Raw genomic sequence first — 51,041 nt, forward strand, 5'->3', positions numbered from 1 at the left:
ATGGTGCCGGGGGAAAAGACCGCAGATGCTGTGGCCTCGATAGCTGGCGCGTAGCTGCTTCAACGTGTTCGTTCATGTGTCTGCCTTCAGGGGGCCAGTTCACTCGGAGACGGGCAGAGAGTGAGCGACGAGCTGGGCCAAGATCGCAAGACCGGACGAAGGCTGAAAACGTCAGTGTGCTTTAGTCCAGTTTGCTTCAATTGGGGGATCAGTCGGGCGAACGTACCCTGATGCTCGTTTCAAACTTTGATTTAGTTCTTCGCCTCGAGGGCCATGCCAACTGCATTCGCAGGCCCCGTCTATCGATGCGATAGACGGGGCCTGCGAATGCATAATTCCTCGAACCAAAATCGATTTTAGTGGTAAGATTGCGCGTTTAAAGAGCTGCAGCGTCCCGGCGCGCCGTATTGGACGCGGGGCGCTGTAGGGGAAAGGTGAGCCAATGAAAAGGTTAGCAATCATTGCCTTGTCGCTGGTGACGGCGCTGACGAGCGTCCCCCCGGTCATGGCGTTTCCCACCATGGCCGTGCGGAAGATCGAAGTCGCTGAGGCGCAGACGGTCCAGTACAGGCGTTACCGCGGCGGCTACAATCGTGGATACAGGGGCGACTATCGAGGCTACCACGGCTATCACCACAATGGTGACGACGATTGGGCTTGGGCACTCGGCGGGCTCGCGACTGGCGCGATCATCGGCGGTTTGCTGGCGCAGCCGAGATATTATGGCCCCAGCTACTACGATCAGGGCTACTACGGCCCAACCTATTACCGTCCGCGCTACTACGCTCCACGCTATTACCGGCAAGTCTATGGTGGCGGCAACGCCCATACGCGCTGGTGCTTTGCGCGCTATCGGTCCTACAGGGTTTACGACAACACGTTCCAGCCGTACTACGGTCCGCGACGGGCGTGCGTCTCACCCTACTACTGATTGCGGGCGTACTCGGCGATGTGCATTATTCAGGCAGAAGCAGAAGCCGCTGCCGAAAGCCGCTAAATTCAAAGTGGTCAGCGCCTAAAAACGCAAAACATAATCACACATCGGGAACGAATATCGTTTGCCTTCCTCCTAAAGCTGGACCCAACGATTTCATCATGCGCTGGGCAGTTGCGAATAGAAATGGCGGCCGCTCCACTCCCGTTTACCACAGGCTCCGGCCTTCTCTTCTGCGCAATGGGAAAGCGCGTTCAGGCCTCCGCATGCTTCGCTCCGCCAGAGGCGGAGTGGAAAACGGGAGTGGTGCGGAAGTTACTTTCAGTCGCCCCTTGGCGGGCGCCTCCGGAGTTGACCTGGTAGCGTTGGAACGCATGCAGATACGCAAGGACCTTGGGTGGAAGACGTCCGGCAAGTCCGGCCGGTGCTGTCACCGACCGGACTGATACTGGCGGAGGGTGTTACCACCACGATGTGTAGAAGACCGCCAGCTCGGCAGCGAGGGCCTCCCGCGCCTTGGCGACGAACTGCAGGTTGCCCTCGATCTCGGATCCGTCGCTGACGCCGAAGAAGAAGCCGTCGGTAGGGGGGAGCGAGATGGTCGATATCGTCGGACGTGAGTTGAAGATTCACGCAGTTGAAGCTTTCAGCGGCGCCGCCCTTATCGCGATAAAGGCGTTCCATCCAGCCATGGAGGTTCGGGTGCTTGCGCCAGTAGTGGAGTTCCGTCGCATCGCTAACGGTTGAAATCGACTGCCGAGTCCGGCTGGTGACGAAGCGTGCAGGCATACATATCGAGTCCCATTTTTCTTTCCTTTCGTCAGTGACTATCCCGAAGGACGCGGAACGAAAGGCCGGACGGCAAAGCTGCCGCGGTCATGGGCTAACACGGCCGCCTGCGGCGGGGTGGTGCGGGCAGCCCTTGACGGCAAAGCGCCGGACGGCAGGACCGCGAAAATCACTGAGGGATGGACGGCTGAAAGGAGGGGCCGGTCTGGTCCTGCCCGCCTACCAGCCGGTCGGCTTGGCGGACACGAAGAACGCTGCCACAAGGGTATCGAGCTGGCGTGCTGGACAAGACGGTGGTGGGGAGCGGCCATGCCCAAGGTCGATCGAAAAACGGAAGGAGATTACCAAACCCGGACACCTTGACTATCCTCAACATCAGAACATAATGAGAACAAACGCAGTGCTGCAGCCGCCCATCTGAATTCTGTTCCATATCGTCCGCTGGCCCATTGACCGTGCAGAGGAGAAGCTATTGCGTCCGCTCAAAGCAGCGCTACCCGATGAACCCGCGGAGGCGGAGTTCAACGACGTTCTCCGCTATCACGATGGCGACGCCGATGCGGCCGTGCGCACCCTGTTGGAGGATTGCCGGCATCTGCGCGAGCAACTGGCATTGGCGCAGATGGGAATGAGCATCGGCTTTACCCGCGGCTGGAAACCGAGCTTTGACCGGGACTGACTGTCATGCGCCACGACAGAAGCATAGAGCTGGCGCCGAGCGTCAAGCCACAATTCGACTACGAGACGCTGAGCGCCCTTCCGGAATGGTACGTCATTGTCGCCCGGTGTGGCGCATGTGGCCATGAGGACGAGCTGGACCGACGTGCAATCGGGCGTCGGTTCGGCAAGAACGTCAAACTGGTTTCGCTGCCGATGCGCCTTCGCTGCCGCCCCCCTTGCGGCAATCGCGTCGGCAACCGACTGTTTCTGAGGAAGCTGGGGCGATGAGGAAAGGTGCCCAGACCGGTCGAATGCATCCGAGCATTGCAAGGCATCTCCCCAGAATGTCGTCAGCGGTGGAGCTCGGTCAATTCATCAAGATCACCTGCCAGCACTGCAGAGTGACACATCGCTATGACCCTGGTGATTTGATCAAGGTTCTCGGAGACGTTCCCTTCCTGAATATTCAGGAGAATTTCCATTGCTCGAAATGCGGCAAGCGGGATTACCTGAGCGCCGGTCTCGAGACGCCTTGCGCGCGTGAACGTGTCGGCATGACGGTGCGCAGGCTGGTCGAGATCAGGACGGTGCAAAGGCCCGTCTGGAAAGACGTCACGCTGTAGGGAGCGCGGAATGTGTTGGTGTGGACGGCTCTGAGACCTCAGCGATCCATGGCATGCTGGCCAAGGAACTGAGCGAGAGGAGCGCACCATGAAGCCCGTTGTAAGGATTGGTATGGACACGTCGAAAAACGTATTTCAGTTACACGGTGTCGATGAAGCTGAAGAACCTGTTCTGCGACGCCAGCTTCGGCGAAGGGAGATGATCAAGTTCTTCGAGAATACACCGCCGACCTTGATTGCCATCGAGGCCTGCGGCAGCTCACATCATTGGGGGCGTCTACTTTCATCCTTCGGTCACAAGGTCCGTCTGATCCCGCCGCAATACGTCAAGCCGTATGTGAAACGAGGAAAGAACGACGCGGCGGATGCGGAAGCGCTTTGTGAAGCGGTTAGTCGGCCCTCAATGCGCTTCGTTCCGATAAAATCGCGTGAGCAGCAGGCCGCATGCATGTTGATGAGCGTTCGGGAAAGGCTGGTTGGCGTGAAGTCGCAACTCTCGAACGCGATCCGCAGTTATGCGGCTGAGTTCGGCATCATTGGTCCGCCTGGTCGCCAGAACGTCAACGCATTGATCAAACGAACCCTTGAAGACGATACACTTCCACAGCTAGCGAAAGAGCTGTTTAGCCTTCAGGCGAAGGAATACCAAGCCGTCGAATCACGGCTTGCAGAAATCGAAGCGAAACTTATGAAATGGCATCGAAACGATGATGTCAGCAGGCGGATTGCGACCATCCCAGGCATAGGGCCTATCGGGTCAACTATGTTGAGCGTCAAGGCACCACCGGCCGAAAACTTCACCTCTGGCCGCCATTTTGCTGCTTGGCTTGGTTTGACACCCAAGGACCACTCGACCGGTGGTCGGGTCAGATTGGGTGGCATCACAAAGGCAGGCGATCCATCGATCCGATCAACACTGATTGTCGGCGCGACTGCACTGCTTAGACATGTCAGGAAGGGGCGAACTAAACCCTCGCGTTGGCTGGCTGCAATGCTGGAGCGTAAACCGCCGAAATTGGTGGCTGTCGCACTGGCGAACAGGTTCGCCCGCATTGCTTGGCGGCTCATGATCTCCGGAGGAGTCTACGATAAACCGGGTGATCTTGAACCATCCGTGGCGGCATAGCCTAAATAATTCGGCCAGTTTGTCAGAGCGAACGGCCCAGTAACCGAACTTGCAGGAACGAGTAGATGGATTGACCGATTGGTCGATACCCGCGACAGTCCGTAGATTGCACTGGCACAAAAATCGTCGCGAATGTGTTTGGGGCGTGGGTAGCGAACACCATCTTGGCCAGCAGACTAAATCTGCATCAACAGGCCGGACATCTGATTGCAAGCAATCGCGTTGTCCGTATACTCAAATCCTGATGAGGGAGGAGCCGTCCACATCTGTAATCTTTATCGCATGGAAGACAGGGACTGGGTCGCGAAGTGGGCAAAGGACGCCGAAAGCCTGATCAACCTGATGCCGGCCTACCAGATGAACCCCGATCAGATGGGGCCGATCGTCCGCAACACCGCTGGCGGGAAGAAACAGCTGGTCCATGCGCGCTGGGGACTGCCCTCCCCGCGTTTCACGCTCGAGAAGGCCGCCAAAGCCAAGGCCGAGAAACTCGCGGCCAAAGGCAAGCCCTTCGATCTTGAGGAACTGATCCGGATGGAGGTTGACCGTGGCACGACCAATGTGCGCAAGCTCAGTTTTCCGCATTGGAAGCGATGGTTCGGCGTCGAAAACAGATGCCTCGTCCCGGTCACCAGTTTTGCCGAACCGGATCCGGCCAGCCAGCAGGAAGGCGGCAAGGTGCCCAATGCCTGGTTTGCACGCGACGAGGAGAAGTCGCTGATGTTCTTTGCCGGCATCCATGTACCGCAATGGCAGAGTGTCCGAAAGGTCAGGGACGGCCTGACCACCGACGACCTCTATGGGTTTTTGACCACGGATCCCAACGATCTCGTGAAGCCGGTCCACGAGAAGGCCATGCCTGTCCTGTTGCTGACGAAGGAAGAGACAGACACATGGCTGCGGGCGCCCTGGGATGAGGCGAAGGGTCTGGCCCACCCTCTACCGGATGGCGCGTTGATCATTTCGTCGCGCGAACCGTACGGATCCACGATCGTTTCGACATCCGGAGAGCCGGTTGGCAGTCTGCTTTAACGCCTGAACTCAGAGCTTGATTGTATCGGAGCCAAAGGAGCCGAGGAGGTTCTTCTCCCTAGCGGAGTCTTCGAGCATGCCAATGAGGTCAAGCGCACGTCTCGGATATTCGATTGCAAAAAATCAATCTGGCACTCCCATGCCGCCCCTCCCAACAAAAAAAGCGGCTTCAACACGGGAGCGATCAGGTTGGCGAGACCGATCGCTTCACTACCAATGTCCATCTCAGTATCCTCTGTAATAAACTGAAAAGCCTTGACGTTCAGTTTCTGTCAATTGGGTTCGGCACCTGACGTGCTGGCGAAGAGAGCAACGCCGGCGATGATGGCTGGCAGGCTAAAGGCGGCCGCAGGGATGAACATGTAGCCGGCCGCTCCGGCGCCACATCCGACGGCAAACGTCAGGACAGCGGTGGCCATCTTCTTCACCCGTACCTTTGCGACGGTGATTTCCTGGGCTTTCGAGTTGGCAAGGATGTCGGCAAGATCGAGCATGATCTGTGTCGTCGTACCCGTCATCAGGGTGGTCGGCGGCGCTTTCGACAGATGGGACCGGTGAAGACCGTTCTGTATGGCCATTGCCGACACCAGTGTCATCGCAACGGCAAACGTAACGCCATTCTCGTCGCCGTGGAATGGACCATAAATAATGGCAATGACCGCGACCGCGGCGAGCAGGATCAATTTTACGACCAGCATGGGCCGGACGGGGGAGCGATTTCGGTTTTGAAGTTTCAGGCAGACCAGCCGGGACGCGAAGACGACCAGGCAGAACATCGGAAGGACCAGCACCTTCGACAATGCTCCGCCAAGGCCATGCGCCATCGTTGCGCCCAAGGTCACGAAGTTGCCTGTGACATGCGCAGTAAAAAGCCCTGAAAGAGCCAGGAAGCCGAGCGTATCGACGTAGCCGCCATTGAAACTCAGAAGGGTAGGAAGGGAGGGAAGCTTCATTTCTTGACCTCTATTTCTGTTAGGCGCCGCGACGTTGCTCGCGACATGGCTCCAGGTTTGACACCAGATGCCGGCCTCACCAATTGCATCAATTGTTTCGAGTTCATTGCGCGTGGCGGCATAATAGGCTGGGCGGCCGAAGCCGCCGCCCTGCCCAAGTCTTCGTTATGCGGCACCAGGCCGATTGATCGTCAGGAAGTGACGGACAACAGGTTTCTCGGGACCGACATGGTGGGCCAGCACCTTGCCCTGCAGGTCGGCGTCGGCATTGGAGACCCGCTTGTGCTGGCGAAGATGTTCAGCCCAGGATTCCACCATGAACCATTCGACGATCTTCTCCGGGTCAGCCGAGTCCTCGGTGACACCCCAGCCATAGGCACCATCGCGGCGGCGTTCGTTGGAAAGATGATCGATGGCGTGAAGGAATGCGCTGCGGTGCTGCTTCTCGACCTTGTACTCGATCAGGATCAGAACCGGACCACGGTCATGGGCAACGGGTTCCGCAACAAGCGGCTCAGGCCAGTGATTGGACGGCACCATGTCGGCATCGCCTGCAGGAAGTTTCACGCGGTGCATGATGAACCCGGTCACAAGCAGCCCGGCGGCTCCGATGAGCAGGGTCATTTGGATGCCGACAGCCTCGCCGACCGCGCCCCAACCAAGGCTCCCGGCAGTCATCGCACCATTGAAGACGGTGAGGTAGACGGCGAGGCCGCGACCACGCACCCAGTTCGGAAGAACAGCCTGGGCCGCGACGTTGAGCGTTGTCAGTGCAGTGATCCATGCCACACCAAGGAACAGAAGAACGATGATGGCAACGATCTTCGGCGGGGCGAGTGACAGAACTCCCATGACGGCAGCGGTGATCAGCGCGGCACCGAGAAGCAGGCCGTCGGAACTCAGGCGTTCGCGCAGCTTCGGCATGAGCAAGGCGCCACCGATCGCGCCTGCACCAACTGCACCGAGCAGGATGCCGTAGAAGCTGGCATCACCACCCAGCAACTGCCGGGCGACGAGCGGGAGGAGCGCCCAGACGGCGCTGGCGAAGGCGAAGAAGATCGCGGCGCGCAGGAGGACGACGTGGAGCGGTGTGCTCGAGCGGGTGTAGCGAAGCCCGGCCCGGAAGGCACCGAAGAAGTTCTCCTGAAGCGCGTCGTTTGCATTCTTCGCCTGTGGCCACCAGACCAGAGCTGCGATCACCACGGCGTAGCTTGCGACATCCGCGCCGTAGGTGATCCCGGCTCCAAAGGCTGCGAGAAGCAGGCCGCCCGCGGCAGGCCCGATGGAGCGGGCAATGTTGATGCCGAGCGAGTTCAGCGCCACGGCGCTCTTGACATCCTCGCGTTTGACCAGTTCCGGAACGATCGCCTGCCAGGTCGGCCCCATCAACGCGGCGCCAATGCCGCCGAGGAAGGTCAGACCGATCAGCGCGCTGACCGATAGCATACCCGTCTGGGACAGGACCATAAGCGAGATGCTGACGGATGCCAGCAGGAGCTGGACGGCGATCAGGAACTTGCGGCGATCAAGGATGTCGGTGAGAACGCCCGCAGGAATGGCAAGCAGGAAGATCGGCAGGGTTCCGGCCGCCTGGACCATGGCGACCGCGGCCGGCGATGCCGAAAGATCCGTCATCAGCCAGGAGCTTGCGACGTCGCGCATGAAGCTTCCGGTATTGCCAAGGACGGTGGCGATCCAGAGAACCGCAAACACAGGCTGTGCGAGTGGCGCGAAGGTTCCGCCGGATGCTTTTGCAGCGCTCATTTGCCTGCTCCCTTGGTGAGGTCGAATGCGGCGACGAAGAGGAATGCGCCAGCGAGGCCAACATGTTCAAAGAAGGCGTTGGTCGCCATCATGCGGTTCATGCCGGGAGCCATCTCCCAGAAACGGAGGGCGATGAACGTTGCCATGAGCGTGAAGCCAGCGAGCGCCAGCGCTCCGATCCAGCGAAAAAAGCCCGATACCACCATGGCTGAAGCCGTCAGCTCGAACACGATGACGGCGACCGCAAAGAACGCGGTGGGATGAAGACCGAAATGATCCATTTCGGCCAGTGCGCCGTTGAAATCGAAGATCTTGGTAAGCGGGCCCTGGATGTAGGCGGCGCAGAGCGCAAGCAGCGACACGGTTCGCGTGACCGGAGAAGCGACGATGCGTGCCAGACTGCTCCGGACTGGATTCGACGTATGGGATTGGTGGGTCATATCTGCTCCTGCATGTGCGCCGCGAGCGGCTGCGTTTGATGGAGCGATATTGGCTGGTTACCGTCTTACCAACAATTGCAGCAATCGTTTCGATTTAATTGCAAAATGGGCAATTATGGAGTGATTGCTCGGGTGACTGGATGCCACCCGAGCTAAGGCTCGTCAGACGGCCCAGCAGGAGCAGCCGAGAGCGCCGAAGAATCCCTTGAGGTCGGCGATCGGAAGCTTGGATGTCCAAGCTCCGGCATGGTCGTGGCCATGCACGCCACAATCGCTGGCACATCCGCATGTGGAGATCGCCGTGCGGCGCAAGGATCGAGCGCCCGCGCCCTCCGGTTCGCCCCAGGCCGCGTAGCCGCCGAACTTGCGTACGGGAGACCAGTCGGGCATCGCGGGCGGGATGTCGTTCTCGTCGAGTGTCTTGAAGTCGCCTGCGCCATAGACGATCTTGCCACCGACCATGGTCAGTTCCGAGGTGAGGAACGAAATCTCGTCCTCGGCGCAGGAGAAGAAGTCCTTGTCCGGCACCACCAGATCGGCGAACTGGCCCTTCTCGATGCGGCCCTTCTTGCCTTCTTCATTGGAGAACCACGTGACCTTTTCGGTCCACATGCGCAGCGCGGTCTCCCGGTCGAGGCAGTTGGCTCGCGGATAGAGTTGCATTCCGCCGACAGTCTTGCCGGTGACCATCCACGACAGCGAAACCCACGGATTGTAGGAAGCAACGCGCGTCGCATCACTGCCTGCGGAGACATTCACACCCTTGTCGAGCATGCGGCGGATCGGCGGCGTAGCCTCGGCCACGCCGTGACCGTATCGCTCAACGAAGTATTCGCCCTGGTAGGCCATCCGGTGCTGCGTGGCGATGCCGCCACCGAGTGCGGCGATGCGGTCGATCGAGCGATCCGAGATGGTTTCGGCATGGTCGAAGAACCAGTTCAGTCCTTCGAGCGGAATGTCCTTGTTGACCTTCTCGAATACATCGAGGGCGCGGGAGATGGTCTCGTCATAAGTGGCATGCATGCGCCAGGGCCAGCGGTTCTCGGCGAGAACCCTGACGACCTCTTCCAGCTCGCCTTCCATTTCCGGGGCCATTTCCGGACGGGGCTGGCGGAAATCCTCGAAGTCGGCAGCCGAGAAGACGAGCATCTCACCGGCACCGTTGTGGCGGAAGTAGTCGTTGCCCTGCTTGTATTTGACCGACTGCGTCCAGTTCAGGAAGTCCTGTTTCTCTTCCTTGGGCTTCTGGGTGAAGAGGTTGTAGGCCAGACGCACCGTCATCTGATTGTTATCGGAGAGATTCTGGATGACCTCGTAGTCGTCTGGATAGTTCTGGAAGCCCCCGCCCGCATCGATCACGCCTGTCACGCCGAGGCGGTTCAGTTCGCGCATGAAGTGGCGGGTCGAGTTTACCTGATAGTCCAGAGGAAGCTTGGGCCCCTTGGCGAGCGTCGAATAGAGAATGCCTGCATTGGGCTTGGCGAGCAGCATGCCAGTCGGATTGCCATTGGCATCACGGGTGATTTCACCACTCGGCGGGTTCGGCGTATCGCGGGTGTAGCCGACGGCGCGCAGCGCCGCGCCATTCAGGAGTGCCCGATCGTAGAGATGCAACAGGAAGACCGGGGTATCGGGAGCGATCGCATTGATCTCCTCGATCGTCGGCAGGCGCTTTTCGGCGAACTGATGTTCAGTGAACCCCCCGACGACGCGCACCCATTGCGGCGCGGGCGTAATCGCCACCTGGCGCTTCAGCATGTCCATCGCATCGGCGAGCGACCGAACGCCGTCCCAGCGCAGTTCCATGTTGTAGTTCAGGCCGCCGCGCACGACGTGAGTGTGGTTGTCGATCAGACCCGGCAGGACGCGCTTGCCCCTGAGGTCGACGATCTTCGTGTTGGCACCAGCCAGAGCCATAATCTCGCTGTCGGATCCGACTTCGAGAAACAGGCCATCCTTGATGGCGATCGCCGTGGCGTTCGGATTGGTCCGGTCGAGGGTCGTCACGCGGCCGTTGTGGAGGATCAGGTCGGGATGCATGGTGTCTACTCCGGTCTGGTTGGGATCGTCGGCTTTCGCCGGGGAGAAGAGGTTCGAGAACGCCAGGCTCGACGCGCCCCCAAGAAAGGATCGACGAGTCGTCATCAACTCCGCTCCCCCGCTTTCGCCTCCGCCTGATGGGCGAGGTCGATAAGATCGCCGCCCTTAGGCAGGTGGCCGAACATGTGCGGCTTAATCTGATGAAGCCATGAAATGGCTGCTGGCTCCCTGCTCCACAAGGTCTTTGCGAAAGGGATGATCTGTTCACCGACGAGAATGCCGAGAAGGCCGACCAAGGCGATGACAGGCGGAGCCGGCGAGCGGACGTTCAGGAGGCTGTAGACGATGCCCACAAGCAGACCTGCACCGAGAGAAAGAAGATAGATTTTCACGGGATGCCCTCCACGGTTAGAGAAAGGCCGCTCCGACCGGGTTATCGGAGCGGCCTGATCAGGCCCTTACTTGGCGGGGTTCGGGCCGATGCGCTTGCCGTGCTTGACGCGTTCCTCTGCGCCGTGAACCATCGTATAGGCGTAGTCGACGCCCATGCCGTATGCGCCGGAATGCTCCTTCACGAGGGTGGTGACAGCATCGTAGGTTTCCCTGCGAGCCCAGTCGCGCTGCCACTCGAGCAGCACCTGCTGCCAGGTGACCGGGATCACGCCTGCCTGAACCATCCGGTCCATCGCGTATTTGTGTGCGTCGGAAGACGTGCCGCCGGAAGCATCCGCGACCATGTAGATCTCATAATCCGGAACATCATGCAGGGCCGAGAGTGCGAAGGTGGTGTTGCAGACCTCGGTCCAGAGACCGGAGACGACGATCTTCTTGCGGCCCTCGGCGGCGATCTTCGCCAGCGCGTCACGGACGTTCTGGTCGTCCCAGGAGTTCATCGAGCTGCGCTCGAGAATATCGTTCTCCGGGTAGACGGCAAGCAATTCCGGAAAGGTGTTGCCCGAGAAGGATTGCGTCTCAACCGTGGTGATCGTGGTGGGGACGTTGAAGATCTTGGCGGCCTTGGCGAGGCCGACGACATTGTTCTTCAGTACCTGGCGATCGATCGACTGGACGCCGAACGCCATCTGCGGCTGCTGGTCGATGAAGATGAGCTGGCTGTTCGCGGGGGTCAGGACTTCGAGCTTGGACATGGGTCAATTCCTCTTCGGTTGTTGGACCGCGAATGCGGCGGGTTATAAACTGGGCAGGGCCTGTCGGACGGACCACCATGTCCTGGAACACGGCTCATAAGGCCCTGAGTATGTCGAAACCGATGCTTTCATTCACTCGTTGCCTCGGCTGCTGGAAGGAAACGTAGTGTGATTTGCGCTTGTGCAAAATTGCAATATTAATTGCGAATGAATTGCCTTTATCGCAATAATTACCCTGAAGTTCGGTTTACCTGCGGACGTCGCACGAGGCTGCGCTGCGCGACCATTCGGTCCAAAATTTACCCGAGAAAATTTCATTCGGACAGGCGGCCCTGAGGTAGTTTGCAGTGTCGCTGTTCACGCTATTCGGCGTGGAGCGATTTGGCTGACTTCGGTTGGGGCGAGACAGCCCGTGGAGAACAGGAGAGCGGTGTGAGCCGCGAAATGCTTGGCAGCCTGCCATTAAGCAATGACGCGACTAGATGGTGAGTACGCTGTACGCGCAGGGGTTCCATATCGCGATTATTTTGTCTTCTGCTTACTCTCAACAGCCGTTGCTCCAAATTAATAGGTCGATTTATGCCGAGCCAGGAGACGAGCGCCATGTCACGGCCCACTCCTATACAGGATAGGGCCATCACCCACTCCGCGCTGTCCGACGGATCAAATCAGCCGTGGGAAATATCTTCAAACGAGAGAGGGGAGAAGCCCGTCTTTGTGGAGTAACTATCCATGGATATGGACAAAGCCACTAGAGTGTCCCGGTACCATCGTCGTAGGCAGAAAACACGCCCGCAACCCAGTCTGCAAAGACCTGACACTTAACGCTCGGAAACCGGCCCGCTGGCCTTACTATGTGAACAGGATAACGTGGTGGCGCCCAATCGTTCATGATTGGGATCAGAGCGCCACGAGCGATATGGGGCCTTGCCAAGAATTCAAATGTCTGCCCGATACCCAGTCCTGCTAATATTCCATGCAAATGCGCCGTCGCATCACTGGTGGAGAGCTTGATGGGGTTGTAGATCTCTATTTTCTCGTCGCCTTTAATCAGTCGAACGGGTGCAGCTTTCAGACTGCGCGCAAAAAAGTACTGCACGAAAATATGATCCCGCTGCAGATCCGATGGCGAAGCTGGCACGCCGTGTTTTTCGAGGTACCACGGGGTTGCGCAGGTCACTATCTCAACGCTGCATAACTTCCTCGCAACAAGAGATGCATTGGGCAGATCGCCGGCACGAATGACGCAGTCTATGCCCTCTTCGACGATGTCGGCCTGGCGTTCTGTTACACCAAGATGCAACTCGATCTCTGGATAGAGCGCGTAAAACTCTGGCAACCGAGGGATCAGAATCGCATTCGCGAAGGTCCCTCCTACGTCAACCCGAAGTTTTCCCCTGGTGGCTAGGCGCCCACGGGTCGCCTCATTGTTCATTTCGTCGAAATCGGCGATCAGGCGAATGGCGCGCTCGTAATAAGCAACTCCCTCAGGTGTCACGGTGACTGAACGTGTCGTGCGTTCGAGCAGTTTGAGGCTCAAGCTTGCCTCGAGATCCTGAACAAGCTTACTCACGGTCGACCGCGGTGCACCCATTGTGTCTGCAGCCTTTGCAAAGGATCCAGCCTCGACGACGCGAACAAAGGCTCTGATCGCTCCCAATTGATCCATTGTCATCTCTCCATCGAAACTTATGGGTGCGAATGCCTTGGGGCTCAGTTATCGACATCAGTTGCAAAGGGCATCAGGCGTAGTCGAATGTTTGAAGATCTTCCCTGGAAAACCCGGGGTGCGACCGGGTAGACATGCGCCGTCCAAAATTCGAAATGCCATCAGTTGTGATTGTCAGGCAGCCAATGGCTCGAGATTTGCCTGGATCTGATCGCGGAAAGCTTCATATCGGCCCGGTAGCTTGAGCGTTTCCCCAAGGTGAGCCGTGTCTTCGTCGCGATTGAAGCCCGGCTCATTGGTGGCGACTTCGAACAAAATGCCACCCGGCGTGCGGAAGTAGATCGCCCAGAAATAGTCGCGGTCGATGACGGGCGTGACCTGATACCCGGTATCCATCAGCGCTTTGCGCACCTCAAGCTGCTTCTCTCGGTTGTCGACAGCAAACGCGATATGGTGGACCGAACCCGCGCCCTGACGGGCAAAAGGCGTCTTCGGCAGCGCTGCAAGATCGATCGTGTCAGCTCCGTTTCCGTTTGGAATGATGAAGCGAGTCACGTCACCCTCCTTTTCGGCGCGCTGGTACCCCATGAAGCCGAGCAGTTCTTCCGTTGCAGCCGTATCATGCAGACTGAAGCGAGCGCCGGCGAAACCGCGGATGGCCGCATCGTCGGGAATTCCATCTGCCAGCCATGGCGCGCGGTTGTCGTCGGCGGACTCAATGAGCGCAAGACCGTCGCCATCTGGGCCCATGAAGCAAAGACGGTTGGCGCCGAAGGCGGTGTCCGTTTCCAGCCCCCCGACACCCTGAGCGGTGAAGCGATCCTGCCAGAACTTCAACGAACCCTTCGGCACGGAGAACTGTGTTTCACCGACCTCCCCCACGCCTGGACGCCCCAGCATCATGTTCGGGAACGGGAAGTAAGTCATGACCGTCCCGGCTGAGCCGTTCTCGTTGCCGTAATACAGGTGATAGACGCTCGGATCGTCTAAGTTGACCGTCTGCTTGACGCGGCGCAGGCCCAGCGTGTCGGTGAAGAAGCGATTGTTCTGTCGTGCATCCGATGCCATGGAGGTCACGTGATGCAGTCCCCTGATATCCTTGATCATGTCGATGCCTTTCATCGGGCGTTGGTACTCATGTGTTGATATGAATTTAGGCTGGTTGATCCTCGTCGAGAATTGCAATATTTCTTGGGATTGAATTGCAAATTCTGAAACAATGATATGAACGACTACAAGGCCCTCCGAACCTTCCTCCTTGCTGCCGAGAAGCGGAACTTCGCCCAGGTAGCCCGCGAAATGGACATGACACCCGCAGCCGTTACGCGTGCCATCGCCGCGCTCGAGGCAGAACTCGGCGTGCAACTCTTTGTGCGCACCACGAGGCAGGTTTCCCTGACGACCGATGGCGCGATCTTTGCCGCGCAGATCCAGCCTGCGGTGAAGACGCTCGAAGACGCGCGACGCGAGGTGATGAACGCGCACAAGGCTGACGAGGGCCGTCTCCGGATCAGCGCGCCGACGTGGTTCGGCAAGGCCGTGCTGCCGCCGATCCTTTCAGGGTTCAAGGAACGATATCCGAAGATGAGCTTCGAGATCTCGCTGTCTGATGGATTGGTGAACATCGTGGACGACGACTACGATCTGGCGATCCGCATCTCATCCCAGCCGTCCGACAAGTTCACGATCTGGCGCAAGATCCGCGTCGTGCCTCGGATACTTATCGCGGCGCCCGGGAGCAGGTTCGTTGAAATGCAGCACCCGAATGAACTGACACCTGACGACTGCCTCGCCTATAGCGGTGAGAGCCGGCGCGAGAACTGGGTGCTGTCGGATGGTGGATCGAGCATGACGATTTCGGCAGGTCGAGCCTTCAGCGCCAATAGTGGCGAGGTTCTGGCGGACATGGCCGCCGACGGTGCGGGCGTTGCCATGCTTCCGGGGTTTCACATCGCCGAACACCTGCGCACCGGACGCCTGGTACAGGTCTTTAAAGGATGGGCACCCCCAGAGTTGTGGCTGACGCTTTATTATCCCCCATATCAGACCCTGCCCCCCCGGATCGCATCCTTCTCGAAGTTCTTCGAAGAGCAGGTCCCGGCGCACATGGTCATGCTGGATTGACGCTCAGTTAGGACGACAACCTGAGGCTGCTTTCTTTGCCTTGATCCGCTCGGTCCCGAGCGCCTGCAGATAACCAGAGGTTTCGGTTTCGGATCCCCTCGGCCTCAAGATCAACGATCGTTTTGAGCAGATATTGCGCGCCGATCCGCCGGTTGTTCGCTGGTTGCCCGCCAACGTTCGATCCTCAGCGAAAACGATCGGTGCCATCCATATGCGGATGCTCACCTTTGGGCTGTCGGCTTGAACTCAGGATTCCGGATAAACCAAACGCGAAGATCCAAATCGGTTCGCAACCTACCTCTCGTTCAACCCTGTCGACGAGACAGTCAAGTCCCCTCGGAGAGGTGTCCAGCCCGGTTCTGGGCCATCGTCCAGGACGTCTCGCACCGTCAGGGCAACAAGCTCTGGGGTCAACAGCATCATGGTCCCGTTCAGAAATTCGTTCTGTGTTCAATAAAAGATCGGAGCCGCGATCGCCTGGCGAGCAGTCGCGTCTCCCCGACGCGAGTGCGACGCCGATCGACGGGAACGGTTTTCGGGCCGAGATTGGTGGCCGCGAGATGGGCGCCTGACGTGACGCGGCCTAGCGCAGAATCGACGCGGCCAACAACCGGCCGAGTCAGGGTGCGTTGCTGCCGCACCGACAATTCGTTCCAGGCATCGAGGGCGACGACCGCCAGCAGCACCACCGGCAAGTCTTCGGTCTGTCGCAACACGCCCCGCCATTCGTCCAGCCGCCCGTCCTCGTCCCAGTCGAGATCGTAACCCCCACCCACGAGCTGACGAGATCATCGGATCCTTCTCTCGCGATGCCGCCGCGCCCGTGCCTTGTTGCGTTCTCGATCGCCGCCTCCGACCGGGCGAGCACAGCATCGATAGCGGCATAGTCGACACCGGGAGGAGTTTGGCCGACATCGGCATCATCATCATCATCATCGCCCTCCCCTTGCGGCTCGATCATGGCCTTGCGTTCGGCGCGCCCGCTCTCCGCCTCGTCAGAGTCGCCCGACGTGATCTCCGAAGTCTCCCGCAGCGTACGAACGCCGTCGGCGGCCGGAACAATTGTGGCAACTTTGAGTTCAATCGACATCACGAGCATGTGACTGCGAAAAGGACCGAAGCAATGACCACTCCTATCTCGACAAATCTCCCCCACGACACGGCGTACGGTGTCGCCTCTTCAGCGACCTCCGCCCTCAACAAGGTTTCATGGGGAGCGATCTTCGCTGGCGTGGCGATCGCGCTCAGCACCCAGTTCCTGCTGAACCTTCTTGGCGTCGGCATCGGTGCGGCTGTCCTTGATCCGGCGACATACGACAACCCTGAGGCCAGCACTTTCTCGATCGCGGGCGGAATGTGGTTTGTCATCGCAGGCATCATCGCATCGTTTGCCGGTGGATACGTCGCAAGCCGACTGTCCGGCCGCCCCAGCAATTCGACGGGCGGATACCAGGGGGTCACTTCATGGGCCGTCACGACACTCATCGTCCTTTATCTTCTGACCACATCCGTCGGCGCGCTCGTTGGTGGCGCATTCAGTGGTCTTTCGTCCGTCGTCAGTGGCGTCGGTTCGACGGCCGCTACGGCGGTGACGGCAGCAGCGCCAGCGATCGCCAACTCGACCAACCCGATGGGCGGGATCGAGCAGCAAATCCGTTCAACGACGGGCAACGATCCGCAGGCTCTTCAGAATGCGGCTGTGTCGGCGATGCAGGCAGTCGTGATGAGTGATGAGGCAACGGCCGAAGACGCCCGCAACCGCGCGGCCGACGCCATCGCGAAGGCGCAGAGCATTCCGGTCGATCAGGCGCGCACCCAGGTCGACCAATATGAAAAGACCTATCGTGACAACGTGGCGGCAGCCAAGCAGAAGGCGATTGATGCGGCACAGGCAGCAACCGCAGCGGTCTCTGCCGGAGCCATTCTCGGCTTCCTTGCGCTGGTGCTCGGCGCGATCGCAGCGTGGTTCGGCGGCGTCTACGGCACAAAGCGTGCGCTTGTCATCGACGTCTCCGATCGTCGCATCTCGTAACAACCGGCCGCCGGCATTGTGCCGGCGGCCCCTCCAGAAAGAATAGCCGAATCCAAAAAGCTCGATGTCACGTTACGGCACCCTTCGAACCTGGGCGCTGGAACTTGGGCTCAACGACGCCGCCGGCTTGTTGCAGACCACACTTGATGAGGAGCAGGCGACCGATCTGGCACTGACCTCGATTGCCGCATCTGTCGTCAATCAGAAGGCCGAAGGCTGACCAAAGTTCTTGGATCCACGGCCTCGCGCGGTGGATCCTCCGGTTTTTAGGAGAGTGTTATAGAAGTCATCGGCAAGCAGGTTCATGAGGAAAAGACGTGCGTGACGGTGGAATTCGTCGGCGAAGGCGGCGACTTCGTTTCGGTACACATGAAGAAGGATGACGATGGAAATCTGAACCGTCTCAACGCCGAGGAAAAGGCGAGGTCATGGTCCAGATCGCGACGTTCGATACGGACATCGAGGAACCGGACGAGACGCCAGTCGAGTTCGTGGCTGGCAGCCAGGTCGCCACCAACTCCTCCATGACGCCCAAACGTGCTCCTCACTCTGCGCTGCAGGAAAATAGAACATGCTGGCAGTCACAGGATCTGCCAACTCGCGGTCCGTGTCGATAAAGGTCACAACCCAAGCATGCGTACCAGGCTCCCAAGGTGGAGATCTACATCGATCAGCTTTTATCATCGCGAAGACGCGCCATACGCAACCCTCACCCTGATCTAAGACTGCATTCAGCGTCTCACGGAACATGCGGCTGCCGACAGAGTTAATGGCGCAGTCCACGCAAACGGGAGAATATCATGTCACGCAGCGCAATGACCGCACTTCTCAGTGTTCTCGCCGTCGCCGGATTTCAGAATCGGGACAAAATCGCCGAAATGCTGAAGGGCCTCTCTGGGAATCTCCAGCGCCGCGCAGATCCCGGCGGAGCTTCCGTGGGCGATCCGGCCACTGCCGGTCAGTCCGGCAGCACAGGAGATTGGCTGGGTGGTTCTGGGGGGCTTGGAGGTCTTGGCGATTTGCTCCGGGGCAGCGCAGGCGGCATCCTGAGCGGTGGGCTCGGTGGCCTGCTCGATCAGTTCAGCCAGACCGGCCATGGCGAGACGGCGAAGTCGTGGGTCCAGGATGGCCCAAACTCTGAAATCGATGACCGCACCTTGTCGGAGGCTCTCGGTCCCGACGTCCTCCAAGACATCGCTGCACGGACGGGTCTCTCGCGGGAAGAAATCCTGACCAGATTGTCGCGCGATCTCCCCACGGCGGTCGATGGCCTCACACCCAACGGGACGCTCCCGATCGAATTTGGCGATGAGCAGGCAGAAGAGCGGGCGACATCGGTTCCCTCGATCAAACCAACGATCGTATGATGCCCGCAGGACTACTGCGACAGTATCAAGGGCATGCTGACACGCCTTGGAAAACGATGCCGTTACCATCGGACGGCGCTGATATCTGGCAGCGCTCTTTGCGCCAACCAAGAACTGCCTTTCGCTGGCGCACAGACCGGCCGGCCGGTCTACGAGTCGTCCAGGGTCATTGCGCGGCTGTGCCCGATACTCCTCCCCGGCGCCTGGCCGGCCCGACGATAGAGGCTACCTCGGCTCGTTCACGAGGTTCAAATAAACGTCGTCAAATTCTGCGATGCTGGCGAGTTCAGGCCAATTTTGAATTGCAATCACGCGGTCCTCCCATTGAATAACTTCATCGCGGCGCAGGTTCTGAAGTGTCTTATTGAGGTGGACCAGTGAGATGCCCAAGACATCCGCAACCACTGCCTGCGACAAGGGAAAGTGGAAGCTGCTCCCTTTGACCTTTCCTACGACTTTTAGCCGTGTGAACAGCTCGCAAATCAGATGCGCTAAATGAGATTTTTTGCTTCGTCCTCCCATCGCGGTGATCCACTCGCGATGAATCGCTCCGTCTATTACCGTCGACAACCATAGCATCCGAGCCAGGTGCGGTTGCGTCTCGGTCACGAGCTTAAGGTCTTTGTGGTCCGCTATCGCAGTTTGGCATCGCGACAGAGCAAGCACGCCGTGATCCATCGTCTTCAACATGAAGGCGTGGAGATCAACGAAATCTCCAGCGACATGCAGAGCTGTTATCTGACGCGTCCCATCTTCCATCACGCGATAACGGGCTGCAATCCCATCGACAAGCAAGGTGGATGTCATAGGGCGTGATCCTTCGGCCACAATGTCCTCCCCTAACCCAACGTATCGCTCATTTCCGATGACCCGTTGCAATTGGGCGATTTCATCTGGGTCCAGAATGTCGCGTGCGCTGAGATTTCTAATAAGAGATTCAATCATTGCCTGACCTTAAGAGCTATCCGGTAAGCGAAAGGAAAGGAACAAACCGGCCGCCTGCTCATTTGCGTTCAAACGGAGAACGTCCTCATGGAGCGCTATTTCTTTGATGTCGAAAACGGCGACGGTTTCATGCGTGACGAACTAGGTAGGGAGTTAGAGCTCAACCTCGAAATTGCCAATGAGATCGCGAAAATAGTAATGGACATCGCCGGCGATGAACTGAACGGCAGTGATAATGTTCGGATTCAAATTTTCGTCCGAGGCGAAAACGACAGGCCGATCGCTGTCTCCCTTTTGACGTTCACGACCCACTGGGCGCCACAAACACCGTGAAGCCAGGGGAGGCGCTTTACGTTCAACATCGAATTTCAAACGGATTGTAATGCTTCGACGGCGTGCCAAAGTTGTCCGAGAAGGTATGGGCTGTTTTGAAAGGAGCAAGCAAATCGCTCAGACAATCATCGAAAGCGAGGAGGAGAAGCGGCGTCGCAACACGCGGACGCTCAAGGCTGTTCGCTGGGCGACCACAACGAGCCGTCAAATTGACACCTAATATTTGCGAAAGTGAGGCGGACATGGCTAACACCGACTTTGCGATAAGCAGTTTGTTCACGGAGTTCCCTTCCGGATCGAAGTTCCATCCGGCGCGGCTGCGCGGGAAAAACTAATGAACTCGCTACGTTAGCGGAGCAACCAAATCGCCGCCATCAAACCTACGAAGTGCATTTGCCAATGGTTGGTACTCGGTACGCCCCTTGTCCGAGACGCCATCAGACAGAAGTCCGTTTTCGCAAGGCCGGCCGTCGTCCCACCCGGTGTGACTAACGATAGGGTAAAGACATAGACCCTCAAGGGGGACGCCCGCCCGCATCGCAGCCTTGGCTTCCTCGGTCACGTAGTTAAACCAGGCGGGTCGTCTGTCAGCTTCGATGCCCGTTTCTGCGATAAGAATTGGCTTGCCGTATCGAGCGTAGGTTTCAATCAAGAGATGGCGCAGTGGTTTGTAGCAAGGGTGCCCGATATCGATCGGCCGCCCGCCGTGGATCCACTGATTGTTGAAATAGTAGTTGACGCCTATGACATCGAGATAGGCCTCCGCGCCTCCGATTTGGGGCCACATCCGACCAGCAAGTAGGTCCCATGCTTGGAACTGTGACTGTCTATGCCCCTCCGCCAACCTGGCCACCCAAGGCCGCGAGGAATCGGTGACAACATTGATGATCGGTTCGCAATGGATAAAGCGGGCGCGCCGATCGACGGCCCGAATCGCGTCCATCGCAGCAATGGCCGCCCTTGCAAGCTGGACCTTCAGTTCGAATCCCCTCCCGCGGGTAAACGGGTTCAGATAGCCCGCGTCACCACCCCCCCAGGAAAAGAACGAAATCTCGTTGACGGGGCAATAAAAGGGAATTGAATCGCTTTCCGCGCGGACAACCTTCGCACAGGCTCCCGCAAAGCGGGCGAAACGATCGGGAAATTCGGGCGACCAGATATCGATATCGTCCGGCCAGCCGTAATGGAAAAGATCCCAAATAACCTGCGTCCCGGTGGATGCGGATGCCTGGAGCATCGGGAGGATGCTTGACCAGTCGAATTCCCCTTTCCTTTCGATCAGATGCCATCGAAACCCATCCCGAACGGTGCGGATGCCGTAAGTGGCGAGTTGTCGATAATCCTGCGCGGCATACGCGTCGTGGCCGACGGCGCGGATCATATCAAGCCGCCGCCCCTGCGGTTCTTCCCCTCTCGGCCGCAGGCGATGGGTGGAGCATTCGAACCCGCCCTGCAGGAAAGAGCGGAACAGACCGGTTGGCCCGGCGGCCTTGCGCTCAGCAAGAACATCGCCAATCAGTTTTTGCCACTGTGGCACCACGACCTCGGCCGAATATTGCGCGCGAACCTTCCTACGTAACGCCGTGCCCAGGGCATGCCTCTTTTCCGGTGTAGCAATGAGATCGCCCATCTGGGCCGCGACAGCCACTGGATCATTATAAGGAACAAAGACACCCGATATACCGTCCTCAATTTGCTGATGGGCGCCGTTGTCCGGTGTCGCAATCACCGGCAAGCCCGCCGCTCCCGCCTCTGCGATGACATGAGGCATGCCCTCGCCACGGGACAACCAAACGAAGATATCGAAAGCGGAGAGCAGGTCGGGAACGTCCTTGCGATCGCCAAGAAACCGCAATACTCCGCCGAGCCCCCGCGACGCCGCGAGCGACTTCAAGCGCGTGGCATAATCGGGAAGAAAGGCGTCCGCTCCGCCCACCACGACGAAACGCGCGGCTTTGCCTTGCGCGTGTATCAAGGCAGCCGCTTCGATGAAATCCTCCACGTTCTTCTTCGGATCCAGCCGTCCGACCCACCCGATCAAAACCTCATCGGTCCCGACGCCAAGGGCAGCCCGCACCAGGCGACGCCTTGACGGATCGAACTCCGAAAAATCGACCATTGACGGTATCTCCAGCGCGTGAGGCGACCGTCCCGGCATTCGAGCGGCGGCCGCATCGCGGATCGAGCGGCATACCCCGACATATCGGCTGGTAAAGTGCTTGGGCCCTGCCTGGGCTTCCGAAACCAATCCTCCGTGTTCGATGAGTGGCGGGCGAAGATGAAGGCGTTCCAGGGCCGGGTAGATATCGGCGACGTTCTGACAGGAAACAACCACGTCATAGCCCGTGATCTTTCCGGCGAGATAGGCGACGGTGTCTTCAAACGAAAGTTCGTAGGGCGCGGTATCGACATCCACCCCAAGGGCGCGAAGTTGCTCATGGCTTTGCTCGGGCATGCCCGGCTTGCGAAAACAAGCAACAACGTCGATCCGGTAGCGGCGGCGGTCCATGTTGGCCGCAAGAAGGCGAACTTCCGTTTCTTCGCCCCCAACGACCAGCCATGCGAAAACAAAAAGCACGCGAATGAGTTCATGTTGAGCAATCATGGATCGACCTTGAACACGATTTGCAGGAAGTCCGGACGATTTTCGATCAGGTCGCGCAGGAACCCTGGTCCCTCATCGATGGGAATAACGTGGGTCACGACGTGCTCCCGGATGGCTGCGCCGTCACGCTTCAAGAGTTCAAGCGTTTCAAGAGCGAGCCGGCGCCGATCCCAAAGCGTGGCCAGCCCCCGAGGCACGCGGTTGATCTGCGCGCAGCGGATGTTGAGGCCGTTGTGATGAAACTCCTCGCCGAGCCGCAACGCCTGGGCACCATCTTGGTAGAAGGCAAGATCGATAACCGTGCCCTGCGGCCGCAGCGCTTTTAACGCCGTGTGAAGGCTTCCGGCACCGGCGCGCGTTTGAAAGACAAGATCCGCGCCTCGGCCCATTGCAGCGTCATGCCAACGTGCCTTGGCATGCTGCCATGCCTGATCTTCTGTCATGGCAGTCAGCCCCATGGCCTCGGCCTTTCCTCGCCGGAAATCGGACGGATCGGTAATCACGACGTCGGATGCGCCGAGCTTGCGAGCAAAGAGCGCGGTGAGCAGACCGACGGTCCCTGCTCCGATGACAATGACCGGCCGCCCCGCGATACCCGCGCCGAGACACGGCACCCCGGCCCCAAATGCTTCGGCGTCGGCGTGTAGAATCCCGTTGGCGGCGATTGGGCCCATCTGGGCGACGAAAATGCCAAGCAACGGGTCGACTTCAGAGGGCATTGGCACGAGCAGGTCGTGGTATGGATCAGCCGTATGGCCTGTCTTATGCGCATAGGTGGTGGCGAGCACCTGCCCGTCACAAAAGCCGCCGGCCCGCGACTCCGCGACACGCGCGACCTCCATGTACCCCAGGAAGGCCACCGGATAATGCAGGTCGGCCTCGTTATCGATGAAGACTCCCCGCCCCCCATCGAAGCGCGAACGGAAGTAAGGATTGGTGTTCTTCAGGAACGTCAGTTCTGTGCCAGCGGAAAAACCGGTATAGAGCGTATCGAGCCGTACATGGCCCTCCGGCGGCGGGCCTTCCTCATATTCGAAGAAATAGGCCTGGCCCGGCGCTTCGATCCCAAGCGAACGTATCTTGCGATGACCGGGGGGTGTCTCAGGCTGCATTTCGGAATGCGGCTGAACTTGGAGCGGTGACAGCCGACGTTTGGCAATGTCAGGCAGTTCCAGATGCACCGGTTCTCCCGTACGCGCGGACGATACGACCGCGTGGGCCAGTCGATGCGTCACCAAAGCATCGGAGTATGGGCAACGAATGCGGTTTTCGGCCCCCCGGACCGCATCGATAAAATCCCTGTCCTCGCGCCAGACGGGATCGCCTTCGGCGCCGCGCGTCGGTCGCCCTCGCCCAACATCAATCATGATGTCGCGATCGGTGAGCTCGATAGCAAGTTTGTCGGCGAAGATATGGAGGCCGACGCGGTGGCTCCAATTCAGAAGGCATGTGGACGAGATGTTGGCAACCGCGCCCGATTGGAAGGTGAGGTTCGCCGTCGTCACCGTGGGGACATCCAAGCCCGGAAAATCCGGTCGATCCTTGTGTCCGGCGCGGCCATAAACCTCTGTGACCTCACCGATCAGAAAACGCGCCAGATCAAGCAGGTGCGTTCCCTGTTCGACCATCTGGCCGCCCGACGTTTCTTCCTTCCACCACCACTGTGGCGGTGGCGTCGAGTCCAGCCAATAACCGGAGAGAAGCTGTGCGGGATTGTTCGCCAATAATTCCCGGGCCTCGTCGACCGTGTCGAGATATCGCCAGTGATAGCCAACCGCCGTGATGATGTTCTTTCTGGCGATTTCCGCGGCGAGGTCTTCGGCAACGGCAAGGTCGAGCGATACCGGCTTCTCCACGAAGAACGGAATGCCCCGCTCGATCAAGTCAAACTCCGGTGATCCGTGCGCAAACGGCGGAATGCAGACATAAACGGCATCCAACGCCTCCGAATTCAACATTTCCCTGTGGCTAGGGAAAGACCGTGCCCCGAACCGCATTGCGGCTTCGTCGGCACGACCCAGATCGGGGTCGGCAAAGGCCACGAGATCAACATCCTCGAAGCTCGCCAGGATATCCAGATGACGGCGGGCGATGCCCCCAACGCCGATAAAGCCGAGACGTGACTTGCGCATAGGTCTGTCCTCTTGGGTGGGATCTGTGCGGGGGGCGAAATACCGCTGATAGATGGTTGACGTTTGCGCAGCCATGCGAACGGCCGCGAACTCTTGACGGAACCGCCTCAGCCCCGTCGCACCCGCGGCGGCGCGCCCTTCCGGGTCGGCCAATGCACTTCCGATGACGCTTGCCAATTCGGACGGGTCGTTGGGCTCGGCGAAGTATGTATGCGTCTCGCCCAGCGCCTCGATCGTTCCCCCGATCCGCGTCGCCACCACCGGGACGCCAAGCGACATCGCCTCGAGGACAACCAGCGGCAACCCTTCGAACCGTGACGGAAGGACAAAAAGGTCGGCGATCGACATGATGTCGGCCACATCCGATCGATGACCGAGGAACCGAACGGCGTCTTTCAGGCTCAGCTCGGTCGCGAGCGCGTCGACATTCGCCCGCTCCTCACCGCATCCGACAAGCAGCAGAACCGCGCGAGGGTCCCTGCGGAGAACCTCTGGCATTGCTCGAATGAGCGTGGCGTGGTCTTTCTGAACAGAAAAGCGAGCGACCGTCACAATGACCGCCCGCCCCATCACTTCAAGTTCCGCCTTCATGTGCTCCGGAGGAAGGACCGGCTCGAGAGGAAATATGCCGTTGCGCACCACAGTCATTTGGGAGGAAGCGACCTGATGCGCGGCGAAGCTCGCGAGCGAAGCCTCGGAGACGACAATACGATGGGAAAGCCCGGCAATTGCCCGCGCATATTCATCCTGCTGGCCGGGATCGGTGAGCAGATAGGGGAGATGTTCCGTTCGGATGACCGGGATGCCGTGGCTGATGCCCTCCTGAGCGAGGTCGTGCCCTTCCCAGCCGATGCCTGCGTGGACATGCAGCAGGTCAACGCCGGACTTCGCCAGCCAATCGCCAAAATCTTCGTGGCGTTCGATCGACTTGATCGCCAGACCATGCCGAGCCGCCCCAAAGAGCTGGCTCGCGCCACTCTGCGCGACGAGTGCCAGGGTGACGTCGTAGGACCCTTGCAACGCTCGGCCCAACGCAAGCATATGCACCCCCACCCCCGAGGGGTCGAGACTATCGGTGGCCAAAACGATGCGAGTTCGATCAGCCATATACGCCGCCGATAATCGGGTCGGTCACACCATGGCGCAGGCGCAGCCTCTTATAGGTCGCGAGCGCCTGACCAATCACTTGGTCCATATTGTAGTACTTGTACGTTCCAAGGCGACCGACAAAGGTCACCTGGTCGAGCTGCCGAGCCAAAGCTTCATATTGCTTGTAGAGAATCTGATTTTCCGGTCGCGGGATCGGATAGTAGGGATCGCCGTCGGGGCGGGAAAACTCGTAACTGATGCTCGTCTTGGCGTGAACCTGGCCAGTCAGATGTTTGTATTCGGTAACGCGGGTATACGGAACGTCTTCTGAGGGATAGTTGACGACGCCAACCGGAAGGAACCGCCTGACATCGTGGGTCTCGTGGACAAATTCGAGGCTGCGATAGGGAAGTTGCCCGAACCGATAATTGTAGTATTCGTCGATCGGCCCTGTGAAGATTGTGTGGGGCGCAAGCCCTTGCCCGCGGATGTCGGCGTAGTCGGTTCCGAGCATCACGGTGATATTGTCGTGATCCAGCATCCGCTCGAACATTGGCGTGTAGCCGTGGAGCGGCATCACCTGAAATCTGTCCAGGAAGTAGCGATCGTCGATATTCGTGCGCGTCGGCACACGCGCCGTCACCGACTTATCGAGATCCGCCGGATCAAGGCCCCACTGTTTGCGGGTGTAGCCCTCGAAGAACACGCGATACAGCTCCGTTCCGACCTGCGAGACCACGACATCCCGGGAGGTGCGAATGGGATGGCATGGCTCGGCGCGGTCGCCCAAAAACCTCTCCGCCGCAGCGTCATCGCTCAGATCGAGCCCATAGAGCCTGTTCAATGTGGTGCGATTGATCGGTATCGGCAGGCGTTGATCGCCAACCTGTGCCAGGACCCGATGTTCATAGGGCCTCCAGGCTGTAAACCGGGAAAGGTAGTCGAATATCTCCTCACTATTGGTGTGGAAGATATGGGGGCCATAACGATGTACGAGAATTCCGTCGTCATTGTAGTAATCATGCGCGTTGCCTCCGACATGCGAGCGACGGTCGCAAATGAGGACACGCTTGCCGGCATCGGCGGCCAGTCTTTCTGTGAGGACAGACCCCGCGAATCCCGCGCCAACGATGACATAGTCGTACGCTGAACCGCCCTTTTTTACCCGGAATTTCCGCGGCGGCGCGGCGGCGCGGTTTTTCCTATCGAGCGCCTCTTCGACCAACAGCTTCATGCTGTGGAATGTGTCGTCCCAGGAAGACAGGGCAAGCAAGGCATCCACGTCTTTCAACCACGCGCTGCTCGACGATTTCATCTCCAGCGCCGCCTCGCACGCCTCGACGAAGCCTTTCGCGTCGTCGGCGATGAAAACGCCGGGAACGCTCCCGTAAGACCGGTCGACATCGAATATTCTCGTGCTGATGACGGGACGGCCGGCGGCGAGATATTCCGGGGTTTTCGTGGGGCTAATATATTGCGTTGCTTCGTTGAGCGCGAACGGCATTAATGCTGCGTCCCAACTGGAGAGATAGGCCGGCAAGTCGGAATAGGCCTTTTGCCCGAGGTAGTGAATATTGTTCGCTCGCGGCAATTCATCCGGCGAAATCTTTATCACCGGCCCCAAGAACACGAATGCCAGGTTGGGCTTCAGCGCGGCGACCGAACGAATAAGATCAAGGTCCAGTCGTTCATCGATCACCCCACAGAAACCCAATTTCGGTCCCGGTATCGTGGCCTGGTCTGCTGGCTCCGAAAGGCCAGATCTTGCTGCGCGAAAATGCGGTGCGTCCACGCTGGATGGGAACGGATGTATGTTGTCGTGGTAGCGCTTCTTTGCCTCGTAGAGGCTGTAGCCTCCGGTAAAGACCGCGTCGGCGCGGGCGATGAGCGCGCTTTCTAACTCTTTTATCCGGGGCGGCGCGAACTTGAAATTCGCCAACTCATCCATGCAGTCATAGATCACGGCGGACGCGTCAACGTGGCGCGCAAAAGAGAACATCATCGGCGTGTAGAACCACAGGACTGGCTGCCTGATGCCCATAAGTTGAATCACGTCGTCAAGGAGTGAACGGAGAGCAGCCTCACGATCCTCCTCGGTCCAGCAATGGGGAATGCGGGGTCGGATGGATTTTACGCGCGTGCCTTCGAACGGGTGGATCTCCAGATAGGCAAGATGGTGATCCGTGGGTATGAATTCTTCGAAGAAGAGGACTTGCCTCTCCGCTGAAAAGCGCCGCATGAGGTGCTGCGGTCTTTGAAGCACGAAATCCCACCGTAGGTGAGAAAAGCAGATCAGGGGCCGATCTCCGAAGCTTGGCGCTTCAGGCACTCGAGAGAAAACATTCAGGAGATTCATTTACAGCGCTCTCGTTGATGACGCGAGAGAACTAAGGGATAAAGAGAATGTTCCGCCTATATTAGAACTTTCGCCCTGCGGATGACTCGATCAGCCGCTGAAGTTTGCGGACAGAGTGCTGCCAAGTCCAATTCTGTAAAACAACTTGTCGTGGCTCGAATTCAAACTCGCGAGCAAGCATCTCGATAATTCCGTTGTGAAATTGATCCGCTGTGCTGGTCTGGCCAGTCTTTGGGGTAATGTATTGCAGGCCGCAAGCCAGAGCGTTATTCGCGAGAACCGGAATGCCTGCCAACATATATTCGGTCAGGATGGCTGGCGCCCCATCTTCCACACCGCAGACCACGCCCATCCTTGCGCAATTCATCAACCGGTTGATCTCCGTGAAGGGGACTCCAGGTGGACCTATAAAGTCTACATTGATACCCAGCGCCGCGGCATGGTTGCGCAGATCTCCCATCATCTCGCCATAGCCGGAGACACAAAGCGTGCGAAAAGACTTAGGTAGTTTCGCAAGGGCTTGGAACAATATGTCGTGGCGTTTGTACGGTTGAGCTGCCGCGACGTATATCAGATCGTAAATCTTTTCGATTTCAATTGGATAGAATGTCGTCTCCGACGCGAATTCCGGCCCGATTGGAAGGACTGCCACGCGCATCTCCGGATGACGCTCCCACACCGCCTCCGACTGCCATTCCGCTCCAGTAAGCACAAGATTGAAATGCCGGCTAACCTCCGGGGGAATCCGAAGTGCCGGGGCGTCAATGGAATTGTAGATTTTGAAGCTCTGCCGACAGGCCAGCAAAATTTCTTCACTGACTCCAAGTCCCCAAACGCACAGAATTGCCGGTGGTCCGAATGCTTTTATATGTCCAAGCATGTCATTAGACGAAAACGGCGCCTCAGCTCCGTTCAAGCGGAATGCCCGCCGCCTCAGATGAGGACTTCCACAAGTCCAGTCTCGCGGAGGTGAAGCGCCTCGCCAATGCGTCCAGATTTCGGCACCGGTGACCAGGCCGGCTCGAAGACATGCAAGAGGCAGTCTCTCGATATATCCACCCTCAACCTCGACAGGCTGCGACGAATGTTGAGATTCGGGTGCCGCTCCCCGCGTCCCAGAACTCCACTCCTGCGTCAACTGAGCGACGGTGGGCATGGGCGCGCTTTCCCATTCTCCGTCCTGAAAGTCGCTAACAACTACGATTCGATTGGCTTTCATTGCCAAAGTCCATTTGAGAGGACGTTCTCCAATATGTTTCTAGCGGAGATGTAGAAACGCCCGTAAATCGAAAAAGATGCAGGGCATTCAAAGCTGTGCCGCTTATCGGGCCGCCGTTCCTGGGGCGATCCTAATTTTGTGCAGTGCAGTAACGATATCATCGTTCGCGAGGTATAACCCGCCGCGCCATCCCGGTGGTGCGCAACGCCGGAGGCAAAATTCATGAGATCCCTGTCTGGCACCCTGCAGCGGCTGGCAAAGCTGCGCACTCCATCCACCAAGGCTCCCATAGTTTCGCCTCTGACGCCGCTGGAACCGCGCGGCTCCAATCCGGCGCTCTGTCTGGGTGGGACGTTCCCGCGCAGTTGCCGGACAGCCCCGCGCTCGTCGCCATGCTGCACGGCTGCACGCAGACGGCCGCCGGGTATGACCTTGGGTCGGGATGGTCGAAACGGGCCGACGAATATGGGTTTTGTCGTCCTCTACCCGGAACACGTCCAAGCGAACAACGCCGATCGCTGCTCCAACTGGTTCAATCCCGATGACATCAAACGAGGTCACGGTGAAGCCCTTTCGATCCGGCAAATGATCGCCGCGATGGTACCGGCCCATAGCATCGAAGAGAAGCGCATCTATGTGACCGGACTTTCCGCGGGAGGGGCCATGGCGAACGGGATGCTGGCCACCCACCCAGAGGTCTTCGCAGGCGGCGCCTGGACTTCCCCACGCGGTATGCCCGAAGCGTTTGACCGGATGCGCGCGGCCATGGGGCTTCCGACTACGAGGTCGTGCAGGCAACGGCCGAAATCTTCCGGCCATAGGGGAGCATGGCCGACGATTTCTGTCTGGCAAGGCTTTAGCGACAATTGGCGAATGCGAATGCGATCATCGAACAATGGCGCGGCGTCCACGGCATTTCAAGTCTGCCGACGACATCGGGAAAAGTCGGCGGGCATGTGCGCAAGGTCTGGCGCGACCACTCCGGCCGCGACGCCATAGAATTCTACCAAATCCAAGGAAGTGGCGCATGGCACCACCCCGCTGGACGTTGACTGGGGCTTGGCCGGTGTGGACCCTTCATGCTCGATGTAGGCATCTCCTCGACCGTCGAGATCGCCCGGTCGTGGGGGCTTGTGGCACCCTTTATGCGTCGAGAGCAGGCAGATGAGCATCCGCAACCCCGGAGCCCTGGCAGCCGCACTGGAGCAGGACGGTCACAATGTAAAAGCCGTTATCGAGAACGCGCTGCCATCAGCGAGACTGATGCGTTAATCGCGCGGGGCGGTGGATGCATTTCGTGCAAATGCCATCGGCCCTTCTCTCGCTCCGCACATCCAACAGCCGGTTGATCTAGATTTCCCTTGCGATGTTCAATCATGATGAGCCCAGCAAGGCGTTGATGTCGGCGCGCGACGGCATGGCGGGGGCCGTGCCCGGCCGTGTCACGGCAATCGCGGCGGTTGCGCAACCAAAGCGGACCGCCTCGACCGGCGCATATCCTTCGGAAATCGCCGTCGCGAAGGCACCAAGGAAGGCATCCCCGGCTCCGGTTGTGTCGATGACATCGCCCGCCGAAAACGCGGGTACGAATTCGCTCTGCCCGGTCGTGTGATAGAAGGCGCCGCGTGCGCCGAGCGTGATGATCACCGCTTGCGCCCCTCGATCAAGCAAGGCGCAGGCCGCCGCACGTGCCTGTTCATCGGTTTCGATCGGGTGGCCCACCAATTCCGCTGCTTCGACTTCATTCGGGACGATGAAATCGCACAAGCCGTAGATGCTGTCCGGAATGGCGCCGGCAGGCGCGGGATTGAAGATCGTCGTGGCTCCTGCTTTTTTCGCCATCGATAGGCCATGTATGGCCGCTTCGAGCGGCTGTTCGAGTTGGGTCATGAAAATGGCAGCGTTTTCGATCTCCGTCCGGTTCGCGTCGACATCGTCGATGCCGATAAGGCCTGCGGCACCCGGTGCGACGATGATGGCATTGTCGCCGCTTACTTCGTCGACGAAGATGAAGGCCGCGCCCGTGGATACGCCTTCCATCTTCATCACATTGGCTTTGACGCCCGCCGCCGCATAGGCCGCAAGCGCCATCTCGCCGAACGGGTCGTTGCCGACCCTTGAGATAAAAGTCACCTTGCCGCCGGCTTTTGCCGCGGCAATTGCCTGGTTGGAGCCCTTGCCTCCCGGCCCAAGCGTAAAACCCGACCCCATCAGCGTCTCGGCAATATGGGGCAGGCGCTTGGCCTTGTAGGCGGTGTCGGCGGCAAAAATGCCCAAAATGACGATCCCGCTTTTCCCGCTCATCTAACGGCCTCCGCCGCCGGAATGACACCCTTGGTCAGAAGGAAACATCCGTAGAACCGCAGTTCCCCGGTTGCGATCACACAATAGGCCTTGCTGGCGATATCATAGAACGCCATCCGTTCGACGGGATACATCGGCGATGGCTTGCCTTCGACACGGTCAACAATGGCCTGGACTTCCTGTTGAATCGCCGGAATTTCATCGGGCTTGCCGATCACTTCCATGCGGCCCACCGAAGGCTGGATCGGTGTGTCCAGAGGGAAGACGGAAAGGACTGCGTCTATCGCCTGTGGCGCGGGGATATTTTCCATAGTCAGCAGCTTACCCAGACGCGTCTGGCGGGCGATCGAATCCGACGGAAAGTTCATGTCGGAAATGACGAGATAGTCGCCGTGTCCCATGTTGCAAAGTGCTTGAAGAATGTCGCCGTTGAGTTCGGCCCTAATTCCCTTGAGCATTGATCTTTCCATCCCTTCCTTGGCCGCAGTGCCGGCCTTGCTTCAGTTTTTATGCCCAGCGACATCCGCCTTAGGTTGCGCGGGCGGGCCGCTCGACCCCCGTACGATCAACGACCCGTCAACCATCTCGTCTCCCCTGCCCGATGGTTCCTCAAGGAGAAGGCCGACCGCGCGCCGTGCCAGCGTGTCGGCCGGCTGGCGTATGGTCGTCAGCCGAGGCACGACGAGATTGGCGAGCAAAATGTCGTCGAAACCCGTCACTGACAGCTTGCGCGGCACGTCGATCTTGAGGTCGCGCGCAGCGCGCAGCGCACCGATGGCCTGCTGGTCGCTGGCAGCTGCAACCGCCGTGGGCCGGTCCTGCGGCGGACGCGAAAGCAGGTCACGGGCAATTGTTTCACCGGACTCGTAGTCGAATCTGCCGTAGGCAATTTCGAGTTCAACGGGTTCGCCGGTCTTGCCGAACCGGTCGATTTGGCTGACGAAGCCCTCCTCGCGCATGCGACCGGCCTCAGTGTCGAGCGGCCCGGCGATATAGGCGATATGGCGGTGCCCCAGCCCATAGAGATGATCCGCAATCAGCGCGGCCGCTTGCGCATGGTTGGTCGACACCAGGGGAAAGGTGCCGAAGCGCCGGTCCAGGGATATGATCGGAACCGCTGCCTCGAGGTGGAGCCCCGAACCGTCGCTCGAAGCCACCACGATGATGCCGCGCACCGACCGGTCAAGAAATGCAGAAACGAGGCTCTGCTCGGCCGCGCGATCGTTATGCGAGCTCGCCAGCATGAGGCTATGCCCGCATTCGAGCGCCGCACGCTCAACGCTTGCGGCCAGTTGCGCGAAGAAAGGATTGGTGATGTCGGGAACGACGAGGCCGATGACATCGGTTCTGCTGGTGCGCAGCGCTCTCGCGGTCACGTTCGGACGAAAACCGAGCGCAGAAATGGCGCCGTTGACCTTTTCGCGCAGCATAGGTTTGACTGCGGTTTCGCCCGACAGCACGCGCGAAACGGTGCCCACGGACACGCCCGCATATTCGGCTACATCCTTGACTGTGGGCATCTTTGACATTTTCGAACGTCCCGCAGTTTACTTTACTGCTCCTGCGGTCATCCCGGCGATGATGTGCTTTTCCAGCACGACGCCAACGATGACCAGTGGAAGGATGCCGGCGGTGGAAAGGGCGGCCATCGACCACCAGTTGATGCCCTGGCTGCCCGTCTGGCTGGCGATCATTACCGGCAGGGTGTTGGTATTGGTGGAGGTCAACAGTGCGGCGAAGAAATATTCGTTCCAGCACAGGATCAGCGCCAGGAGGAAGGCGGCAACCATGCCCGGAAGAACGAGCGGCACGATAATGCGGGCAAACGCGCCCCAGACAGACAGCCCATCGACGAGCGCGGCCTCTTCGAGTTCTACTGGCACCGTGGCGAACTGGTCGCGCATGATCCAGACGACGATCGGCAAGACCATCAGCGTGTAGACGGCGATCATGCCCACATAAGTGTCCAGCAGCGCCAACTCCTTGTAGAGAACCAGGAACGGCAGGGCGAGGACGACGGGGGGCATAATGAGCTGCGACAAGAAGAAGAACGAAATGTCGGAGTTGCGCATATGACCGAACTTATAAGAAAAGCGGCTGAGGCCATAGGCCGCGAGCGATCCGAGCACGACCGCAAGGGCGGACGCCGTGACCGAGATGATGACGCTGTTCCAGAGCCTGCGCATGAACTCGTCGCGCACCGTCGATATCTGGAAAATCGTATCCGGGGAAAGCCCGAGCGAGCGCCAGCCAAGCCAGCTGGGCGAAAAGTTGAACCAGGGGATCAGATTGCCCCGCATGACGTCGGCGGCAGTCTTGAACGAGGTCGAGACCGTCCAGAACAGCGGGAAGACGCATACGAATGCCCATATGACGAGCAGGCCGTAGACGGCGAAACGCATGGCCCACCAGCGAATGCGTTGGCCACGCGCGTATTTTTCGAAATCGATCCGAACCATCAGAGCCTTCCTGTCATACGCTTCACAATGCGGTCGGAAAACTTCATCAGCACCGTCATGCCGAAGACGATGATCACCAGATAGACGAGTGCGAGAAGGGTACCGTATCCGACATTCGAACGGTCGCGGTATTCGCGATAAATGAAACTGGTGACGGAATCGGTCGCCCCGCCGGGACCTCCTGATGTTACCGTGATGATGATATCGGCGAGCTTGAGCTTGAAGATGATGCGGATCATCACAGCCGTTACCGAAACCGGCAGCATGAGCGGGAAAATGACCTTCCAAAAGCGTTGCCACTTGGTCGCACCATCGACTTCGGCCGCCTCCAGCACCTCCCGCGACAAGGCCTGCAACCCGGCGAGCAGCATGATCATCATGAAGGGAATGAAGGTCCAGGCGTCCATGATCATGATCGAAAGCCGCGCTGTCAGCGGGTCGCCGAAGAAGGATGGATTTTCCCATCCGAGCCAGCGGGCAAGTCGTGCGACCGGGCCGAAACGGGTCTCCATCATCGACTTGCCCACCATCCAACTTACCGCGACCGGCGACAGCATCAAGGGCACCAGGAAGGTTACGCGCCAGAACTTGCGTGCGATGATTTCCTGGTTGAGGAGCAAGGCCAAACCGAACGCGATCGCATATTCGACCGCAATCGCCAGGCAATAAAGGATCATATTGAGCAAGGCGTTGGTATAGAACGGATCCGCGATCATCCGGCGCACATTGTCGAGCCCGTTGAAGCGGCGCCCGGTTGAAGAGGCGAGATTCCAATCAGAAAAGCCGATCCAGAGCGCAAAGATCAGCGGGAAGACGACCATCGACACTACGAAAAGCGCTGCCGGCAGAACAAAAAGCGCCTTCTTGCCTGCCTCGCCGTAAATGACGACGCGAGTGACGCAGAGAACGGCGGCCCAGAGAAAATAGGCGTAGAGTACCGGGCGCCAGTTAACGAATCCCCAATCGGTCCACCCCAACTCATGGGCACCCTGTAAGAGAAACGATGCTACGAACCATATGGCGCTCAGCCACAGAACCGTGCGGCCCCAGAAGCGACGATTCGCGGAAATGGCGCCGGCTTCGACCGTGTGGAGCAGGTCGCCTTCGACTGTCGACATGATATTCCTCGCCCGAACAGAATGGGCGCTGGCGAAATCGCTTTTGATCCGCCAGCGCGTCTAGTCAATCGGTCAGAGCCCGAGGCTCGCCCGATAGAGTTTCAGCTGGCTATCGCGGCCGATCTGGTCGGTGATCTTCTCCCAGGCGCCTGCAATCGCATCCGCGGTTTCCTGTGCCGTCTTGTACTGTCCGGCAAAACCCTTCGCCAGTTCGTCCTCGGCGACAGAGTAATATTGGAAGATGCCGGGGATGCGCGGTTCGATGGCCGCGTTCGGATGGTTGTAGCTGTCGGCGTTCGAACCGAGGTAGTCCTCGATATAGGCGCGGTCGTAACCTGCCTTTTCCCATTCATCATAGTTGAAGTTGGACTGACGGTAGGGCTGGAAGCCGGAGGGGTAGGCCGACGTCCACAGGGACAAATCCTTGCCGCCGAGATGGGCCGCAGCAGACCAAGCCGCCTTGCGCTTCTTCTCGTCGCTGGAGACCCGCTTGGTGACGTAGATACCCCAGCCGAGATAGGCCATGTTCGGCGCTTCGTTATACTTGTCCTCCCATTGCCCGGTCATGCGGTTGAAGACGCGGTTGGAGCCCCGGTTGATGCCGAAGCCGACCACGTCGCCCACAACTGAGGTGTCCGAGGTGCGCGCGCCGGAGCCGACATCGCCCCACCACATCAGCATTGCGCCGGTGCCCGCAAGGAACTGCGAGAAGGCTGTGGTGCCAGGATCAGCATTGATCTGGTCGGCCGGATAGGCCTTAGCCGCGATCAGATCCAAGACGTCCTGGATCGCCTGAACCCACGCGGGGTTATTGACCAGCGGCTTCATGTTTTCAGGATCGAACAGCCAAGCCGGGTCGCCCGGATACTTGGCATAGGCCGTCGCGCGGTTCTCGATGAAATAGAAGCCGAAACCGCCCCAGCCCTTGAGCGGGTCGAGATAACCGTAGGCTGGCTGGCCGGTCAGCGGATCGGTCTTGCCGATCAGCGCCTTGGAAGCTTCGTTGACTTCCTGCCAGGTCTTCGGTGGCTCGGCCATGCCGCTGATCGAGCCTTCGCCGAAGTAATCCTTGCGATAGGCGAAGGTGTGGCAGTCGCCGTCGATCGTCACGCGGTAGATCTTGCTGTCCCAAGTGCCGACCGGTGGCTTCAGGTAGCTCACCAGGTCGTCGGCATCGATCTGCTTTCCAACCCAGTCGGGCATCTCGTCTAGGAGCCCGCGGCCGGCGGTATCGCCTTCGAAGGGTGCGCCCATTTCAAGGATGTCGAAGTCGACCGTGCCGGTTGCGATCGACTGTTGAAGTCGGGCGTTGTAGTCGGCCTGGGCAAGGTCGATCCAGTTGATCTTGGCTCCTGTATAGGCTTCCCACGGCTTCAGGAAACCGCGAAACAGGAAGTTGTGGAGATTCTGATTATTGAGCCCCATGAAGGTCAACTCGACACCGACGAACTCGCCTTGCGTGACATTCGCCTTGGTCGGACCGAGGCAGAGCTCGCCCACCTTCTGCCAGTCTGCGTCCGTTGGCGAGCCCTTGCCGACACCCGGAATTTGCAGGATTTGGGCACGCAAATCATCCGCGGCAGATGCGGTGCCGGCAATTCCGCCCATCGCGCCCGACAGGCCGAGCAGAGCCGCGGCACTTGCCGTTCCGCGCAAAACGTCGCGGCGACTTGTCTGACGGCGCATTAATGCATCGTATATTTCGACTTTCATGTCTTCCTCCTCCACGTTTCGTTGTGCTGCCGCCAACCGGTGTTGCCAAGCTGGCTCCAGTCCCATTTTAAGACTGGCCTCGTGCAGAACTATCTGGTAAACAAGAAAATGAAACGTTTCATATCTTGCTTGCTTGAAACCGCTCCTCCCGGTCTCGATAACGAGCATTAGACGGCAGGCGGAAAAAGTCAATGAAAAATGAAACGTTTCATGGAGGGGACGGGTACTTTTCGGTAGGGCTGAGGGCGGGTTCGCGACGCCGGATGCCTGGGAATATCTGTCCAGAGATGCATAACCCCTGGGGCTGCCCGGGGCCGCCGGAAAGCGAGTGGGAGGCACATGGCTGAGGTCAATATTTCGGGGGCGCAGAAGGCCTACGGCGCGCTAAATGTCCTGCATGGTGTAAATATAGAAATTCGCGACGGCGAGTTTGTCGTTCTCGTCGGCCCGTCCGGTTGCGGGAAATCGACCCTTTTGCGGATGGTCGCAGGGCTCGAAAGCATCACAGGCGGCACAATCTCAATCGGCGGAAAGGTCGTCAACAATCTGCCGCCCAAGGACCGCGATATCGCGATGGTCTTCCAGAGCTATGCGCTTTATCCGCACAAAACTGTTGCCGAAAACATGGTTTTTGCGCTCCGCCTACAGAAGCAGCCGGCGGACGTCATCAAACAGCGGCTGCAGGCGGCGGCCGAAACACTCGATCTCGTACCCTATCTGGACCGTTATCCGCGTCAGCTTTCGGGCGGCCAGCGGCAGCGCGTGGCGATGGGTCGAGCCATCGTCAGGTCGCCACAAGTATTCCTGTTCGACGAGCCTTTGTCGAACCTGGATGCCAAGCTGCGCGTGCAGATGCGCAAGGAGATCAAGGAATTGCACCAGCGGCTGAAAACCACGACCGTCTATGTCACTCATGACCAGGTCGAAGCGATGACTATGGCCGACAAGATCGTGGTGATGCAGAGCGGCAAGGTCGAACAGATCGGCACGCCGCTGGAACTCTACGACCGTCCCAGCAACACGTTCGTGGCAACCTTCATCGGTTCGCCGTCCATGAATCTCCTCAAAGGCCGGTATAAGGCCGATGGTGCAATCTTCGTCACGGAGAGCGCAGACGAGATCTCGCTCGGCTTCACGCCGGAAGCGTCTGACGGGCAGCCTGTCCTCCTGGGCGTGCGGCCTGAACATCTGTCGCTGGCCGAAAGCGGTCTCACGACGACTGTCAACGTCACCGAACCCACCGGCCATGAAACGATGGTATTCCTGCGCTACGGGCCGGGCGAGCTTGTTGCGGTATTTTCGGAACGCCACGATTTTGAGCCAGGGCAGGTCGTGACAGTAGCCCCTCGTACCGGAAAGCTCCATCTATTCGATGCGGGATCGGGCAAGACATTGCGGCCGGATTGAGCCTCGGACTTTAAGCCAGCTGAAGCTTTAGCGATCGTCCTGGCGGAAGGCGGGATCAGCCAGGCGCCGCAGGAAGAATTCGGCTCGAAGCCGGAGATGCTTCTCGAATTGCGTGCCGGACCGGATCGCTGTTTTGGGCAGCCGGGCGCAGCATAGAGATCCCGATTGAGCAGCGAGTTCGGTCTGAAGAAGGGGCCGGCTTCCCGTTCGAGGGTCAGTTCGTCTTCATCGTCACATGCAAGGGTCAGCGGCAGTTCGGGAGCAGCCTGCGCAAACGCCTCCATCCTCGCCACGTCGATGAGCGGCAACGACAGAAAGGCCGTCAAAAGAGAGCGTCTGGAAGAAGGCAAGGAACGGTCTCCCGGTTTTCTCAAGTAATGGCGAATTAGAGCACGGCAGCCTTACCGCAGGCGCTGCGCCGCATTCGCCTGTGCCTCTCGGATCAGGCCGGAGTACATATTCTCTTTGCCGGGATACCACGGCATCGTGCCGATGGAGCCGAAACCGGGAATCGTTTCCATATGTGCGACCATGCGGGCACGCATGCGCTCGTCGGGGAGCGGGCCTGTCATCGCCCGGACATTATCACTCATGTGGTCGGGGTTAGAAGTGCCGCAGAGCACGCTTGTGACGGCCGGGTGCGCCATGACCCATTTCAGGAAGAACTGCGCCCAGCTGATGGCCCCGAACTCCTGCGCGAAGGCCGGGAGCGGCCGCCCCTCGACCACCTTCATTAACCGTGCCTTTTCAAGCGGCAGATTGATCAGGACGCCGACGCCCTTGTCGGCGGCGGCCGGGAGAAGACGGCGCTCGGCATCGCGGTTGAAGATCGAATAGTTCGTCTGGATGAAGTCGACATCGTCGCGTTGGACGATCGCCAATATCTGGTCCTGCGCCGCCGACTCGTGATGGGTGACGCCGACATGGCGTATGAGGCCCTCCTTCTTCCAGGCCTTCATCAGCGGAATGACGACCGGCGCATTGGTAATGCTATGGCATTGCATGAGATTGATCGTGTCACGCCAAGTTCGCATGCGCGATTGCCGAAAGCTTTCAACGGCATGGCTCTCGTCTCCGAGATATTCGCCTGTCGACCAGACCTTGTTGGCGAGGAACATCTCGTCAGAGCGTTCAGATTCTCCCATGAACTGGCCGACGCTGACTTCCGCCGAGCCGTAGAGCGGCGATGTGTCCACCACGCGACCGCCTGCGGCGACGTACCGCTCGAAGACCTGACGCAGAGCGTCGCGGCGATCGCCGGGCTTCAGGTCGAAGGTAAGGAAGGTGCCAAGCCCAAGCGCGGTGACCCGTTCGCCGGTCCGCGGCAACGTACGGGTCAACACATCCGCCGTTGATCCAGAGGCTGGCGACGCCGTATTCGTTTCCCGGGTCTGCGCCGTAGCGTGGGTGGCGAGAGCCAGCCCTGTCGCGGCCGCACCCATCGTGCCGAGGAAGCTGCGTCTGTTGATATTCGAATGTTCCATTGGTGTCTTCCGTTTCTGAGTGTCAGAACTGCCAGTTGGCGGGAACCCAGACGTAGCCGCCATCGGTCTTCAGCATCCGGCCAAGACCGGGGAATGGATAGTGGAAGCCGAGCACGGGCATGCGCTCGGCGGCCGCCCTGTCGAAGATGCGCCGGCGGGAGGAAAGGGCCGTCTCCTTGTCGCGGTCCGGGCCCGGAAGCCAGGGCCTGTCGACGTTGACAGCAGGGTGATAGGCAAGGTCTGCCGTCAGCAGCAACTGCTCGTTCCCGGAATGGACAAGGAAGGTGGCCATGCCCGGCGTGTGCCCGGAGGCGGCGATCGTTGTCAGGCCAGGCACGATTTCGGCACCGGCTGCATAGAGCTCGACATCGTTCATGAACGGCTCGAGGCTGTTCTTGATGTTCGCCGCGAAGCGCATACGGAATTCCTCCGGGACCGGCATGTAAGAGAGGTCCGGATCGGTTCGGACGAAGAAATCCCAGTCTGCCTTCGGAACGAAAACCGTGGCGCGGGGAAAGGCCTTACCGCCGTCTGCGCTTCTTAGATTGCCGACATGGTCGGGATGGGTGTGGGAGATGACGATCGCGTCGATGTCCGCAGGATCGAGACCGACCGCCGCGAGGTTATCGAAGATGCGCCCGCCATTCGGGCCCATGGTCTTGCCCGCGCCAGCCTCGATCAGAATCCGCCGACCACCTGTTTCAATCAGCAGCGTGTTGAGGTTGAGCGTCATGTGGTCGGTGGGCAGAAATGCCTGTCGCAGGACCTCCTGAAGCTCGGCTTCCGGCGCGTTGCTTGCATAGACGCGGGGCGGGCCACCAATCACACCATCGCTCAAGACAGTCGCGTTGATGTCGCCGACGCGGAAACGGTAATAACCAGCATTGCCGGTCACCGAAGACGCGGCTTGTGCGTTGGCCTTGCCCGAGCCACCCAGGCTTGGGATGAGCATGCTTGATGCGCCTGCGACAGCGGACAGCATGATGGCACGTCGGTTGAGAGTGAAGGCATTCATCGGTCTTCCCTTCTGCATTGGACACTCTTTTGCTTCAGCGGTTTGACGGGTCGAAGTGCCCGGCACAGGAAGCAGATCGGGCGCGGCATTAAGCTCTGCACCAACCCTGACATGGGCCGATTGATCTGATAAGCTGCGTTAAGTTTATCACCTTGATTAGAAATACTTCTCAATGGACCCTATTCGTCTGGACAGCTTCGATGTATTTGTGGCCATCGTGCGCTGTGGCGGTTTCCGCGCAGCAGCACTCGAGCGAGGGGTCTCGTCATCGGCGTTAAGCCAAACGATGAACGCTCTGGAAGAGGCTCTGGGTATCCGGCTCCTCAATCGAACAACGAGGAGCGTATTCCCGACGGAGGCAGGACAGCGCCTTCTTGAGCGTCTGGCACCTGCGTTGAGCGACATCAGGCTCGCCATCACAGAGGTCGACGAATTGCGTGATAGCCCATCCGGAACTCTCAGGATCAACGCACCGGCGCCGGCCGTCGACCATTTTCTCTGCCCGCTGGTGTTCGACTTTATGGATGCCTATCGCGAGGTGAAGATCGAGATCATCAGCGATGCGGCAGTCATCGATATCGTGGAACAGGGTTTCGATGCCGGCGTAAGGTTCGGCAAGCAGCTGGCGCAGGACATGATTGCGCTGCCGCTTGGACCCGCGCTTCGTTATGCAATCGTAGCTTCACCGGATTACATCAACAGGTGCGGACAACCGCAGACGCCGCACGAACTCGTTGATCACGACTGTATAAGACGTCGTTTCCCTGGTGGCACGCTCGTGACCTGGCGGTTTGCCGAGGGAGGCGAGGAGATTGAGGTTACTCCAACGGGCCGCCTGACGGTCAGCTCTGCGCACAACGAACTGCAAGCTGCACTGGCGGGCAGAGGAATAGCCCATGTCTTCGATGATTACGTCAAACCGTACGTCCAAAGCGGCCGGCTGGTGGAGCTTTTCTCCGACTGGAGCCCCACCTTGCCCCACTGGTTTCTATACTACCCCAGTCGCCGTCTCCCGAGTGCCGCCATGCGCGCCTTTCTCGACTACATGAGGAATTACGACTGGCAGGCCAGGTGTTGATTCCTTTCCCGCCGGCGTCAGATCAGGAATTGGTAGCTTACCGGCACAAACCGGAACCCTGTGCCGAGCGGCTCGACATAACCGACCATGTGATAGCCGATAAAAGGGATTTTCTCAGTAGCCAGCATACCGAAGATTCTTTTGCGACTGCTGGCAGCGGCGCCATTATCCATGTCGAAAGAAACGCTTTGGCATTGCGGGTCGTGGACAAATAAAAATCGATCGTGTTGCCGAATTTGTCGACGGCCGGTAAAGATGCGTCCATTGTCCGCGAACTCTCACACAGGTTTCATCAACGCGCCAACTCAACTCGTTGACTGCGGCCCGACCCCAGTGCCATCGCAACCGCTTTTCAATCTCCGGAACATATCTCTGAACCCAACGATAAATCGTGGAATGATCGACTGGCACACCCGTTGGCTCATCATTTGCTCAAGGTCGCGGTAGTTGACGCAATACCATCGCACCACCCACACAATCACTTCACCGTGAAAATGACGCCACTTGAAATCGCTCATCAATAGTCTCACTGAAAATCTTCGGCGCTCTTTCGGACATCAAAGGGATTCTTGCAACAGAGCCCATTGTATCAGCCGAAGCCGAAATCTGTTCCGAAGAAACGAGTGAGCTGGGGTTTAAGGCGAACGCCTTGAAGGGATCAGAACCGTCGGTGCGCGCTCCAATCAAACACGAAGTGCCTCGATGACGGCGCGCAAGCCGGCCGACAGGTATCTCCGCGTGGGATAATACAAATACAGCCAGTCTTCGGGCGCGTTCCAGGATGCCAGGCATTCGAGCAAAGTGCCATTCTCGATATGTCGCCGCGCCCGCTCTTCCCAGACATAAGCCAGCCCGACGCCTGAAAGTGCTGCTTCGACCATCAGTTCGTGGTCATCGAGCGACAGAGACCCGGTCGGTTCGAATTCGATGATCTTGCCGGCCCGGCTGAACTCCCAAGGGTAGGGTTTGCCGCTTGGATAGATATTGCGGATACAGACATGCTGACGCAGATCATCCGGGGTTTTGGGGAGCGGATTGCGCTCGAAATAGCTTGTTGAGCCCACGACGGCAAACCGCAGCCGCGGCTTGATCTTCACGGCCGTCATGCCATCGCGCAGTCTTTCACCAAGACGAATGCCGGCATCGAACCCCTCCTCCACAATGTCGACTAGGCGGTCGGTGGCAACGACTTCCAGCTGGAGACCGGGGTTTTTTGCGATCAGTGGGCCAATGACTGATCGGAACACGAATGGTGCCACCGAATTGGGCGCGTTGATGCGCACCTTGCCGAACGGCGTGTCGCGAAACTGGTTGAGGGCATCGAGCGCCGAGCCGATGTCGCCGAAGGCCGGCGACAGCTGCGACAGGAGCATCGCACCGGCATCGGTCAGTGACACGCTGCGCGTCGTCCGGTTAAGCAGGCGAATGCCGACGCGCGCCTCGAGATTGCCCACCGCATGGCTGATCGCCGAGGCGGTGACCCCGCGCTCCTCGCCGGCCCGGCGAAAGTTGCGGTGACGGGCAACCGCATCGAAGGCCGCCAGTTCCGAGAGATCCGTACTGCGCATTATCAAATCTCACTCAGCATTGAGAAGAAGATTATCTCTCTAATTCTTATCGTCAAAAAGGTCCAGATTTCTCCTCGCAAACCGGCGCTGGTGCCGGAGACAGGAGACAAGACAATGGCCGACTTCATTCCTCCCGCCCTTAACACGGCATCGCCCTTCGCTGACATGCGCGGTCATCACGTTGCCATCCGCACGCCAGACCTCGAAACCGCCAAGCGCTGGTTTGTCGAGAAGCTCGATTTCCGTGTCGTCGCCGAATGGGACTATGCCGACGAGCAGCTCGCCTATCTCGCACCCGCCACGGACGACCATTTCTATGTGGAAATCCTTGGTGGCGGCGATCCCTCGCCGGCAGACGTTCGTCCCTATACCGATCTCGGCGACAGTATTTCTGCCTGAATGTGGCAAGCGTCGACGCCACCGTCGAGAACCTGCGGGCACGCGGCGTCACCATCGTCACCGAGCCGTTCGAACTGCTGGCGATCAGCCGCCGCCTTGCCTTCTTCAGCGATCCATTCGGCAATCTGATCGAACTGGCATAAGTCCTGCCGTGACGCTTTCGCACCCGGCTGGCCGTCACGACATCGCGGTGGCCAGAGGCCGCTCTCATCTCTAACCGAGCATCAAGGAACATCCTCATGAAAATCTGGTTCATCACCGGCGCCTCGCGCGGCTTTGGCGCCCTCGTCACCACACGTGCTCTTGCACAGGGCGACGCCGTCGTCGCCACCGCCCGCAACCCGGAAGCGATCGCCGAGCGGTTCGGCGAGCACCCCAATCTGTTACCGGTCGCTCTCGATGTGACCGACGACAAACAGGCCGCCGCAGCAGTGAAGGCCGCCATCGATCGCTTTGGACGGATTGAAATCCTGCTCAACAACGCGGGCTTCGGACTGATGGGCGCTGTCGAGGAGGCCACCGTGGCCGAGGTCGAGGCCGTCTACCGCACCAACGTCTTTGGTCTTCTCAACGTGACCCGCGCCGTGCTGCCCTTCATGCGCCGGGCACGCTCCGGCCGCATCCTGACTATCTCGTCGATCGGCGGCTATCGCGGCGCAGCAGGCTTCGGTGTCTACTCCTCGACGAAGTTTGCGGTCGAGGGTCTGAGCGAAGCCCTGCATGACGAACTCGCACCGCTTGGCATCCATTGACGCGCGTCTGGTTAAACTTCATCCGATGGGAGGCCGTTTCCGATTGAAGCTCGGCGGCTTATGGTGGCCGCCGAGCACAACCTGGATCTCTTCTTCAAATGGCCTGAACGAGGCCTTTTCTCAAGCCGGGAGACTATGCGTTTTCCGCATGAGATCTGCGGCCCGCTCTCCGATGACAACGCAAGGCGCCATGGTGTTGCCCGTGGTGATACGCGGCATGATCGAGGAGTCTGCGATGCGAAGTCCGTCTATGCCGTATACCTTGAGCTCGTTGTCGACCACAGACATGCTGTCGCGTCCCATCTTGGCTGTGCAGGATTGATGCCAATAGGTCACGGCCGAACGCCGTATAAAGTCGATCATTCCTGATCTGTCGCGCACACCCGGAGCTGTCTCGCCTGTCACCAGGGGCTTGAAGGCATCGCTGTTTCCCAGGTCGCAACACAATTCCACAGCGACCAAGGCGGCAGCCATGTCTTCCGGCTCAGTGAGAGAATTTGGTTCGATCAGGATAGGGTCATTCGTGTCGGGGCCGGAGAGCCGCAACCGACCACGGCTTTTGGGTTGGGCAAGACCATTAAACATCGTCCAGCCATGTTCCGGCGTCTTGAGACCTGTCTCGATCGGCGAAGGCACAGCGAATTCCAACTGGCACTGAAGGATGTCCGGCTGGTCAAGACGCGAGTCACTTCTCCAGTAGAGCTTTGCTTCGCAGCCGCTACCACCAATAGCTTCTGGTTTTCGATACGCCCAGGTGCAGCCGAAAGCGAGGTGATCCTGATGATTGCGACCGACACCCGGTAGGTGCTGAACAACAGGAATGCCGTGGGCGTGCAAGTCTTCTTTCGGGCCAATCCCGGACTGCATCAACACCTTTGGCGTATTGATTGCGCCAAGTGACAGTACCGTCTCGCAACGCGCGGTGAATCGCCGCCTTTGGCCATCGACAAGAACCTCAACTCCCGACACGCGCTTGCCAACAAAGATGAGGCGTGAAACCAGCGCGCCGGTCAGCACTGTCAGGTTTGAACGCGACAGGAGCGGACGGACATAAGATCCGAATACGGATTCACGTTTGCCATCCCGGATCCGCAGCTCCGCAATCGATGCGCCGCCCGGGCCTTCCATCATTTCACCGTTCGGAGTGTCGTAGACGGGAATGCCGATCGTCGATGCCGCACGCAACAAAGCCTCAGCAACTGGCTGGGGTGCCTCTGGCTGCGCGACATAAGCCGGCCCTCCCACACCGCGACGTGTTGAGTCCGGAGCGCCGCGCCAGTCTTCGATCCGACGATAATAGCCGAGGATCGACTGATAGCCCCACGCGTCATCGCCCGCTTCGGCAGCAAAGTGGTCCCAATCTGCCTTGTGCCCTCTGGCCCAAACCATAACATTGATGCTCGAACCGCCGCCAAGTCCCTTGCCCATGCTGAGCGGCAGACGTCGACCATCCAAGCCAGGTGCCGGCTGTCCAACAAAGCCCCAGTCGCGGCTCGAACCGAGATTGAGCGGCCACTGCGCAGGGTTCGTAACAGACTCGGCCGCATCGTCTCCGCCTGCCTCAAGCAGTAGAACGCTCGCATTCCCATCCTCTGCCAATCGAGCTGCGACCACAGGGCCGCTCGACCCGGCGCCGCAGACGATGAAGTCGAAAACATCATCGACCTCGCAGTGAGGAGTAGGTGGATTTTGGACATAGGTATTGAGTTTCACGTGGTTACCTCCGTGAATGGGTTTGGGAAAATTGCGAAAGTGTTGGGAACCTGAAGGCGACGACACGCAATGGATTTCAGCCAGAGATCGTGCGGCGTTTTACGCGCTCGCTTCGTCGCTGAGGCACCTTAGTCTGACGGGCTATGCTCACCGTCATTGGGACAGTGCGGCCTGTCCCAATGACGGTGTTTATGTCATTGCTTCTTTGCCGAGACAGCTTTTGCAGCCTCATCGATGGTATCTGCGACGACCTTCGGCTGCGTCATAAACAATGCGTGGCTTGCTGACACCTTGGTGATCTTGGCTTTGATGCGCTCGGCCATGTGGATCAGCATGGCCTGATCGAATGCCTTGTCCTCGGTGGCGATGACGGCCCAGCTCGGCTTTGTGCGCCAGGCGGCATTTTCAAGCTTCGTGCCGAACGCCGACATGTTGATCGGCACTTGAGACGAGCTCATGAACGCAGCCTCTGCATCGCTGACGTCATGCGCGAAGCCAGCCTTGAACTTCACCGGGCTGACATATCCAAAACCATCCTTCGTGGTCTCGATGACGAATTCGGATGCGGCAGCAAATCCTTCGTATTGCTGAGCCGTCGTCTCGCCGGCATCCGGGGAGAGAGCCGAGACGTAGACGAGACCTGCAACTTTTGGATCGATGCCAGCTTCCGTGATAAGCGTGCCGCCCCAGGAATGTCCAACCAGTATGACCGGACCATCCTGCCGCTCCAGCGCACGTTTGGTAGCGGCCACGTCGTCTTCGAGCGAGGTCAAGGGGTTCTGGACGATGGTGACGCGATAGCCACGCTTTGTCAGATTGACATAGACATTCTTCCAGCCTGAGCCGTCTGCAAAGGCCCCGTGGACGAGCACCACGTTTTTCACGGATTGATCCTGCGGAATCGTGTCAGCGGCGTTCGCCGGAATGGAGGCAGAAAATGCGGCGGCGATTGCAGCAACGGCGGTCACGGTCTTGTTTGTCATGGCTTTCTCCTCTTGGTAATTGCGATATTTGTTATCGCGATATATATAAACTGGCAGACCTCGATGCTCACGTCAAGATAATTCTTATCGCGATATTTATTTCCGTGGTAATGTCAGTTATATGAGTGCGTATAGGAGCTCAGAATGACCAACCGCCACAACGATCCACCACCCCTGCACGACCAATTGTGCTACGCGATCTACACCGCCGGCATCGCCATCCAGCGCGCTTACAAGCCTGTTCTCGACGAATTGGGGCTGACTTACCCGCAGTACCTCGTGCTCAACGTACTTTGGAGCGAAGATGGGCAAACGGTAGGCGCCATTGCCAACGCCCTTGCTCTGGAATCCAGCACGCTGACGCCGTTGCTGAAGCGCCTCGAGACATCGGGATTGCTGCGTAGGACCAGGAACCTCAGTAACGAGCGGCAGGTGATGATCGCGTTGACCGACGAAGGCCGAGCGTTGCAGCACAAGGCAGGCTGCCTCAGCGACACTTTGCTTGCAGCCTCGACTGAGACGCCGCAGGAATTGGCCGCATTGAACCGCGACGTGCGCCGTCTCCGCAACGCGATCTATTCCCAAATCGGCGGGTGGGACGCGCCCGCTTGAACAACCGGTGGCTGGAACGTGCGAAACGAAGGAGGTCTACGTCACTCGACTCCCCGCTTCCCGACGTCCGTCACCAAGTATGAACGTTAGGGCGATCACCTTAGACAGTCGGAACGGTTCCGCCATCAATGACAAACTCAGCGCCGTGGATCGCGGTGGCGCGATCCGAGGCCAGGTACGCGATGAGGTCTGCGACTTCATGAGGGTCGGCCGGACGCCCAATTGGAATACCGCCAAGGCTGTCAAGGACGACCTGTCGCGCTTCCTCGATCGTGCCGCCATTGGCGGCCTGCAGTCGTTTCAGAAGGTCCAAGGAAGACTCGGTCATGATCCAGCCGGGCGAGACGACATTGACCCGCACACCTTTCGGCCCAAGCTCCTTGGAGATGGACTTGCTGTAGGTCTTGAGCGCCGCCTTGGCGGCTGCATAAGCGGTGGTGGCCTCTGGCAAGGGAAGGACTGACTGGATGGAGGTCACGTGAACCACCGCGCCGCTGCCGCGTTCGATCATCTGCGGGAGTAGGAGACGATCAAGACGAACGGTCGCCAGGAGGTTCAGGTTCAGTTCGGCCAGCCAGTGATCGTCTGTCAGGGCGACGAAGCCGCCGCCCGGTGTCGACGATCCGCCAAGAACGTGAGCCAGAATATCGATTCCGCCCAAGCGCTCAAGTGCCGCCTTGGCCAGGATTGTTCCTCCCTTGACCGTCGTCAGGTCCGCCTGGACGAACTTGACGCCGTCGATGGGTTCCGGTGTTCCGCGGGCGGCAGTGATCACTCGGGCGCCTCCGGCCAAGAAGCGCTCCACCGTGGCGCGGCCCGCACCCTTGGTGCCGCCGCTGACCAGCACGCGCTTTCCCGCAAACTCGGTCGGATCTAATTTGATGCTCATGCCGTAATCTCCAGGGCTTTGATAGTGTCGTTTTCGAGCGTGAAACGATAGGTGAAGCGGATCGGGCTCCCTTTGAAGTCGCCGTGGGCAAGCCCATCAATCACGACCTGACCGTTCTCATGCCGAACGGTATCCGGCGTGAAGATTGCCTTAGCGGGGATCACCGCCTCCTTGAGCAAGGTCCGCAGTTCAGCGTGACCATCGTGACGGCTTCCGTTGTCCAGAACGACCGCGTCGGGGGCGAAGGGTTTAAGCATGCTGTCTACATCGAGTTGTGCGTTAGCCTCGACATAGTCAGCTATGGGTTTGGGTAGTGCTGGCATTAAGGCGTTCTCCTCTGCATTACGACGGCATGAACCGCACGATCTTCGCGAGAGCATCCGCGTCGTTGCGCCTTTCAGCGGCAATGTACGCATTTGACGACGTTGGAATGGCCATTGTGTCTCTCCCTATGAACTGACGTAGTATTTAACTCTCGACCATTGCGCGGATAAGTGGGATAAATCGGCATGCGGCAATGAACAGATCGGGACAATGAACTAGGCAAGCGTGAAAGAGTTGGAAGCGGCCGTCGCGATTGCCCGGCGTGGGACATTCCGAGCAGCCGCCATCGATCTCGGTATTTCGACCACCGCTCTGAGCCACACGATAGGCAGGCTCGAGGCAGGGCTGGGAGTGAGATTGTTCAATCGCACTACGCGAAGCGTTTCGCTGACGGATGCAGGTCGGCTCTTTATCCAGCAAGTCGCTCCACTGCTTCAGGACCTCCATGCCGCCCTGGAGGCCGTGCGTGAGCAACGTGAAACACCGTCTGGGACGATAAGGATCAACGCGGCGCCATTTGCTGCGCGCGCGATCATCTCACCGCTCGTTCTAGAGTTCCTGCGCCGCTATCCCGACATGCACGTCGATATCGTCACGGAAGGAAAAATGGTCGATATCGTCCGGGATGGTTTCGATCTGGGCGTCAGGGTGGCAGGCCTCGTCCCAAGCGACATGATTGCCGTTTCACTTGGGAGACCGCAACGGCACGCGGTTGTCGGTTCTCCGGAGTATCTTGAGAAGTATGGTACCCCGACTATTCCTCCAGATTTACTCAATCACAGATGCATCCGCGTTCGGTTGCCGGATGGCTCCTTGTTTCGGTGGCGTTTCGAAAAAGAGGGCGAGCAGTTGCAAGTCGATGTACGTGGCGCCATTACCCTCGATGAGGGGAGCCTTACAAGAACTGCCATTCTAAAGGGCACCGGCATCGGCTACATCTTTGAACAAGACATTCTCCCTGACATCGAGGCTGGGCGCGTCATCCGTGTTCTCGAAGACTGGACGCCGCCCTATCCGGGGCTTTGCCTGTACTATCCAGGGCGCCGAAACCTGTCTGCCGGCGTCAGAGCGTTCTTAGAACTTGCGCGTGAGGTCTCGCGACGGGCGGCCGGGGAATCGCGATGCGCGCCAACGAACTAATCGCATTCGCCTTGAAGGGATCAGAACCTACGACCCTGTTGTTACAAAAGCATCCGTCGACAATTCCCCGTCGACTCGGCCCCGATGGAATGACCGATTTGGGGCCGATGGCCGACCGTCCGCTGCTAGGACGCCGAACACAGAAAGCGGACATCACCTACGATTCCGTCATCAACCACAGCGCTGCTGCCCATCCGGCGAGGTCCTGCCCCGGTGGGACACGGACCGCCGCGAACGTCGTCGTATTGGAGATGAAGAAGGTAGCTCAGAAATTGAACCGCACCCCGAAGACATTTGCACTGGAGCCGCCGTGCACGTCGCCGAGCGTCCCCCAGGCTCCGGACCGGTGGTGTATCCGCCAGAAGAAATCGACGTCGGGCATGGTGTTGAAGGAAAGGTTCAACTCGGGGCCGAGATAGAACAGCGTTTTAGCGTCCCCGTTATGCTCCAGCTCGTTATTGCGCTCCCGTCCCTCCTGGGTATGCGTGACATGGCTGATGCCAAACGTAAAGGCTGGTGAGATACGGACGGTATCACCAATCTCGAAACCGTCGTAGCGAGCGACGCCGCCGCCCCAGAATTCCGCATTCGGATGCCCGCCGAATCTTCCGGCGAACCCCGCTTCCAGTCCGAACCTGAAGGAGCCCATCCTAGCCGGGAAGTACTGGTAGCCGAGGCCGAAGATCGGGAGGTCCTCGTACGT

The 51,041-nt window shown here is 59.1% G+C and carries 46 protein-coding genes and 7 pseudogenes (1 of these 53 only partly in view); 21 read left to right on the top strand and 32 right to left on the bottom strand.

Features of this window, described 5'->3' with window-relative positions:
* The 8 genes and pseudogenes from A3AY_RS40355 to A3AY_RS0107285 form a co-directional block, all read left to right on the top strand.
* Positions 1-54 (top strand): annotated as a pseudogene (locus tag A3AY_RS40355) (transcriptional regulator); its annotated part reaches 190 nt to the left of the window's first position; the annotation flags it as partial.
* A 388-nt stretch (positions 55-442) separates the two neighbouring features.
* Positions 443-931 carry a BA14K family protein gene (locus A3AY_RS0107255; RefSeq protein ID WP_018325021.1) on the top strand — a complete coding sequence of 163 codons (489 nt, stop codon included), beginning with the start codon at positions 443-445 and terminating at the stop codon, positions 929-931.
* Between the two features lie 600 nt (positions 932-1,531).
* Positions 1,532-1,681 carry a hypothetical protein gene (locus A3AY_RS38990; RefSeq protein WP_018325022.1) on the top strand — a complete coding sequence of 50 codons (150 nt, stop codon included), beginning with the start codon at positions 1,532-1,534 and terminating at the stop codon, positions 1,679-1,681.
* A 514-nt stretch (positions 1,682-2,195) separates the two neighbouring features.
* On the top strand, positions 2,196-2,402 hold the full coding sequence (locus tag A3AY_RS0107265; RefSeq protein ID WP_018325023.1) for a hypothetical protein: 207 nt from the start codon (positions 2,196-2,198) through the stop codon (positions 2,400-2,402).
* A gap of 5 nt (positions 2,403-2,407) precedes the next feature.
* Positions 2,408-2,671, top strand: coding sequence for a hypothetical protein (locus tag A3AY_RS0107270; RefSeq protein WP_018325024.1), 264 nt, complete (start codon positions 2,408-2,410; stop codon positions 2,669-2,671).
* A 56-nt stretch (positions 2,672-2,727) separates the two neighbouring features.
* Positions 2,728-3,006, top strand: coding sequence for a hypothetical protein (locus tag A3AY_RS0107275; protein ID WP_154663257.1), 279 nt, complete (start codon positions 2,728-2,730; stop codon positions 3,004-3,006).
* Between the two features lie 88 nt (positions 3,007-3,094).
* Complete coding sequence (locus A3AY_RS0107280) at positions 3,095-4,132, top strand: IS110 family RNA-guided transposase (protein ID WP_018325026.1); 1,038 nt, start codon at positions 3,095-3,097, stop codon at positions 4,130-4,132.
* 264 nt (positions 4,133-4,396) lie between these two features.
* On the top strand, positions 4,397-5,164 hold the full coding sequence (locus A3AY_RS0107285; RefSeq protein WP_026203206.1) for an SOS response-associated peptidase: 768 nt from the start codon (positions 4,397-4,399) through the stop codon (positions 5,162-5,164).
* A 272-nt stretch (positions 5,165-5,436) separates the two neighbouring features.
* Here the strand turns inward: A3AY_RS0107285 and A3AY_RS0107290 are convergent, their stop codons facing one another.
* The 8 genes from A3AY_RS0107290 to A3AY_RS0107325 all read right to left on the bottom strand — a co-directional run bounded on the left by A3AY_RS0107290 (position 5,437) and on the right by A3AY_RS0107325 (position 14,285).
* On the bottom strand, positions 5,437-6,117 hold the full coding sequence (locus tag A3AY_RS0107290; RefSeq protein ID WP_018325028.1) for a YoaK family protein: 681 nt from the start codon (positions 6,115-6,117) through the stop codon (positions 5,437-5,439).
* Between the two features lie 165 nt (positions 6,118-6,282).
* On the bottom strand, positions 6,283-7,881 hold the full coding sequence (locus A3AY_RS0107295) for an MFS transporter (protein ID WP_018325029.1): 1,599 nt from the start codon (positions 7,879-7,881) through the stop codon (positions 6,283-6,285).
* Positions 7,878-8,321 carry a DoxX family protein gene (locus tag A3AY_RS0107300; RefSeq protein WP_018325030.1) on the bottom strand — a complete coding sequence of 148 codons (444 nt, stop codon included), beginning with the start codon at positions 8,319-8,321 and terminating at the stop codon, positions 7,878-7,880. Before A3AY_RS0107300 ends, A3AY_RS0107295 begins: the two co-directional genes overlap by 4 nt.
* 162 nt (positions 8,322-8,483) lie before the next feature.
* The gene (locus A3AY_RS0107305) at positions 8,484-10,466 is read right to left on the bottom strand and encodes an amidohydrolase (protein ID WP_026203207.1); all 1,983 of its coding nucleotides are present in this window, start codon (positions 10,464-10,466) and stop codon (positions 8,484-8,486) included.
* A complete protein-coding gene (locus A3AY_RS0107310; RefSeq protein WP_018325032.1) occupies positions 10,466-10,753 on the bottom strand; it encodes a XapX domain-containing protein in 288 nt (95 codons plus the stop codon). Before A3AY_RS0107310 ends, A3AY_RS0107305 begins: the two co-directional genes overlap by 1 nt.
* A 66-nt stretch (positions 10,754-10,819) precedes the next feature.
* The gene (locus tag A3AY_RS0107315) at positions 10,820-11,509 is read right to left on the bottom strand and encodes a hydrolase (protein WP_018325033.1); all 690 of its coding nucleotides are present in this window, start codon (positions 11,507-11,509) and stop codon (positions 10,820-10,822) included.
* Between the two features lie 751 nt (positions 11,510-12,260).
* Entirely contained in the window at positions 12,261-13,178 is a 918-nt protein-coding gene (locus A3AY_RS0107320) for a LysR family transcriptional regulator (protein ID WP_018325034.1), read from the bottom strand.
* A gap of 174 nt (positions 13,179-13,352) precedes the next feature.
* Entirely contained in the window at positions 13,353-14,285 is a 933-nt protein-coding gene (locus A3AY_RS0107325; RefSeq protein ID WP_026203208.1) for a VOC family protein, read from the bottom strand.
* Positions 14,286-14,402: 117 nt separating this feature from the next.
* Between A3AY_RS0107325 and A3AY_RS0107330 the strand changes: the two genes are divergently transcribed.
* Entirely contained in the window at positions 14,403-15,302 is a 900-nt protein-coding gene (locus A3AY_RS0107330; RefSeq protein ID WP_018325036.1) for a LysR family transcriptional regulator, read from the top strand.
* Between the two features lie 149 nt (positions 15,303-15,451).
* Here the strand turns inward: A3AY_RS0107330 and A3AY_RS40360 are convergent.
* Together A3AY_RS40360 and A3AY_RS40365 are read right to left on the bottom strand one after the other, a co-directional pair.
* Positions 15,452-15,722: pseudogene (locus tag A3AY_RS40360) on the bottom strand (gamma-glutamylcyclotransferase); the annotation flags it as partial.
* Between the two features lie 11 nt (positions 15,723-15,733).
* On the bottom strand, positions 15,734-16,078 hold the full coding sequence (locus A3AY_RS40365; RefSeq protein ID WP_026203209.1) for a DUF1612 domain-containing protein: 345 nt from the start codon (positions 16,076-16,078) through the stop codon (positions 15,734-15,736).
* Positions 16,079-16,425: 347 nt separating this feature from the next.
* On the opposite strand from A3AY_RS40365, the gene A3AY_RS0107340 reads away from it, so the two are divergent.
* The 3 genes and pseudogenes from A3AY_RS0107340 to A3AY_RS34655 all read left to right on the top strand — a co-directional run bounded on the left by A3AY_RS0107340 (position 16,426) and on the right by A3AY_RS34655 (position 18,701).
* Entirely contained in the window at positions 16,426-17,334 is a 909-nt protein-coding gene (locus tag A3AY_RS0107340; protein WP_026203210.1) for a hypothetical protein, read from the top strand.
* Between the two features lie 64 nt (positions 17,335-17,398).
* Positions 17,399-17,554 (top strand): annotated as a pseudogene (locus tag A3AY_RS37520) (DUF892 family protein); the annotation flags it as partial.
* Between the two features lie 580 nt (positions 17,555-18,134).
* Positions 18,135-18,701: a YidB family protein gene (locus A3AY_RS34655; protein WP_051108317.1), complete on the top strand. Its 567-nt coding sequence runs from the start codon at positions 18,135-18,137 to the stop codon at positions 18,699-18,701.
* A gap of 225 nt (positions 18,702-18,926) precedes the next feature.
* Here A3AY_RS34655 and A3AY_RS0107360 read toward each other — a convergent pair whose 3' ends face one another.
* Positions 18,927-19,646, bottom strand: a complete 720-nt coding sequence (locus A3AY_RS0107360) for a Crp/Fnr family transcriptional regulator (RefSeq protein ID WP_018325041.1) — start codon at positions 19,644-19,646, stop codon at positions 18,927-18,929.
* Positions 19,647-19,733: 87 nt separating this feature from the next.
* Between A3AY_RS0107360 and A3AY_RS0107365 the strand changes: the two genes are divergently transcribed.
* Entirely contained in the window at positions 19,734-19,979 is a 246-nt protein-coding gene (locus A3AY_RS0107365) for a DUF6894 family protein (RefSeq protein ID WP_018325042.1), read from the top strand.
* A 22-nt stretch (positions 19,980-20,001) separates the two neighbouring features.
* Here the strand turns inward: A3AY_RS0107365 and A3AY_RS38995 are convergent, their stop codons facing one another.
* From A3AY_RS38995 to A3AY_RS0107390, 5 genes are all read right to left on the bottom strand, one after another.
* The gene (locus A3AY_RS38995) at positions 20,002-20,259 is read right to left on the bottom strand and encodes a hypothetical protein (RefSeq protein ID WP_154663258.1); all 258 of its coding nucleotides are present in this window, start codon (positions 20,257-20,259) and stop codon (positions 20,002-20,004) included.
* A gap of 63 nt (positions 20,260-20,322) precedes the next feature.
* Complete coding sequence (locus tag A3AY_RS0107375) at positions 20,323-22,584, bottom strand: glycosyltransferase family 4 protein (RefSeq protein ID WP_018325044.1); 2,262 nt, start codon at positions 22,582-22,584, stop codon at positions 20,323-20,325.
* Positions 22,581-25,823 carry a glycosyltransferase gene (locus A3AY_RS0107380; RefSeq protein ID WP_026203211.1) on the bottom strand — a complete coding sequence of 1,081 codons (3,243 nt, stop codon included), beginning with the start codon at positions 25,821-25,823 and terminating at the stop codon, positions 22,581-22,583. The genes A3AY_RS0107375 and A3AY_RS0107380 overlap by 4 nt, the downstream gene beginning before the upstream one ends.
* A complete protein-coding gene (gene glf / locus A3AY_RS0107385; protein WP_026203212.1) occupies positions 25,816-28,161 on the bottom strand; it encodes a UDP-galactopyranose mutase in 2,346 nt (781 codons plus the stop codon). Before glf ends, A3AY_RS0107380 begins: the two co-directional genes overlap by 8 nt.
* Positions 28,162-28,222: 61 nt before the next feature.
* On the bottom strand, positions 28,223-29,077 hold the full coding sequence (locus A3AY_RS0107390; RefSeq protein WP_338053385.1) for a glycosyltransferase: 855 nt from the start codon (positions 29,075-29,077) through the stop codon (positions 28,223-28,225).
* A gap of 525 nt (positions 29,078-29,602) precedes the next feature.
* On the opposite strand from A3AY_RS0107390, the pseudogene A3AY_RS37525 reads away from it, so the two are divergent.
* Positions 29,603-30,652: pseudogene (locus A3AY_RS37525) on the top strand (extracellular catalytic domain type 1 short-chain-length polyhydroxyalkanoate depolymerase).
* A 102-nt stretch (positions 30,653-30,754) separates the two neighbouring features.
* Here A3AY_RS37525 and rbsK read toward each other — a convergent pair.
* The 6 genes from rbsK to A3AY_RS0107420 form a co-directional block, all read right to left on the bottom strand.
* Positions 30,755-31,684: a ribokinase gene (gene rbsK, locus A3AY_RS0107395; protein ID WP_018325048.1), complete on the bottom strand. Its 930-nt coding sequence runs from the start codon at positions 31,682-31,684 to the stop codon at positions 30,755-30,757.
* Positions 31,681-32,142 (bottom strand): RbsD/FucU family protein, encoded by a 462-nt coding sequence (locus A3AY_RS0107400; RefSeq protein WP_018325049.1) that lies wholly within the window; start codon positions 32,140-32,142, stop codon positions 31,681-31,683. The genes rbsK and A3AY_RS0107400 overlap by 4 nt, the downstream gene beginning before the upstream one ends.
* Before the next feature lie 42 nt (positions 32,143-32,184).
* Positions 32,185-33,213, bottom strand: a complete 1,029-nt coding sequence (locus A3AY_RS0107405) for a LacI family DNA-binding transcriptional regulator (RefSeq protein WP_018325050.1) — start codon at positions 33,211-33,213, stop codon at positions 32,185-32,187.
* A gap of 18 nt (positions 33,214-33,231) precedes the next feature.
* Complete coding sequence (locus tag A3AY_RS0107410; RefSeq protein WP_018325051.1) at positions 33,232-34,143, bottom strand: carbohydrate ABC transporter permease; 912 nt, start codon at positions 34,141-34,143, stop codon at positions 33,232-33,234.
* Positions 34,143-35,261: a carbohydrate ABC transporter permease gene (locus A3AY_RS0107415; protein ID WP_018325052.1), complete on the bottom strand. Its 1,119-nt coding sequence runs from the start codon at positions 35,259-35,261 to the stop codon at positions 34,143-34,145. Before A3AY_RS0107415 ends, A3AY_RS0107410 begins: the two co-directional genes overlap by 1 nt.
* A gap of 72 nt (positions 35,262-35,333) precedes the next feature.
* Positions 35,334-36,974, bottom strand: a complete 1,641-nt coding sequence (locus A3AY_RS0107420) for an extracellular solute-binding protein (protein ID WP_018325053.1) — start codon at positions 36,972-36,974, stop codon at positions 35,334-35,336.
* Positions 36,975-37,313: 339 nt separating this feature from the next.
* On the opposite strand from A3AY_RS0107420, the gene A3AY_RS0107425 reads away from it, so the two are divergent.
* Complete coding sequence (locus tag A3AY_RS0107425; protein WP_018325054.1) at positions 37,314-38,381, top strand: ABC transporter ATP-binding protein; 1,068 nt, start codon at positions 37,314-37,316, stop codon at positions 38,379-38,381.
* 401 nt (positions 38,382-38,782) lie between these two features.
* Here the strand turns inward: A3AY_RS0107425 and A3AY_RS0107435 are convergent, their stop codons facing one another.
* Together A3AY_RS0107435 and A3AY_RS0107440 are read right to left on the bottom strand one after the other, a co-directional pair.
* Entirely contained in the window at positions 38,783-39,865 is a 1,083-nt protein-coding gene (locus A3AY_RS0107435) for an aldo/keto reductase (RefSeq protein WP_018325055.1), read from the bottom strand.
* Between the two features lie 22 nt (positions 39,866-39,887).
* On the bottom strand, positions 39,888-40,880 hold the full coding sequence (locus A3AY_RS0107440) for an MBL fold metallo-hydrolase (protein ID WP_018325056.1): 993 nt from the start codon (positions 40,878-40,880) through the stop codon (positions 39,888-39,890).
* 172 nt (positions 40,881-41,052) lie between these two features.
* Here A3AY_RS0107440 and A3AY_RS0107445 point away from each other — a divergent pair, with 172 nt between their 5' ends.
* Positions 41,053-41,958, top strand: coding sequence for a LysR family transcriptional regulator (locus tag A3AY_RS0107445; protein ID WP_018325057.1), 906 nt, complete (start codon positions 41,053-41,055; stop codon positions 41,956-41,958).
* 17 nt (positions 41,959-41,975) lie between these two features.
* Here the strand turns inward: A3AY_RS0107445 and A3AY_RS39635 are convergent, their stop codons facing one another.
* The 3 genes and pseudogenes from A3AY_RS39635 to A3AY_RS0107455 all read right to left on the bottom strand — a co-directional run bounded on the left by A3AY_RS39635 (position 41,976) and on the right by A3AY_RS0107455 (position 43,526).
* Positions 41,976-42,131, bottom strand: a complete 156-nt coding sequence (locus A3AY_RS39635; RefSeq protein WP_018325058.1) for a hypothetical protein — start codon at positions 42,129-42,131, stop codon at positions 41,976-41,978.
* Between the two features lie 11 nt (positions 42,132-42,142).
* A pseudogene (locus A3AY_RS37535) lies at positions 42,143-42,476 on the bottom strand (IS6 family transposase); the annotation flags it as partial.
* A 165-nt stretch (positions 42,477-42,641) separates the two neighbouring features.
* Entirely contained in the window at positions 42,642-43,526 is an 885-nt protein-coding gene (locus A3AY_RS0107455; RefSeq protein ID WP_018325059.1) for a LysR family transcriptional regulator, read from the bottom strand.
* Positions 43,527-43,640: 114 nt separating this feature from the next.
* On the opposite strand from A3AY_RS0107455, the gene A3AY_RS41025 reads away from it, so the two are divergent.
* From A3AY_RS41025 to A3AY_RS34665, 3 genes and pseudogenes are all read left to right on the top strand, one after another.
* On the top strand, positions 43,641-43,925 hold the full coding sequence (locus A3AY_RS41025; protein ID WP_268841562.1) for a VOC family protein: 285 nt from the start codon (positions 43,641-43,643) through the stop codon (positions 43,923-43,925).
* A gap of 2 nt (positions 43,926-43,927) precedes the next feature.
* Positions 43,928-44,068 (top strand): VOC family protein, encoded by a 141-nt coding sequence (locus A3AY_RS41030; protein ID WP_276325087.1) that lies wholly within the window; start codon positions 43,928-43,930, stop codon positions 44,066-44,068.
* 96 nt (positions 44,069-44,164) lie between these two features.
* Positions 44,165-44,674: pseudogene (locus tag A3AY_RS34665) on the top strand (SDR family NAD(P)-dependent oxidoreductase); the annotation flags it as partial.
* A gap of 123 nt (positions 44,675-44,797) precedes the next feature.
* On the opposite strand, the gene A3AY_RS0107470 reads toward A3AY_RS34665, so the two are convergent.
* Together A3AY_RS0107470 and A3AY_RS0107475 are read right to left on the bottom strand one after the other, a co-directional pair.
* On the bottom strand, positions 44,798-46,390 hold the full coding sequence (locus tag A3AY_RS0107470; protein WP_018325061.1) for a GMC family oxidoreductase: 1,593 nt from the start codon (positions 46,388-46,390) through the stop codon (positions 44,798-44,800).
* A 194-nt stretch (positions 46,391-46,584) separates the two neighbouring features.
* On the bottom strand, positions 46,585-47,373 hold the full coding sequence (locus tag A3AY_RS0107475) for an alpha/beta fold hydrolase (protein ID WP_018325062.1): 789 nt from the start codon (positions 47,371-47,373) through the stop codon (positions 46,585-46,587).
* A 144-nt stretch (positions 47,374-47,517) separates the two neighbouring features.
* Between A3AY_RS0107475 and A3AY_RS0107480 the strand changes: the two genes are divergently transcribed.
* A complete protein-coding gene (locus A3AY_RS0107480; RefSeq protein WP_018325063.1) occupies positions 47,518-47,985 on the top strand; it encodes a MarR family winged helix-turn-helix transcriptional regulator in 468 nt (155 codons plus the stop codon).
* Between the two features lie 100 nt (positions 47,986-48,085).
* Here the strand turns inward: A3AY_RS0107480 and A3AY_RS0107485 are convergent, their stop codons facing one another.
* Both A3AY_RS0107485 and A3AY_RS0107490 read right to left on the bottom strand, forming a co-directional pair.
* Complete coding sequence (locus tag A3AY_RS0107485; RefSeq protein WP_018325064.1) at positions 48,086-48,874, bottom strand: SDR family oxidoreductase; 789 nt, start codon at positions 48,872-48,874, stop codon at positions 48,086-48,088.
* On the bottom strand, positions 48,871-49,197 hold the full coding sequence (locus tag A3AY_RS0107490) for a nuclear transport factor 2 family protein (protein ID WP_018325065.1): 327 nt from the start codon (positions 49,195-49,197) through the stop codon (positions 48,871-48,873). The genes A3AY_RS0107485 and A3AY_RS0107490 overlap by 4 nt, the downstream gene beginning before the upstream one ends.
* 226 nt (positions 49,198-49,423) lie before the next feature.
* Here A3AY_RS0107490 and A3AY_RS0107500 point away from each other — a divergent pair, with 226 nt between their 5' ends.
* On the top strand, positions 49,424-50,338 hold the full coding sequence (locus tag A3AY_RS0107500; RefSeq protein ID WP_245275886.1) for a LysR family transcriptional regulator: 915 nt from the start codon (positions 49,424-49,426) through the stop codon (positions 50,336-50,338).
* A 265-nt stretch (positions 50,339-50,603) separates the two neighbouring features.
* On the opposite strand, the pseudogene A3AY_RS39640 reads toward A3AY_RS0107500, so the two are convergent.
* A pseudogene (locus A3AY_RS39640) lies at positions 50,604-51,041 on the bottom strand (hypothetical protein); the annotation flags it as partial.

Origin of the sequence: Rhizobium giardinii bv. giardinii H152 (assembly GCF_000379605.1) — a bacterium.
Lineage (GTDB): Bacteria > Pseudomonadota > Alphaproteobacteria > Rhizobiales > Rhizobiaceae > Pararhizobium > Pararhizobium giardinii.

Coding starts and splice junctions, on each gene's coding strand:
- A3AY_RS0107255 (WP_018325021.1), top strand. CDS start 443: ATGAAAAGGTTAGCAATCATTGCCTTGTCGCTGGTGACGGCGCTGACG.
- A3AY_RS38990 (WP_018325022.1), top strand. CDS start 1,532: ATGGTCGATATCGTCGGACGTGAGTTGAAGATTCACGCAGTTGAAGCT.
- A3AY_RS0107270 (WP_018325024.1), top strand. CDS start 2,408: ATGCGCCACGACAGAAGCATAGAGCTGGCGCCGAGCGTCAAGCCACAA.
- A3AY_RS0107275 (WP_154663257.1), top strand. CDS start 2,728: ATGTCGTCAGCGGTGGAGCTCGGTCAATTCATCAAGATCACCTGCCAG.
- A3AY_RS0107280 (WP_018325026.1), top strand. CDS start 3,095: ATGAAGCCCGTTGTAAGGATTGGTATGGACACGTCGAAAAACGTATTT.
- A3AY_RS0107290 (WP_018325028.1), bottom strand. CDS start 6,117: ATGAAGCTTCCCTCCCTTCCTACCCTTCTGAGTTTCAATGGCGGCTAC.
- A3AY_RS0107295 (WP_018325029.1), bottom strand. CDS start 7,881: ATGAGCGCTGCAAAAGCATCCGGCGGAACCTTCGCGCCACTCGCACAG.
- A3AY_RS0107300 (WP_018325030.1), bottom strand. CDS start 8,321: ATGACCCACCAATCCCATACGTCGAATCCAGTCCGGAGCAGTCTGGCA.
- A3AY_RS0107305 (WP_026203207.1), bottom strand. CDS start 10,466: ATGACGACTCGTCGATCCTTTCTTGGGGGCGCGTCGAGCCTGGCGTTC.
- A3AY_RS0107315 (WP_018325033.1), bottom strand. CDS start 11,509: ATGTCCAAGCTCGAAGTCCTGACCCCCGCGAACAGCCAGCTCATCTTC.
- A3AY_RS0107320 (WP_018325034.1), bottom strand. CDS start 13,178: ATGGATCAATTGGGAGCGATCAGAGCCTTTGTTCGCGTCGTCGAGGCT.
- A3AY_RS0107325 (WP_026203208.1), bottom strand. CDS start 14,285: ATGATCAAGGATATCAGGGGACTGCATCACGTGACCTCCATGGCATCG.
- A3AY_RS0107330 (WP_018325036.1), top strand. CDS start 14,403: ATGAACGACTACAAGGCCCTCCGAACCTTCCTCCTTGCTGCCGAGAAG.
- A3AY_RS0107340 (WP_026203210.1), top strand. CDS start 16,426: ATGACCACTCCTATCTCGACAAATCTCCCCCACGACACGGCGTACGGT.
- A3AY_RS34655 (WP_051108317.1), top strand. CDS start 18,135: ATGTCACGCAGCGCAATGACCGCACTTCTCAGTGTTCTCGCCGTCGCC.
- A3AY_RS0107360 (WP_018325041.1), bottom strand. CDS start 19,646: ATGATTGAATCTCTTATTAGAAATCTCAGCGCACGCGACATTCTGGAC.
- A3AY_RS0107365 (WP_018325042.1), top strand. CDS start 19,734: ATGGAGCGCTATTTCTTTGATGTCGAAAACGGCGACGGTTTCATGCGT.
- A3AY_RS0107375 (WP_018325044.1), bottom strand. CDS start 22,584: ATGATTGCTCAACATGAACTCATTCGCGTGCTTTTTGTTTTCGCATGG.
- A3AY_RS0107380 (WP_026203211.1), bottom strand. CDS start 25,823: ATGGCTGATCGAACTCGCATCGTTTTGGCCACCGATAGTCTCGACCCC.
- glf (WP_026203212.1), bottom strand. CDS start 28,161: ATGAATCTCCTGAATGTTTTCTCTCGAGTGCCTGAAGCGCCAAGCTTC.
- rbsK (WP_018325048.1), bottom strand. CDS start 31,684: ATGAGCGGGAAAAGCGGGATCGTCATTTTGGGCATTTTTGCCGCCGAC.
- A3AY_RS0107400 (WP_018325049.1), bottom strand. CDS start 32,142: ATGCTCAAGGGAATTAGGGCCGAACTCAACGGCGACATTCTTCAAGCA.
- A3AY_RS0107405 (WP_018325050.1), bottom strand. CDS start 33,213: ATGTCAAAGATGCCCACAGTCAAGGATGTAGCCGAATATGCGGGCGTG.
- A3AY_RS0107410 (WP_018325051.1), bottom strand. CDS start 34,143: ATGGTTCGGATCGATTTCGAAAAATACGCGCGTGGCCAACGCATTCGC.
- A3AY_RS0107415 (WP_018325052.1), bottom strand. CDS start 35,261: ATGTCGACAGTCGAAGGCGACCTGCTCCACACGGTCGAAGCCGGCGCC.
- A3AY_RS0107420 (WP_018325053.1), bottom strand. CDS start 36,974: ATGAAAGTCGAAATATACGATGCATTAATGCGCCGTCAGACAAGTCGC.
- A3AY_RS0107425 (WP_018325054.1), top strand. CDS start 37,314: ATGGCTGAGGTCAATATTTCGGGGGCGCAGAAGGCCTACGGCGCGCTA.
- A3AY_RS0107435 (WP_018325055.1), bottom strand. CDS start 39,865: ATGGAACATTCGAATATCAACAGACGCAGCTTCCTCGGCACGATGGGT.
- A3AY_RS0107440 (WP_018325056.1), bottom strand. CDS start 40,880: ATGAATGCCTTCACTCTCAACCGACGTGCCATCATGCTGTCCGCTGTC.
- A3AY_RS0107445 (WP_018325057.1), top strand. CDS start 41,053: ATGGACCCTATTCGTCTGGACAGCTTCGATGTATTTGTGGCCATCGTG.
- A3AY_RS39635 (WP_018325058.1), bottom strand. CDS start 42,131: ATGGATAATGGCGCCGCTGCCAGCAGTCGCAAAAGAATCTTCGGTATG.
- A3AY_RS0107455 (WP_018325059.1), bottom strand. CDS start 43,526: ATGCGCAGTACGGATCTCTCGGAACTGGCGGCCTTCGATGCGGTTGCC.
- A3AY_RS41025 (WP_268841562.1), top strand. CDS start 43,641: ATGGCCGACTTCATTCCTCCCGCCCTTAACACGGCATCGCCCTTCGCT.
- A3AY_RS0107475 (WP_018325062.1), bottom strand. CDS start 47,373: ATGACAAACAAGACCGTGACCGCCGTTGCTGCAATCGCCGCCGCATTT.
- A3AY_RS0107480 (WP_018325063.1), top strand. CDS start 47,518: ATGACCAACCGCCACAACGATCCACCACCCCTGCACGACCAATTGTGC.
- A3AY_RS0107485 (WP_018325064.1), bottom strand. CDS start 48,874: ATGAGCATCAAATTAGATCCGACCGAGTTTGCGGGAAAGCGCGTGCTG.
- A3AY_RS0107490 (WP_018325065.1), bottom strand. CDS start 49,197: ATGCCAGCACTACCCAAACCCATAGCTGACTATGTCGAGGCTAACGCA.